Raw genomic sequence first — 54257 nt, 5'->3', positions numbered from 1 at the left:
CGGCGCATCCGTCGCGGTCGCCACCCACAGCGGGATCGCGATCTGCGCCATCGCGTTGTGCATGCTCAGTACGCCGTCCAGCGCGACGAACACGAGGAACGGCCGGTCCTTCAACGCGGTCGAGGCAGCCGGACCGGTTGCCGACGGCACCTTTTCCACCGTTGGTATACCAAACCGGACCAGCGCCGCCGTGACCAGGTATGTCGCTGCGTTCGCCAGCAGCGCGATGACGTAGACCTCCCGCCGGTCGACCGCCAGCACGATCCCGGCCAGCGCCATGCCCGCACCCATGCCGATGTTGGTGGTCACCCGGAGGATCGCCCGGGTCCGCACCCGCTGGTCCGCCGGAGACAGCCCAGCGATCAGCGCCCCCTTGGCACCCCGCTGACCCGAGTCCGCGATCGCGGTGATGCCCGCGACCACGACGTACGGAATGAAGGAACGGACCTGCGTCAGCGCACTCATAGTGATCGCCTGCAGGATGAGGAACCCGACGTACGCGCGGTTGGGCCCGAGCCGATCGGCGACGACACCGAGCGGCGTGCTCGTCACCAACCCGATCAGGCCGGCGACCGTGAGACCGATACCGACGTGCCCGATCGAGAGCGCCGCGGCCCTGGTCAGGTAGAGCGCGCCGACGGCCGCGTAGACACCGTTTCCGAGCGTGTTGACCAAGGTCGCCAGAATCAACCGGCGCACAGCAGGCGGAAGAGAATCAGTCACCTCCTCACCCAACGCCCACCCGCCCGACTCCTCCGTTGGACTGACAAATCCCGTCAGTCCAAATCGCTGTGCGCCGGCTCTCCACGCAGAATCCCGCCCACCAGCCGCACCACCTGCTGTTACGAGGCCTATTCCCCCACCGACGTGCTCACCTTCCCGAACCTTCCTCCCGCCTGTGCAGCCGGGCACCTCCGGAGTAGCGTCCCGTCTTGGTTGTATGAAGCACTGCGTGCGCCTGTGCGGAGCGGGTTTCGCCTGCCGAGGCCCTTGGTCAGGCGACCGCGTCCAGCGTCCCCGCTGAATGGGGCACTCATGAAGCGAGCAGAAACCTCGTACGCGTCTTCGCTACACCCTCGCCGCCCGCTCTTCGTCCTCGTCGCGTTGCTGGCGCTACTCGCCCTGGCAACGGGCTGCAGCTCCGGTTCGGACAGTGGCGGAGCGAGTACGCCGGCATCCGCGGCACCGTCGGCGTCCAGCGGTTCGGCCGCTCCCAGCGGTGGAACGACGGTGGAGATCAAGAACTTCATGTTCACGCCCGCGACCGTGACCGTCCCGGTCGGCGCCACGGTGACCTGGAAGTTCGACGACTCGACGCAACACACCGTCACGGCCGATGACAACTCGTTCGCTTCCTCGCCGATGGCGGGCGGCCAAACCTTCACCCACACCTTCACCACTGCCGGCACCGTGCCGTACCACTGCTCCATCCACCCAGAAATGACCGCCACCATCACCGTGAAGTAGGCGGTGCCCGGCGCCCACCGCGTACGGCGGCTGTTGACGAACCTTCCTCCGGCACACCTGCGCGACGCAGGCGCTCGCTGATCGCCCAGCGGTCGCATTCGGGTGCTGCCAGACTGGCCGGTTATGGAGATCAAACATCGGATGATCGTGTTCGACGCTGCGGACATCGATGCGGAGTGCGCGTTCTGGGCCGGGTTCCTGGACGGCACCGTCGAGAAGTGGGGCGACCGTTGGCGCACGATCTGGGTCGATGGCGGCTACGCGCTCGGCGTCCAGTCGGCCCCGAACCACGTGCCACCGGACTGGCCCGATGGTGAACCGCAGCAGATCCACCTCGACTTGTACTTCGAGGGCATCGAGGCCCACGACGCCGCACATGAGCGGGTGATCAGTCTCGGTGCTCGACTGCTGAAAGCTTCCGACGATCGCACAGCCGCCCGCGGTATCCAGATCTACGCCGACCCGGCCGGCCACCCGTTCTGCCTCTGTTGGATACCTGCAGCCAACTGACCAGCCAGATCCACTGGACAGACCGGCGCGGCGGACGTGACCGACGTGGCCGGCCGGCGACTACGGACCTGCCGGTCACGTCGGGGGCCAGGGGTTACTCGGGAGCTCGCAGAGTCCGCCAAGGGAGGCCACCGGCCGGGGCCTTGAACAGCAAACGATGGGCGTGAACAAGCAATAACCTGTTCAAGCCCACCGCGCCCGGTCCAAGCCCCCGAGAACCGGCTGAGCTGCCCTCGACCAGCGCGGTGAAGAGGTGGGCCCACGCGGCGACAGGAGTGGGCGTGGCGGGTTGCGGAGGGGGGGCTCAGCGCATGATGAGGGTGAGGAGGTCTGTGCCGAGGGTGGTGAGGGCGGACTCGTCGAGGCGGTAGGCGACGAAGCGGCCTTGGCGTTCGGCGGTGACGAGGCCTGCTCGGGTGAGGGCTCGGAGATGGCGGGTGACCTGGGTGGGGTGGAGGCCCCAGAGCGCAGCGATCTCGCCGGCGGTGCGAGGCTCGCTGGCGACGGCCCGGCACACCTGCAGGCGGTCGGGTGCAGCGAGCGCCTCCAACCGAGCGCGCACCTGCTGCGCGGTAGGTACCGCGGCCCCGCGACCACCCGCGGGATAGATGATCGTGAGCGGCTCACCCGGGATCTCGCCGAGGAACAGATGCGGTGCGATGAAGTTGCTCGGCACAAGCAACACCGACCGCGAGGCCAGCTCGATGCGCTTGCTCTGCACCTTCTGCACCACCACGCTGTCCGGGTCGCGTACGGCGACCGACCCGTCCAGCGACCGCAGCATCGCCCCAACCCCGTCCCGCACCGCCAGGTCCCGGTCCTGCCGCCCACGCGCCGCCAGCGACTCCCGAGACTCCTCCCACACGTCCCGAAACCACTCGACCCAACAAGCGTCCAACAGCTCGACAAACCGACGTACCGGGTCGGCCGGATCGGTCAGCAACGCCTCGACCAGCGAAGCGACACCGCGACCCCGGCTACGTGCCCAGTGCAGTACGGCGTCCGCGTCCGTGGTCCGACTGCTCAGCGGACGACCCCGCAACGGCCGGACCAGCTCAGCAGCCAACTCGGCCGGCGAACGCGACCGCAGTGCGCGAAGCTCGTCCTCCCACGAGGGCACGCCGGTCGCTCCACTGGTCGCGAAGAACCGAGCGCGGACAGCCCGCACAGTCCAGGTCCACTGCGCCAACTCCGAGCGCAGTACGGCGGGCAGACGGACCGCGGCAGCCCACTCGACCCGATCGTGGTGCCGGGGCTCGGCCAGCACGTGCAGCGCACACCCGAGCTCGATCAGCGGTGAGGCGACGTGCCGGATCCGCTCGGGGTCGAGCCGGCTCAGCCCCGCGAGAACTGTGGGCACTTAGTCCTTCAGCTTGAACTGGAGCTCGGTGTCCCAGTCGGCCATGTCCGGGACCTCGCGGGGATCGGATTTGTAGATCTCCAGGCGGGCGGTCCAGTTGTCGCCGTGCGCGTCCCACTCCAGTCCCTCGGCGGCAGCCCAGTCGAGCAGGTCGCGGGTGGCGTTGAGGAGGCCGTCGGGGTGGCCGTGGTAGTTCACGCTCGCGTAGCGGCCGGCCGGGAGTACGCCGGTGACGATCTCCCCCTCGCCGTGGTGCAGGTCGTCCACCGGGAAGCCGATCTCCATCACCAGCCCGGCTTCCATGTCGACGACGTCGTACTTGAAGAACGGCGCGTCGTTCGGCGCGATCTCGTGCGCGGCGAGCCAGTCGATCACCTCGCGCAATCGGTCCGCGAACGCCGCGATCCCGTCCATCGCGACCTTGCTCCGCAGCGCCACGTACGGACGCTCTCCGACTTCCACGATCTCCGGCATGCGATCCCTCCCAACTCGGCGTTGGCCTCAACCTAACGCCTACTGGATCGCATAGGTGTCCTGGTACTCGCGCCACCCGCAATCCACCCGTCCCGCGGGGCCGCCGGCGGTGATCTCGAGGGGTCTTGCCGCAGTGGATGACTGAGCGTCTACTGAGAGCTGAGGTGGCCGCCATGGTCAAGGTGAAGATTGTCGTAGTTGCTCTGGCCACACTGGTGGCAGGCCCGTCCGCACCGGCCGTGGCCGAGCCGATCACTCCCCTGCCGTACCCGGCCGGTACGACGGCCACGAGGTTCACAGGGCTCGCATTCGACACGTGTACGGCGCCCACTCTCGCGCAAATGACCGCCTGGAAAGCCTCGCCCTACAAGGCGATCGGCATCTACATGGGCGGAGTGAACCGGAGCTGTGCACAGCCAAGCCTCACCCCGAGCTGGGTCTCGGCCGTCACCGCGATGGGCTGGCGGCTCATCCCGATCTACCTCGGACTGCAGGCGCCGTGCAGCACCCGGGCCACTGCGGTGAAGATGTCGGCGACCTCCTCGAACCGCCAGGCAGTGCGCGAGGCAGCCGATGCGGTCGCGAAGGCGAGGGCGTTGGGACTCCTGCCAGGCAGTGCGATCTACAACGACATGGAGCACTACGACAACACCAACGCCACCTGTCGTTCCGCCGTACTGCACTACTTGTCCGCCTGGACTCGCGAGGTGCACCGGCTGTCGTACCTGTCCGGCGTCTACGGACATCAGAACTCGGGTGCGCCGGACCTGTCCGCCGCTTACAACTCCGCCTCGTACGCGCGTCCAGATGCACTCTGGATCGCCCGCTGGGACCTCAACAGCTCGCTGACTGGGTGGCCGACTGTCCCCAACACCTTCTGGGCGGTCGGACAGCGCGGCAAGCAGTACCGGGGCGACCACACCGAGACGTACGGCGGAGTGACACTGAACATCGACAATGACCGCTTCGACGCACCGGTCGCGTCGGTCGGATACAACTACACCGTCCGGACCGGTGTCTACGCCTATACCGGCCCGTCGACGGCCTACCCAGTCCGGGCGACGATCGCCAGGAACGCGACCGTGCGGATCGCATGCCAGACCTTCGGACCGAAATTCGGCAACACCACCGTCTGGGACCAGCTCACCAACGGGACCTATGTCACGGACTACTTCGTCAGGACGCCGAACAAGCCCGGCTACAGTCCACCCATTCCAGGCTGCAGCCTCCCGTTCCAGACGATCATCAACAACCTGACCCGACGGCACGGCCCGGGCACGTCGTTCGCGGCGTACCCAAGCCGGCTGCCGATCGGCTCGCTCGCGTGGGTGACGTGCCAGCGAGCGGGAACGAAGGTCGGCACCACCAGCGTGTGGAACCGGCTGTCCGACGGAAGCTGGGTCACCGACTACTACGTCGCCACGGCGAGCAACACGACCTACACCCCGCCGATCCGGCGCTGCTGACCGGCTACTGCGCCCAGGGCGGCTGGATCGTCGTCCCGTCGGCCATCGTTCCGGTGAAGCCGGCCGTGATGGCGACGTACAGCTCGGCGGTGCCAGAGCCCAGGTTGGTCAGCGAGATCGGCTCGCCGGCCGGTACGACGACCGCGTCGCCGGGACCGAGTTTGTCGCCGTCCGGAGTGATCTGGACCGTGCCGGTGAGCACCATGAACACCTCGTCCCGGTCGAGCGTGTGCGCTTCACCGCCGCCGTGGCCGGGATCGACGGTGAGCTTCCAGGTGCAGAGGCCGGCGGACCCGCGGCTCGGCGCCGCCAGTCCGGTGAACTCGACACCGTGCAGCTGGAATCGCGGCGCCTCGGCCGCGCGAATGACCTGCATGATTCCCCCATTCCGAATAGTCAAGCTGACTTGACCAAGCCAACTTGACTATCATGGCCTGCATGACGCGATCGGGCAAGCCGGATTTCGGGATCTTGTTACTGCTGGCCGACCAGGAGTTCGTCCGCGCGCTGCGGGCGGCCACGTCCGAGCAGGGGTTCGACGACCAGGGCCGGTCGGACGGATTCGTGCTGCGCACGCTCGGCGCCGGGCCGACCACGATCAGCGGGCTCGCCGAGCGGCTCGAGATCACCAAGCAGGGCGCGAGCCAGATCGTCGACGACATGGAGCGCCGCGGGTACGTCGCACGCCACGCCGACCCCGCCGACGCCCGCGCCAAGCTGCTGCACCTCACCGCCAGAGGTGAGGCAGCACTTCAGGCCGCGCGGAAGTTCCACCAGTCCTACGAACGAAAGCTCCGCAGACGGTTCGGCGACGACGCGATCGACACCGTGCGCGGCGTACTGACCGAGATGGCAGGCGAGGCCCAGATCAGTACGCCGCACTTCCGCGCGTTGATGTTCTAGGTCGTGGCGGGACCACCAGCCACGACCTAAACGAAGTACTTCGGGAACTGGTCGGTGGTTGGCCAGGTCTTCACGCTGTTGGCCGCGGTCCACAGCGCCGCGTCGATGTCGCTGTACGACTTGCCGCTGGCGTCGTCGCGACGGTTGAACAAAGCGGCCCAGCTCATGCCGTTGTAGGTCCGGACCACGATGGTGAACGTGCCCGGCAGGCTTCCGGTGTGCCAGGTGTTGCGTCCTGTGCCGCCCGACGTGACCGGACGGACCTGCCAGCCGAGGCCGTAGTACCAGCCGTCCGGGTTCACACCGGTCGAGGGCTTCGACCAGAAGTGGCTGAGCGAGGTGCTGTTCAGCACGCTCGTCGGCGCGTCGAACATCTTCGCCCACCGGACCAGGTCCGGAGCGCTGGCGATCCAGCCGCCGTTCGCGTCGTGGAGCCGCATGCTGAACGAGCCGTACGGCGCGGCGACGGTCTTCCCCGACATGTCCAGCACGGTCGGTGCGGTGTACTGCGACTCGTACGACGTTTCGCCGGAGTGCTTCGCGATCGAGTAGCCCTGCGCCATCCGGGTGATCTTCAGCGGCGCCATCAGCTTCTGCTTGACGTAGTTCTCGTAGCTCAGGCCGCTCAGCTTCTCGATCACGCGGCCGGCCAGCAGGTACCCGAAGTTCGAATAGGCGACCTTGGTGCCTGGGGCGAAGTCCAGCTTCTGCCCAGCCATGTACTTGATCACGTCGGCGTGCTGCAACTCCATCGGCACGCCGAGCGTCCGGGAGATCACCGCGTTCTTGGCCAGCGGGTCACCGGAGACGTCCCGGTCCCAGCCGCCGAGGTGCTGCAGCAGCTTCCACATCGTGATCGTCGACCAGCGCGAGTCCCGGGTCAGGCCGGTCGCCGGCGTGATGTCGAGAATGCTGGTGACCGGCGTCGACAGGCTCAGCTTGCCGTCCTGCACCAGTTTCACGATCGCGGCGGCCGTGAACGACTTCGTCAGGCTCGCGACCCGGAACAGCGAGGTCGGGTTGACGGTCAGCGCGGTCGACGTACTGTAGCCGCGGGCAAGCACCAGACGGCCCTTGTAAGTGACCGCGAGCTGGCCGGCCGTCACGCCGCGAGCCTGCATGAAAGTCTTCATCTGGTTGTCGAAACCGGCCAGCGCCGAGACCGCGGTCCCGGTCGTCGTCCAGGTGGCGGCGGCATCGGCGGAACGACTCAGGGCAGTGCCCACTCCGGTTCCGGCGGCGGCGACCGCCCCGGTGGCGACAGCAAGCTTGCCGAGGTTCCGGCGCGTCAGCTCCACAGACGTGTTCTCCTTCAGGGGTTCAAGGCAGGGGGTAGTGCCTGAGGAGTCTCTCACCGGAGAGGTTCGTTCTCAGACCTCGTCGACCATAGACGCGTAGGAGATGACTCCGCGACGGATTTCGTCGACGACGGATCGAGCAGTGGAGCGCAGTGGCGTCGGTCCGGCGGCATCGGCGACCTGCTCGGTGAGGTCGATCAGTTGCTTCACCCAACGAACGAAGTCACCCGCGGCCAGGTCGGATTCGTAGAGCACCTCGGCCAGTGACGCGCCGGACGCCCACCGGAACGCGGGCCAGCAGAACCCGAGATCCATCGACCGCAGGAAGTCGACCCGCATGTCTCGCTCCAGCGCGGACAGGTCGCGCCAGATCGCACCCATCCGCTCCAACGCCAGCCGTACGTCGCCACGCGGCAACCGTGGTGACGTGGGCTCGTCCTTCGACCGCGCCTCGTACACCAGTGCGGCCAGGCACGCCGCGAGCTCAGGCACCGTCAGGTCGTCGAAAACTCCTTGCCGAAGGCACTCAGCCGCGACCAGGTCGAGTTCGGTGTAGATCCGCGCCAGCCGGTCACCGGCCTCGGTGGTCTTGTCGCCGTCCAGGTAGTGCAGCGCGTCGAGGACCTGGCAGACCCGGTCGAACTGGCGGGCGATCGTGTTCGTCCGCTGCTCGATCTTGCGCTGCACGTCCCGGTTCTCCCGGTCGAGCCGGAAGTACCGCTCGGCCCACCGGGCGTGGTCCTCGCGGTCGGAGCATCCGTGGCACGGGTGCGCACGCAGCTGAGCCCGCATCTCCTGCAGCTCCGGATCGTCGGCATGAGGGACGGCATCGCGGCCGCGGGTGCGCGACGGCGGGCCGTCCTCGCCCAGCATGTCGGTGCGGCTGCGCAGAACCTGCGCCAGCTCACGCCGCTGCTGCGGGTTGCGCGGGTTGAACTTCTTCGGGATCCGCAGCGTGCTGATCGCCTCGACAGGCGTTGGGAAGTCGACCATCGACAACTTCCGCACCTGACGATCCAGAGTCAGCACGGTCGGCCGCGGACCTTCGCGCTCCGAGCGCATGCCGGCGTCGAGCACCAGCGCCCAGCCCGCGCTCCGCCCGGCCGGGATCCGGATGACGTCGCCGATGCGCAGCTTCTCGATCGACTCCTGCGCCTCGACCCGCCGGTCCTGTTTGCGCGCCTTCGAGCCCGAGGACTCCCGATCCCCGATCCGTCGGCGCAGAGCGGCGTACTCGAGGAAGTCGCCGAGGTGGCAGTCAATGGACTCCTTGTAGCCCTCGAGCGCCTCGGTGTTGCGCTGCACCTGCCGGGCCAGACCGACGACGGCCTGGTCGGACTGGAATTGCGCGAACGACAGCTCGAGCATGTCGCGGGCCCTGGTCCGCCCGACCTGGCGGACCAGGTTGACGGCCATGTTGTACGACGGGGAGAACGACGAGCGGAGCGGATACGTACGAGTGCTCGCCAGACCGGCCACGGCCCGCGGGTCGAACCCGGGTTGCCACAGCACGACCGCGTGGCCCTCGACGTCGATGCCACGACGCCCGGCCCGGCCGGTCAGCTGGGTGTACTCCCCCGGGGTGATGTCGACGTGCGCCTCGCCGTTCCACTTCGAAAGCTTCTCCAGCACGACCGTGCGGGCCGGCATGTTGATGCCCAGGGCAAGCGTCTCGGTGGCGAACACGACCTTGATCAGGCCGCGCGCGAACAGCTCCTCGACGACCTCCTTGAAGGCCGCCAGCATGCCCGCGTGGTGGGCTGCGATGCCGCGGCTGAGTGCCTCGGCGAAGTCGTGGTACCCGAGCACGCCGAGGTCCTCGTCCGGCAGGTCCGCGGTCCGCTCGGCGAGCACCCGCTTGATCTCGTCCCGCTCCGACGGCTTGGTCAGCCGCAGCCCCGACCGCAGGCACTGCAGCATCGCGTCCTCGCAGCCCTTGCGGGAGAAGATGAAGTAGATCGCCGGCAGCAGCGCGCCCGCGTCCAGCTCCTCGACCACATCGGACCGGTACGGCGTGAAGTGCGTCCGGGCCGGCCGGCTCTTCGGGAGATCCCGGCGCCGGCGGGGTTTGCGCGAGTCGTCGCGAAAGATCCGGTTGTCGTCGCGGGCGATCCGGACCAGCTGCGGGTTGACCAGGTCCTTGAGGTCGACCTGGTTGGCCTTCGCGGGGTTCCCGGATTTGTTCGCGGGGGCGCCGACCCGGGCGGTCGGCGCCTCACCGGCGAACAGGTCGTGCAGCCGCTTGCCCACCATCACGTGCTGGAACAGCGGCACCGGCCGCTTCTCCTCCAGAACGACGACCGTGTTGCCGCGGACCGTCTCCAACCAGTCGCCGAACTCCTCGGCGTTGCTCACGGTCGCGGACAACGAGACCACCGAGACCGAGTCCGGCAGGTGGATCAGCACCTCTTCCCAGACCGCGCCGCGAGCCCGGTCGGCCAGGTAGTGCACTTCGTCCATCACGACGTACGACAGACCGAGCAGGGTGCTGGAACCGGCGTACAGCATGTTCCGCAGGACCTCGGTCGTCATCACGACGATCGGGGCGTCGGAGTTGATCGAGTTGTCGCCGGTGAGCAGGCCGACCTTGTCGGAGCCGTAGCGGCTGACCAGGTCGGCGTACTTCTGGTTGCTCAGGGCCTTGATCGGGGTCGTGTAGAAGCACTTCTGCCCGCGCTGCAGGGCCAGGTGGACGGCGAACTCGCCGACCAGCGTCTTCCCGGAGCCGGTGGGCGCCGCGACCAGCACCTGGTGACCGTCCTCGAGGGCGGCACAGGCGCGCAGCTGGAAGTCGTCCAGCTTGAAGTCGTAGAGCGCCCGGAACTCCTTCACGGCGGGATGCTCCTGGTCCGAGCGGAAAACGGCATATTTCTCGGACGGGGTGCTCATACCCCCCAATCTATGCGACGCCACCCCCAGACTCGTCCCGGAGGCGGTTCTTGATGAACGTCGCGGCGTGATCGAGCGCCTCTTCGGCTTCCGGCATCATGCCGGCGAAGTACTGGTACACGTGCGGGGCACCGGCGACCACGTCCAGGCTGACGTCGACCTCTTGCTCGGCGGCGCGGGCGACGAGCCGCAGCGAGTCGTCGAGCAGGACCTCGGCCGAGCCGACCTGGACCAGCAAGGGCGGCAGACCGGTCAGGTCCGCAAACACCGGGCTGGCCAGCTCGTTGCGCGGGTCCGCACCGCCCAGGTACAGCGCGGCGGACTCAGCCATGTGCGCCCGGCTGAAGAGCGGGTCGTAGTCACCCCGGGTATCCATGCTTGCGCTGGCCAGGGTGACGTCGGTCCACGGCGAGAACACGACCGCACCGGCAGGCTGCGGCAGTCCCTCCGCGCGAGCGGCCAGCAGAGTCGCGAGCGCGAGTCCACCACCGGCCGAATCCCCTGCGATCACGACGTTCTGGCCGGCTTCGCACAGCTCCCGGTACGCCGCCACCGCGTCGTGGACGCCCGCGGGGAACGGGTGCTCCGGCGCGAGGCGGTACTCCAGCGAGACCGCCGGCACGCCGGACCGGCGCGCGAGTGGAGCGGCCAGGTTGGCGCCCGTGCGGGCCGAGCCGATGACGTAGCCGCCACCGTGCAGGTACAGGATCACGCCCTTGCCGTCCGAGCCGTCGACGTGCACATCCAGCGCCTGTACGCCGCCAAGCCTGCGCTGGGTCAGCTTGACGTCCTCACCGAGCGGCAGCTCGGCGAACTGGTCGTCGAAGTCGGCGCGCTGCTGGACCGGTGACCGCCCGAGCTCGCCCTTCTGTATCGTGCCGCGGGCCATCTCGCGTTCTACTCGACTCATCGTCCGTCTCCCAGTGATAGATTCCGAGGAATATAGTTCGCCATAACTAGATTCCGAGGAATCCAATTCCGTGATTGGCTGGATCCGCCTGTGACTGATCTCACATCATTGTTCACGGACCTGGTCCGGCTGGAGACCCGGCTCTACAACGTGCTCGACGCCCGGCTGAAGGCGGAGCACGACCTGCCGCTCGGCCAGTTCGAGTTCCTCCGCGTGATCGCGGCCCGCGGAACCGCGCGGGTCTACGACCTGGCCCACGACATCGCGATCACGGTCGGCGCCACCAGTAAGGCCGTCGACCGCATCGAGTCCGCCGGCCGCTGCCGCCGTACGGCGAACCCGCACGACCGGCGCTCCTCGCTGGTCGAACTGACGCCGGAGGGCGAGCGCGTGCTCGCCGCAGCGACCCCGACGGTCGAGGCTGAGCTCAACACCTGGGTCGGTTCGGTTCTCCCGGCCGAGAACCTCGAACAGCTCGCCACGATGCTCTCGATGCTGCGCCAGCGCGCCGAATCCGACCACCGCACCGACCGCGTCGACCCGGCGACGGCCCCGCGGCCGGAATCACCCCGGACATGACGCAGCCGGGCTCCCTTCCCTGGTGGTCAATGGGAGTCCGGCTGCGGGTCTCGGGTCAGCCGATGTGGTACGGGTCGCCGTACACCTTCCAGTCGAGCGGAGTGTTCAGGTCGAAGTTGCCGTTCCGGAGGAACACGCGCTGGGCGGTGTCGACGCGACTGGTGTCACTGTGCGCTTCTTCCTGCTTCATAGCCCAGACGCGGGCGTCAAGGAAGGCGTTGAGGTAGGTCGTCTCGTTGCCACCCTGAGACGGCGGCTTGGCCTTCCCCAGCGCGCGCTTGCGAATCCCGCCGAAGCTGGTCGAGTCGCTGCCCGGGCCGTGCATGACGATGGCGTCGTAGTAACAGAACTGACCAAGCGTACGGATCCCGTCGGACTTGCCCTGGGCGACCGCCGGATTGAAGTAGACCCGGTCGCGCTCGTCGTTCTGGCACTGCTGGAAGGCGCTGTCCTGAGCGGCGGTCTTCCAGTCCTTGGTGTAGTTCGGGTCCAGGCCGGAGTGTGAGTCGCTGCCGTTCACGCGGCGCAGGGCCTGCAGGTACTTCTGCAGCACGTTGTTCGGCTTGCGGTCGGCGTACAGCTCGACCAGCTCGAGCATGTCGCCGGTGCCCGAGCAGAACCCGATGATGCCGGCGGTGTAGCCGCGGCCGTCGTCGATGTCCTCGATGTACTTGTACTGCGCCTTCCAGTCCAGCGAGGAGTTCTCCGCGCTGCAGACGATCTTCATCGCGATCTCCTTCTTCGCGGGATCGTCGAGGCCGGTCGCCTGGATCGCCGCATCGGCGTGCGGTGCGTAGCGGGTTGCGGCCAGAGCGGTCGCCGGGGCGGCCGCGAGGGTCAGTCCGAGCAGGAGTGTGGTCCTGCGAGTGGGGCGGTTCGGCACGATCTCCTCCGGTGGGCGTCCGAGAGATGAACTGTTAGGAAGCTTTCCTATCAGACAAGTCTCAGCACGACCAGAGGTGAGAGAGCTTCAGAATATGAAGGTTCTGTGTCAGGCGAAGACGGTGAGCGCACCGGGCGCGATGGTGACGTCGACCGGGAGCGGGCCGAGGATCTCGCCGTCGGCGTACGCCGTGATGCCGGCCGACTCGATCCGGACCGAGCGGCCGCGCAGCGCACGGACCCGCGGATGGCCGACGTGGGTGCCCTTGGACAGCTTCGGGAACAGCTGCAGCAGGGTCAGCCGCGAGACCGGCTCGATGATCGTGATGTCGAGCAGGCCGTCGTCGATCTCGGCCCCGGCGCAGATCTGCAGTCCCCCGCCGTACGTCGGCCCGGTGCCGACCGCGACCAGCATGGCCTTGGTCTCGATCACCTCGTCGTCGACGGTGACGACGTACTCCAGCGGGCTGAAGGTGCGCAGCTCGGCGAGCGTCGCGACCGTGTAGCGGGAGTTGCCCTTCGGCCAGCTCATCGCGTTGGCGCGCTTGTTCACCAGCGAGTCGAAGCCGCCGGCCACGACCGTGGTGATGAACTTGCCCTCGGCCACCGCGAGGTCGACCGTCCGGGTCTTGCCGGCCACGATCAGGTCGGCCGCCGCGGCCGGGTCCTTCAGCGGTACGCCGATACCGCGGGCGAAGTCGTTCCCGGTGCCGGCCGGGATCACGCCGAACGGCATCCCGGACTTCGCCAGCACCTGCGCACCGAGGTGGATCGTGCCGTCACCGCCGATCAGCGCGACCGCATCCGCACCGGACGCCACCACCTCGGCCGAGATCCTGCCGACGTCCTCGGCGCACGTGGTGGCATGCACGTCGACCGTCAGCCCGGCGGCCGCGAGCCGCTCCCGCACCAACGGCGCGATCCGGGCACCAAGGCCCCGGCCGGAGGTGGGATTCACCACCAGCGCAACACGCCTACTCATCAGTCGCTCAGGAGTTCCTCGGTGTGGCGCGCGCGGCGCTTGTCGTTGAACCGCGAGATCACCTCGGCGGCGAAGAACAGCAGGCACATCGGGATCGCCAGCAGGCACATCGTGAACGGGTCACCGGACGGCGTCGCGACCGCGGCGAACACGAAGATCACCAGGATGATGTACGGCCGGAACTTGCTCAGCGCCTTGGCCGGCACCACACCGACCATGTTCAGCAGCACGACGACCAGCGGAATCAGGAACGCGACGCCGAAGACCAGCATCGTCCGGATCACGAAGTCCAGGTAGGTCGGCAGCTCGATCAGGTTCTGGATGTCGAGCGGTGTGAAGCTGATCAGGATCGCGATGCCCTTCGGCAGCGTCCAGTACGCCACCGCCATACCGGTGGCGAACAGTGGCGCCGCGATTCCGGAGAAGATGTAGGCCCACTTGCGCTCGTTGCGGTGCAGGCCGGGTGCGACGAACGCCCACAGCTGGTACAGCCACACCGGGCTGGCGAGCACCAGACCGAACAGCGCCGAGATCTTGATCCGGAACGTCAGCGCGTCGCCGACGCCCGGGAACGTCAGGATCGGCTCCTTGCCCTGCTCCCGGGCCAGGTCACCGACGCTGGTGTGGAACGGCTGGGTCAGGAACTTGAAGGCGTCGTTGTAGAAGATCCAGCCCAGCACCGTGCAGACCACGATCGCGAGCACGCTGACGAGCAGCCGGTTGCGCAGCTCGACGATGTGCTCGCGCAGGGTCATCCGACCCTCGTCGTCTTTCGGGCGGAGTTCTTTCTTTTCCTTACGTCGCCCGAACTTCACCATTGACACAAGCGGGGCGCTTGGCTCAGTTGGCCGTGTGGGTCGGCGGCAGGCCGTCACCCGGCGCCTGACCGTTCACCTGGTTCGGCTGCTGGGCCGCCTGCGGCTGGGCCTGCGGGGCCGGCTGCTGGGTCGTCTCCTGGGTGCCTTCGGTCAGCTCCTGGTCCTTCTTCTTGGGGCCGACCTCCTCTTCCCAAATCTTCTTCGACTTGCCGAGCTGCTTCACCAGGGCCGGCAGCTTCGCCGATCCGAACAGCAGCACGACGATCGCGAGGATGACGAGCCACTCTGCGCCCTGGGGCATGCCGAGGAGTGCCATGTCGATCTCCCTTTCACAAACATCTACTCGTGGCTCAAGCGTGAGAACGTGGGCCGAATACTACGCCGGAGTGTGCTCGTCCTGGCGGGTCTGTCCAGACCCGGCCGCGGACTGTGCGGCGTCCAGCTTGGACTGGGCGGCGACCAACTCACGCGTCAGCGCCTTGGCCTGGCCCCAGACCTTCTTCGCGAGGAGGGCGAGGACCAGAAGCCACACCGCCAGCACCGCCAAGAAGAGCAGGAACCAGTACATACCCAGGAGCCTAGCCGGTCACCGGCCAGAGCCCACGCCCCGCAGGGAGTCTCAACGGACAACGGTGTCGGAACGTGATGGTAAAACCGTGTGTCCGCGGAGTCTGTCCGCGTGGCGAGGGTTCGGTGGGTATTCGGTGAGCAAGGGGCTGCGGATGTTGCGGATACGGGTGGACGAGCGGCGGGCACGGCTCGGGCGGCGGCATCGGCTCGGTTCTGGCTGCCAGGCAGGCAACCCGGTCGAGGCAGCCGCCTCGCTGGTTGCGCTGCACGCCACCGACCCGGCCACGGTTCACCTCAGCGTCGCCGCGCGAGTACCAGGCAGTGACGTCGCGGGCACAGAGCGTGCGCTGTACGACGATCGCTCGCTGATCCGGATGCTCGGGATGCGGCGCACGGTGTTCGTCGTACCGACGGCGTTCGCGCCGGTCGTGCAGGCGGCGTGCACGGACGACATCGCGATCAAGCAGCGGAAGCTGCTGGTCAAGCACCTGACCGAGGCCGGGGTGGCGGCGGACGCAGAGGCGTGCGGGAAGTGGCTGCGGGCGGTCGAAGAGTCCACGGCAACCGCGCTGGCGCTGCGTGGATCGGCGACGGCGCAGGAGCTGTCCGCGGACGAGCCGCGGCTGCGGACCCGGCTGAGCATGGCCGAGGGCAAGGCGTACGCCGCTCAGCCGTACGTGACCAGCCGGGTCTTGTTCCAGCTGTCGGCCGACGGTCGGATCGTGCGTGGCCGGCCGCTGGGGACGTGGCTGAGCGGTCAGCACCAGTGGTCACCGGCGGAGAACTGGCTGCCCGGCGGACTGAGCGACAAGCCGACGGCCGACGACGCGCGCATGACGCTGGCGCGTGCGTGGCTGTCGTCGTTCGGCCCGGGTACGGCGGCGGATCTGCAGTGGTGGGCCGGGTGGACGGCCGGTCAGACGAAGAAGGCGCTGACCGCGGTCGAGGCGGTCGCGGTCGACCTGGACGGGCAGGTCGGCTACGTACTCCCGGGCGACGAGGCCCCGGAGGTGCCGGTGGAGCCGTGGGTCGCGTTCCTGCCCGCGCTCGACCCGACCCCGATGGGCTGGAAGGAACGCGACTGGTACCTGGGCGCCCACAAAGCCAAGCTCTTCGACAACACCGGCAACATCGGACCCACCATCTGGGTCGACGGCCGCATCGTCGGCGGCTGGGGCCAACCCGAGTCCGGCGAAGTCCGCTACCAACTCCTGGACGACGTCGGCACGGAGACCACGGCCCTGATCGAAGCCGAAGCCGCCCGCTGGACCACCTGGCTAGCCGGCGTCCGCGTAACCCCCCGCTTCCGCGCTCCCCTGGAAAAGCAACTCAGCCAGGGCTAGTCGTCGTACGCCGAGAGCGCCTCGCGGGCGGTGGCGGCGATCTGGGTGGTGAGGTCGGGTGGGTCGAGGACGGTGGCCGCGCCGCCGAGGCGGAGGACGAGGCGTTGCAGCCAGGCGGTGTCGGCGACGCGGAGTTTGACGATGAGGGAGTTCTCCGGGCCCTCTTCGACAGACTCGTTGGGGTAGTACTCGGCGACCCAGCGAGCCGGCGGCGCCAGGCGGACGGTCGCGAGCAGGTCGCGCTCGGACGGTTGGAACATGCCGTTCGAGAGATCGCGCGGGGTCGCCTCGGGCGGCGGTTCGCTGGGGAGGTCGAGCAGTTTGACGGCGGCGATCCGGTCCAGGCGGAACAGCCGGACGTCCTCGGCCAGCCGGCACCAGGCCTCGAGATAGGTCCGGCCCTCCGACACGACCAGGCGCATCGGGTCCACGTCCCGCTCGGTGGTCTCGTCGCGCGACGGGACGTCGTACGTGAGGTGCAGCCGCCGTTGGCCCGCGAGGGCTCGGTTGACCGTCTCGGCGATCTCCGGATCGGCCGGCTCGACGTGGACGTGGGCCGCCGCGCCCTCGCTCGCCGCGGCCGCCTCCCCCGCGGCGCGCTCCAGCTTGGCGATCGCCCGGTCGACCGCGTCCCGGTCCTGCCCGGCGGTCACCTCGCGCAGCGTGCGCAGCGCGGTCAGCAGCGCGAGCGCCTCGTCGGCCGCCAGTCGCAACGGGCGGGCCAGGTAGTCGGCGTTGTTGAGGTGGATGACGCCGTCACCCTCGGCCGCCTCGATGTCGATCTCGATCAGATCGCCCATCTGCGCCCCGGGCAGACCGCAGAACCACAGCACCTTGAGATCCGCGATGATCTGCTTCGGTCGTACGCCGAACTCCGCGGCGACGTCGTCGACCCGCGCACCGTCGTTCTCCCGGAGATAAGGCACCAGCGCCAGCAAACGCTGCACCTGGTCACGGGCGTTACTCATACGCCGGCCACCGTCCGGAGTCGCCACAGCACTCCGTCCAGTACGTCGCCCGGTCCCTCGACGACCGCATCCGGGCCGTACGACGCGATCTCTTCGGCCAGGACGCCGGAGTCGGCGTACGGGACGTGCAGCAGGTCCCAACCCTCCTCGTACGGCTCGATGGCGTTGGCGCGGCGGCGCAGGCTCACACAGGACCCGGTGCGGGCGCGGACCTTCGCCTCCGACGTCGGCCGCGGCGGACCCAGCTCCGAGACCAGCGAACGCAGGTCGGTCCCCTCCGGCACGGTGAACGCGCCGGCTTCGCCGACCGTCTTCACGTCCCCGCCGATCCGCGACAGCCGGAACATCCGGGTGGCCTGACGGTCCCGGTCGCGGCCGACGACGTACCAGCGGCCGTGCCAGGACACGATGCCCCAGGGCTCCAGGGTCCGCGTGGTCGGCTCGGACGCGCCACTGCGCAGGTGCTGGAAGCGCACCACGGTCCGGCTCACCACAGCCGACCAGAGTGGGTCGAAGGCCGGCTCCGACGCCCCCACGTGTGGCTCGATCGCGCTCAGCGCGGACTGGTCGGTCTGGATCCCGGCTGCCTTCAGCTTGAGCACTGCCGACGTGGTCGCCTCGGCCAGGCTGGCGTGCTGCCAGACCCGGGCGGCGACGCCCAGTACGGCGGCCTCGTCCGGCTCCAGGTGCACCTCGGGCAGCTCGAACACGTCCCGGCGGATCCGGTAGCCGACCTCGTCGGAGAAGAACTTGTCGATGGTGCCCATCTCGATCGGGATGCCGAGGTCGCGCAGTTCATCCTTGTCCCGCTCGAACATCTTCTCGAAGGCGTCGTCGGTCTGGCCCGCGTACCCCTCGACCACCTCGCGGATGCGTTCCTTGGTCACGTAGGTGCGCGCGACCAGGAGGCAGATGACCACGTTGAGCAGTCGCTCACTCTTCCGCGCCGACACCCGACCACCTTACGGCCTGAGAGCGTCAAACCCCGCCTTCCCGCACCGACAGCTTCGAACACGGGTTCGACCCGCTAGTGTCGGCGTGTGATTCGGTGGCGGGACGGCGTTGTGCGTGAGGTCGGGCGGAGCTGGGCCGGCGCGGTTGAGCTGGCTGTGACGGTCGGAGCGCAGACTGTGCGCGCTCTGGCCTACCCGGAGCTCGTCGGTACGCCGGTGGCCGGCGACCGGGTGCTGCTGAACGTCGGTGCGCTGGATCGTGGCCTGGGAACGGGCGGTTACGCGCTGGTGGTCGCCGTACCGGATCGGCTGCCCGCTGACCCGCCGGAGCACGGCCATCTGGTGAAGGCCCGGTACACCCCACTGCAGACGATGGTGATGGGCGCGGACGAGCAGGACTCACCGGATCACGACGTACTGCGGGATGCGGACGACCTGTTCGGTACGCCGGTGGTCGTGGCGGACCTGCACTCCGCGCTGCCCGCCGTACTGGCCGGGGTGTACGAGGCTCGGCCGACAACCCGGGTTGTGTATGTGATGACGGACGGTGGAGCGCTACCACTCGCGTTCTCGCGCACTGTGGCTTCGCTGCGCGACAGTGGCTGGTTGAGCGGCACAGTGACCGTCGGACAGGCGTACGGCGGGGACCGCGAGGCGGTGACGGTTCACACCGGGCTGTTGACCGCCGTCCACGTGCTGTCGGCGGAGCTCGTCGTACTGACGCAGGGGCCGGGCAACCTGGGCACTGGGACTCGCTGGGGGTTCTCCGGTGTGCAGTCGGGAGAGGCGGTCAACGCGATCGGGACGCTCGGTGGACGGGCTGTCGCATCGCTCCGGATCTCGGAGGCCGATCCGCGACCGCGGCACCGAGGGATCTCGCACCACAGCCTCACCGCGTACGGACGGGTCGCATTGCAGTCGGCGGATATCGTCGTACCCGATCTGGAGGGTGACTTCGGTGATGCGGTCCGGGACGCCGCGGAGCCGCTCAAGGCGCGGCATCGGGTCGTGCGGGTCGGGGTGGACGGGTTGTACGAGGCCATGCTGGCCGCGCCGGTGAAGCTGTCCACCATGGGCCGCGATCTGGACGGCGACCGCTCGTACTTCGAGGCCGCGGCCGCCGCGGGCAGACACGCGGCCGGCCTCGTGGATGTGCCGTGATCATCACCGCCGCGAGCTTCCCGACACCGCACCTGATCAAGAAGACGAGCAACCCGGCCCTGTGGGATCAGCAGAGCCGGTTCGCCGAGTTCGGGGAGGCGTTGCGGTTGCCGCAGGACATCGACGTGATGGCGTACGCCGCCGGCCAGCAGGCGTTCTACGAGCACGTCGGACGCACCCAGTCGACCGTGGTGGGCGCCTCGACGCCGGTCGCAGCCGGTCAGGCGGCGGTACGGACGCAGGATCGGGTCACCGGGCTGGAGCGCGGCTGAGCGGTGGATGTACCACCACCCGGAGTGGGGTCCCAGTACTCCTGATCCGGACGGCTTTCGCGGCGACGCTGGCAGCATGGCAACCATTGCTCCTGCAGAAGCCCCACTCACCGCCCGGTGGGCCACCTCTCTCTGGCTCGTCGCTGTCGGGGCGGGGGTCGCGGAGACGGTGGTCCAGGTGGCCGGCGCGCACGCCGACGGCGCTTCGATGTCGTCGCTGGCAGGGCAGATCGCCGTACGCGCGGTGATCTATGGCGCGCTGTTCGTGGTGATCGACCGCTACTTCCGGCGCGGGGTGCGCTGGTCTCGCTATCTGCTGGCCGGGTTGCTGGGTACGGTCGGCGTCGCGTCGCTGGTCTCGGAACCCATCGCCTGGGTGATCCAGAACGGCGACCTCTCGACCATCGACTGGTCCGTCAGCTTCTTCACGATCGCCGCCCTCCGCTGGATCCACCTGACCGCAGTTCTCACCGCCCTCGCCTTAACTCTCCACCCTCAGACGGCTCGGTGGTTTCACCTGAAATGAGACGAGGGCCGGTCCCCTTGTGCGGAGACCGACCCTCGATTCAACTGCTGGCTTTACTGGCCCGTCTGCTTCGGGGCCGGGAAGGCGTTCAGGATGTCGATGACCGCGAAGGCGTTGACCACCTTGCCCGCTTGGTCCTTCGACGCCGGGAGCTCGACCAGGACGCGGCTGCCGACCGGAACGCCGGCGAGGCCGTCGAGCGCACCGGTCTGGCCGCTCGGGCCGGGGCCGACCTGGAGCTGGTCGGTCGGAGCGCCCGGCTGCGCGGGGCTCTGCGCGGTGGCGGGCTGACCGTCCCAGGTGCTGGCCTGCTTCTTACCGGTGTAGTCGTACACGACGTACCGGCCGATCAGCTGGCTGCCCTTCTCGATCGGCTTGCCCTTGCCGAGCGCGAACACGACCGGCTTGCCCGGCTTCGCCGGCGGCTTGGTGCCGGCCGCGACCGTCACCTTCGGCTCGGCGTTCAGCGGACCGCTGACGGAGATCTTGGTCGGTGTCGACGGGGGCACCACGTTGGCGTCCAGCGGGGTGTCGTTGGCGGACGCACCGACCAGGTCGACGACGAAGATCAGCGTGTCGTCACCCTTGATCCCGGCCTGCTCGTTCCCGGTCTCCTTGTAGCCCTTGTCGGACGGGATGGACAGCATCACCCGGCTGCCGATCTTCTTCCCGACCAGGCCCTCGTCCCAGCCGGAGATGACGCCGCCGACCCCGATCGGGAACGACGACGGCGCGCCGCGGTCGTAGGAGTTGTCGAAGACCTTGCCGTCGCGCCAGATCTGGCCGAGGTAGTTCGCGGTGAGCAGCTCACCCTTCTTCACCTCCGGCCCGTCGCCCTCCTTGAGGACCTCGGTGACCAGGGTCTTGTCCGGGTCGCCGTCGCGGTGGGTGACGGTCGGCTTCTGGCCGAAGTCCGAGGTCACCTTGATCCCGCCGGCCCCGAACTCGGCCTTCTTCTCGGAGCCGCAGGCCACCAGGGAGGACCCCAGGGCCGCAACCACGACCAGACTCAACAACTTGCGCACGAAACCAGCACCTCGATACATCCCGACGCGGTCCGCGCCGATCGACTCAGGGGGCAACAACAACGGCCCACCCTAGCCTGCGCACCCAACCCCGCCACCGCCCGCCCGCGTCACCGTTACATCACACCACGCACAGTCACCCGGCCTCAGAAGCCGACGGCGTTGTGCGGAGGCCGGTGCGGCCTGGACGGGCTACATGCTGGCGATGAGTTTTTCGACTCGTTCGTCGTGGGACTTGAAGGGGTCTTTGCAGAGGACGGTGCGTTGGGCCTGGTCGTTGAGCTTCAGGTGGACCCAGTCGACGGTGAAGTCGCGGCGGCGCTCCTGGGCGCGCTTGATGAACTCTCCGCGGAGCCGGGCCCGGGTCGTCTGGGGCGGCACCGACTTGGCCTCGAAGACGCGCAGGTCGTCGACCACCCGGGTGACGGCGCCCCTGCGCTCGAGCAGGTAGTACAGACCGCGGGGGCGGTGGATGTCGTGGTAGGCCAGGTCGAGTTGCGCGACCCGCGGGCTGGCCAGGCCGAGGTTGTTCTGCTGCCGGTAGCGCTCGATCAGCCGGTACTTGATCACCCAGTCGATTTCGCGCTCGATCCCGCTCAGGTCACCGGACTCGATCGCCTTCAGCGTCCGCTCCCACAGCGACAGCGCCCGCTCGACCGCCGGCGTCCCGAGCTCGCGGCGGTCGACGAAGTCGCGCGCCTTCGTCAGGTACTCACCCTGGATGTCGAGGGCGCTGGCCTCGCGCCCGTTCGCCAGCCGGACCTCGCGGCGGCCGGTCATGTCGTGGCTGATCTCGCGGATCGCGCGGATCGGGTTGTCCAGGGTCAGGTCGCGCATCACGATGCCGGCCTCGATCATCCGCAGCACCAGGTCGGTGCTGGCCACCTTCAGCAGCATCGTGGTCTCGGACATGTTCGAGTCGCCGACGATCACGTGCAGCCGGCGGAACCGCTCGGCGTCCGCGTGCGGCTCGTCGCGGGTGTTGATGATCGGGCGGGACCGCGTGGTCGCGCTGGAAACGCCTTCCCAGATGTGCTCGGCCCGCTGCGACACCGAGTAGACCGCGCCGCGCGGCGTCTGCAGCACCTTGCCGGCGCCGCAGATCAGCTGCCGGGTGACCAGGAACGGGATCAGCACGTCGGCGAGCTTGGCGAAGTCGCCGTGCCGGCTGACCAGGTAGTTCTCGTGGCAGCCGTAGCTGTTGCCGGCCGAGTCGGTGTTGTTCTTGAACAGGTACACGTCGCCGAAGATGCCCTCGTCGTGCAGCCGCTTCTGCGCGTCGACCAGCAGACCCTCGAGGATCCGCTCGCCGGCCTTGTCGTGCGCGATCAGGTCGGTGACCGAGTCGCACTCCCCGGTCGCGTACTCCGGGTGGGAGCCCACGTCGAGGTAGAGCCGCGCCCCGTTGCGGAGGAAGACGTTGCTGCTCCGCCCCCAGGACACGACCCGCCGAAACAGGTACCGCGCCACCTCGTCGGGGGTCAGTCGGCGCTGACCGCGAAACGTACAGGTGACGCCGTACTCGTTCTCCAGACCGAAGATTCGCCGGTTCACATCACCCACACTACGGCGCCCTTCCGACAACCGGGTCAAGTCTCAGGCGCGCCGTCGTCCGGTGTTATCCCTTTGATGTCAACCAGCGCCCAACTTTCCGGCCGTCAGGCGCATCGTGCTCGGTGACTACAACGTCGTTCTGGAGGCCGGATGAAGAAGACGCGGACCACGGCGGCACTGCTCGGTACGGCGCTGCTGGCGGCCGTACTGACGCCCGGATCGGCGCAGGCCGATGCCGGGCGGGCGAGTGCGACCTGCGGGCTCACTCTCGGGGCGGTGACGAGCGCGGGCGATCACAAGTTCCAGAGGATCACCGCGCCCTCGCCTGTGACCACGACCAAGCCGGCCGTCGGACCGGCCGGGCTGTTCCCGGTCGACCAGGCCCGGCTCGCCGGTGCGGTCGGGCAGCAGCTGGATCCGCCGTCCGGTCTGGCGCGCAGTGGGTACGTGACCATCGTCAACGAGCTGTACGGGTTCGACTACGTCGTCGACCAGACCACCGGTCAGCTCGACCCGGACTCGGTCAAGCAGTGGCGGGTCGGCGGCGGCTGGACTCCCGAGTACACGTACTTCGAGGAGTCGAGGTACTCCGACCCCGCATACTCGCGGACCAACACCTACGCCTTACAGGGCGGGGTCATCTGGCGGTGGACCGTGGACAAGCTGGCGTGGCGGAGCAAAGCGGCGTACCCGGGCTTCTCGGCGGTGAAGACGCTGACTCTGATCAGCCAGACCCGGACCTACGACACCTTCCTGGCCAGTACGCGCGGTGGCGCGCTCTACACGATCCGGATCCCGCTGACCGGCACTCCGGTGGTGAAGAAGGTCCGCGCCGCCACCTGGCAGGGCTTCGAGACCTTGATCGCGGAGAGGTGCGGCAGCCAGAGCACTCTGCTGCTGGGTATCGACAAGGACACCCGGACCGCCTACCTGTACGCCGTCAGCCACGCCAACGGCGCCGCAACAGTGATCAAGGGCCTGGGCCAGGTGGGCACCGAGTTCACCGACAAGACGTACTTCCGCTTCTACGGCGACACTCCGGAGGCCCCGAAGCTCTACGGCGAGTGAGCACGCGCACGTTTGTTCCTGATTTTCGGGTGTAACACTGGCCGGTGGAGGTATTGACCATGGGCCTGACTCGGGTGGCGATCGCGGACGACGATGTGCTGCTGCGTGAAGGGCTGGCCAGTCTGCTGGAGCGGTCCGGATTCTCGGTCGTGGGGCAGGCTGGGGACGGGCCGGAGTTGCTGGCTGTGGTGCAGAGTCAGGGGCCTGATCTGGTCATCGTCGACATTCGGATGCCGCCTCTGCATTCGACCGAGGGGCTGGATGCGGCCGACGTCATTCGGCGCGAGTACCCCGAGACCGCCGTACTGCTGTTGTCGGCGCATGTGGAGGTCGAGCATGCGATCCAGCTGATGGCGGCCGGCCATGGCGTGGGCTATCTGCTCAAGAGCCGGGTGACGGACGTCGAGGAGTTCCTCGAGAGTCTGCGGCGGGTTGCCCGTGGTGGGTCGGTGGTCGATCCCGCTGTGGTGCAGGAGCTGGTCGACACCCGGCACCGCCACGACCCGCTGGAGGCCCTCAGCGATCGCGAACGGGAGGTACTGGCGCTGGTCGCGGAAGGCCGTTCGAACGCCGGTGTCGCCCGCCGGCTGTGGGTCACCGAGGGGACGGTCGAGAAGCATGTCCGCAGCATCCTCACCAAGCTCGACCTGCCCGAGGCCGACGACGATCACCGCCGCGTCCTCGCCGTCCTGACCTACCTGGGCGGCACTCACCGCAGGTCGACGTGAGCGGCGGAGTCGCGCGCCGGGTCGCCATCGCCAGCGGACTGCTGATGCTACTGGTTGGCACCGGGTTCGCAGTACTGCTCTTCTCGGTCCAGGACCTCCGTGGGTCGGAGCAGCAGGCCAGGCATTCGGCAGCGGTTCTCACCAATGCTCATCAGGTGGAGCGGTTGGTGTCCGACCTGGCGTCCGGGCAGCGCGACTTCGTCATCACCGGTCAGGAGAAGTTCCTGCAGCCGTGGCAGATGGCCCAGTCGGAGTTGCCGGCGCAGACGTCAGCGCTGGACCAGTTGGTGGCGGGCAGCCCGGGCCAGCTCACCCGCGCCGAGGAGGTCAGCCAGGACGTGACCTCCTACCTGCGCGACTACTCGCTGCCGCAGGTCGAGGCGGCCCGGCGGAACCCGACGTCGGCGCGGACCGAGGCCGTCATCGCCGAAGGCGCTCGCCGGGTCACCGCGATCAGGTCGGTCCTCGACCAACTGATCGGCGCGGAGCAGCAGGCGTCAGCGGCCGAGCAGTCGCACTCGGATGCGATCGCCGGCCGGGCTGCGCTGGCTGCCACGACTGGTCTCGTCGGTTCCGTGGTCCTCGTCCTGGGCTTCACGATCTACCTCACTCGGGCGATCGTCCGGCCGGTGCTGGTGACGGCGGCGATGGCGGACCGGCTGGCCGCCGGCGACCTCGGCGTACGCGTTCCTGAAAAGGGTGTCGGCGAGATCCGCACGCTGGAGCGCACGTTCAACACGATGGCCGACTCACTGGGCGAGGCCACCGCCGATCTGGCCGCGTCCCGGGCGCGCCTCGTCAGGGCGGCGGACGAGACGCGCCGGCGGATCGAGCGGGACCTGCACGACGGGATCCAGCAACGCCTGGTCTCGTTGGCTCTCGACGTACGAGCGATTCAGGCGGACAGCCCGGATTCGCTTCCGCAGCTCGACGAGGTCGCTGATGGCCTGTCGGTCACCCTGGACGAGCTGCGCGAGATCGCGCGTGGCATCCACCCGGCGATCCTGTCCGAGGGCGGCATCGGTCCGGCGGTGCGCACGCTCGCGCGCCGGTCGAAACTCCCGGTCGAGGTCGAGGTGGACTTCGCCGACCGCCTCCCACCACCGATCGAAGTTGCCGCGTACTACGTGGTCTCCGAGGCCCTGACGAACGCGGCCAAGCATGCGAGCGCGTCGTACGCATCCGTCGAGGCTCACCTCGAGGACGGTCGGCTGCGACTGTGCGTCCAGGACGACGGCGCCGGCGGTGCGGACCCGACGAAGGGTTCCGGGCTGATCGGGCTCGACGACCGCGTGCAGGCACTCGGTGGAACGCTCGTGGTCGAAAGCCCTGTAGGAGAAGGCACAACGCTCTCGGTGTCCCTGCCGATCACTTGAGCGACATTGTGCAGGCAGCAGGAATGTCAGCGGGGTCGAGCACTGCGATGCTGGTCAGCATGGTGCGGTGCCTGATCGTTGATGACAGCCGGCGCTTCCTCGATTCGGCGCGCGGACTGCTGGTGCGCGAGGGGGTCGCCGTCGTCGGTACGGCGACAACCTCAGCCGAAGCCACCGACCTGGTCGAGCGGCTGCGGCCCGACGTCGTCCTGGTCGACATCGACCTCGGCGGGGAGAGCGGCCTCGACCTGGTCACGCGGCTGCGCTCGGCCGGCTCGGCGACGCCGATGATCCTGATCTCGACCCATGCCGAGCAGGACTACGCGGACCTGATCGCGGCGAGTCCCGCGATCGGCTTCGTGGCGAAGTCAAGGCTGTCGGCCGGCGCCATCCAGGGACTGCTGAACGATGCCACCGGCAACTGATTGCCGGTGGCATCGCGGTGTATTGCCTGAAAGTCCTGCTCAGCCGGATCGGCCGCGCCGGACGACCGCGTCGAAGCCGGCCGCGAGCAGCAGCACGGCCCCGGTGACGACCCACTCGTAGCCCGACGAGTTCGCACCCTGGATCAGGTCGCTCATGCCATTGATGATCACGGCAACCACCAGACCGCCGAGAACGGCGTCGATCATCCGGCCACGGCCACCGAACAACGATGTGCCGCCAATCACCGCCGCGCCGACCGCCAGCAGCAGCGTGTTGCCCGCACCGGCGTTCGATTGGACCGACTGGAGCAGCGAGGCCGCGACCACGCCGGAGACCGCGGCCATGCCGGAACAGATCACGAACACGGAGATCCGGATCTGCGACACGGCCACACCAGCACGCCGGGAGGCCTCCTCGTTGCCGCCGACGGCGTACACCCGCCGGCCGTAGCGGGTACGGCTCAGCGTGAAGTGCCAGACCACGAACAACAGCACCAGCAGGACGACCACCCACGGTTCGCCCTGCGCCTTGTTGCTGAAGAACGCGTTCGTGATCAGGTTGCGGTTGATGCCCATCTCGTACGTGAACGCGCTGCCGAGCACCGCCACCACAACCACCTTCGCCACGATCACCGGGACCGGTGTGGCAGAAAGCCCGGTGCGGCGTCGGCCGCGAGCGTCGGCCAGTTTGATCGCCGCGTAGCCGAGGACGAAGACCGCGAGCAGGGTCCAGCCCAGCCACAGCGGGAGGAAGCTGTTCTCCAACGCGATGATCGGCGAGCCGCCCGGCAGGATCACCGAACCCTGGCCGCCGACGAGGATGAGCGTCGCCCCTTGGAACGCCAGGAACGTCGCCAGCGTGATCACGAACGACGGGATACCGGCGCGAGCGCGGAGCCACCCCATCACGAACCCGATCACCAGTCCGACCGCGAGGCCGGCGAGGACTCCGAGCCACCAGGGCGCGCCGTGCCGCAGCATCAGCACTGCCATGATCGCCGAACAGAGACCGCCGGTGGTGCCTGCCGACAGGTCGATCTCCCCCAGCAGCAGAACGAAGACCAGCCCCATCGCCATCACGATGATCGGTGCGGCCTGGATGACGAGCGCCTCGAGGTTGTACGCGCTCAGGAAGCCCTGGTGCACGATCGCGAAGAAGGCGGTGATGACCACCAGGCCCACCACGGCCGGAGCCGACCCGAGCTCGCCACCTCGTAGGCGGGCCAAATAGTCCCGCACGTAGGCGCTGAGCGCGCTCGGGCCCTTGACCGGTTTGCGTTCCGGCGCCTCGGCTTCGACGACCTGGGCATTCACGTGGTCGCTCCGATCTCAGTAGGCAACCCGAGCTCGCCCGAGCGGCCGGTGGTGATCAGCTCGACCACCTGCGTCTGGTTCACATCGGTACGCGGTACCTGCGCGGCCATCCGGCCCAGGAAGAGGGCCGCGATCGAGTCGGCCACCTTCAGGACGTCGTTCATGTTGTGCGAAACGAGGACCACGGCAACACCGCGATCGGCCAGCCGGCGGACCAGGTCGAGGACCTGCTCGGTCTGGGCCACGCCGAGCGCCGCGGTCGGCTCGTCGAGGATGACGATCTTCGAGCTCCACAGCACGGACTTGGCGATCGCGGCGGTCTGCCGCTGGCCGCCCGACAGGCTGGCCACTCGTTGCCGGACCGAACGGACGGTCCGGACCGACAGCGAGGCCAGGGTCTGCTGGGCCAGCTGCTCCATCGCGTTCTCGTCGAGCGTGTGCAGCCGGGTGATCTTCTCGCGACCGAGGAACATGTTGCCGACGACATCGAGATTGTCGCAGAGCGCCAGGTCCTGGTGGACGATCTCGATGCCGAGCTGCGCCGCGTCCCTCGGTTCGTGCAGGTGTTGCGGCGTACCGTCGATGCGGATCTCGCCCGCGTCGATGCGGTGGATGCCGCCGATGCACTTGACCAGCGTCGACTTTCCCGCACCGTTGTCGCCGACCAGGGCGGTGACTTCACCTGCCGCGGCGTCGAAGTCGACGGCCGACAGCGCCAGGACCGGGCCGAACGACTTGCCGACGCCGCGCAGTTCGAGAGTCGTCACGGGGTGTGGATTCCGTTCTCCGCGCACACCTTCACGAGCGCGGGAGTCGGGCAGACCGAGGTTGCGGTCTCGTAGCCATCGGTGACCGGCAGAGCGACGTTCTTCTTGGTGATCACGGTCGGGTCTGCCAGGTACGACGGGACCTCGCGACCGGTCGTCGGGTCCTTGGTCGTCGCCGGGGCGGTCGGCTTCTGGCCGGCCAGGATCTGACCCGCGAGCTTGATCGCGACGTCGGCCTCACCCGCGACGGGCTTGTAGATGGTGAAGCACTGAGTGCCGGTCATCACGTTGTCGAGGCCGCCGGCGGTGGAGTCCTGCCCGGACACCGCGACTTTGCCGGCCAGGCCCTGTGACTTCAGTACGTTGATGACGGACTGCGCCATGGTGTCGTTGGCCACCATGACCGCGCCGAGGTTCGGGTGCTGGCCCAGCATTGTGGTGAACACGGTCTGCGCGGTCGCGGGATCCCAGTTGCCGGTCTGCTCGGCGAGCTTCGTCCAGCCGGGCTGCTTCGACAGTACCGAGTTGTAGCCCTGGGCAAACAACGTGGCGTTGTTGTCGGTCGGCGCGCCGTCGACATCGACGTACCCGACCGTGGTCTTGCCCTGCACCTGGGGGCACTGGGTCAAGGCGGTGCCCTGGTCCTCGCCGACCTTCACGTTGTCGTAGGAGACGTAGTACTCGGCGGTGCCGCCGGTGGTCAGGCGGTCGTAGTCGATCGTGACCACGTTGTGCTGCTTGGCGAGCGACTCGATCGCCTTGCCGGATCCCGAGTCGAGGTTCGTCACCAGCAGTACACCGACACCTTGGTTGATCAACGCCTGGGCCTGCGCCTCCTGCGTGGTCGCGCTGGCGTTCGCGTTGTCGATGTAGCACGTGAGCTTGTTGTCGGCGCATTGCTTGCGCAGCTCGTTGGGATCGGCGGAGACCCAGCGCGGCGAGGACGCCGTGTCGGGCAGCAGGATGCCGACCTTGGTGTTGGCCGGCGGAGCGCTACTGCTCGTCGACGGGTTGTTGTTATTGCCACAGGCAACTAGTCCGGCCAGCAGCGCCGTGGTCAGCGCCACGGCCTTCACTGGTGTTCGCAACGTAGGTGTTCGCATCGTGGGTCCTTCGGCTCGCCGCAGGTTTCTCCCGTCAGCATGCGATCTACCCGGCGGGAAATCGTCGCCGCTGGCATCCATCCGCGTTGGCTGCCAGCAGCAAGCCGCCGTACCGGCTAGCAGGGGGTCCGGGACTGCAGTCAGCGTTACTGCCGCACCGGTCCGCGCCGCGTCATGGTGCTGGCATGGCCATTTCTGCGGCAACACCCTCGGCCCGGCAGAGCCGGCCGGGGCTGAAGCGGGACATCGGTTTCGTCGGCCTGATCTGGGCCTCGGAGGGATCGATCATCGGCTCCGGCTGGTTGTTCGGAGCGCAAGGCGCACTGTCCACGGCAGGCCCCGCGGCGATCATCTCCTGGGTCATCGGCGGCGCCGCGATCCTGATCCTGGCGCTCGTGCACGCCGAGCTCGGCGGCATGTATCCGGTCTCCGGCGGTACGGCCCGGTTCCCGCACTACGCCTTCGGCGGCGCGGCCGGTGCTTCCTTCGGCTGGTTCTCCTGGCTGCAGGCGGCAACGGTGGCGCCGATCGAGGTGCTCGCGATGATCACCTACGGCCAGCACTACTCGTGGGCGAACGGCTGGCTGAAGACTTCCAACGGGCAGCACATTCTCACCGGGAGCGGGATCGTGGTGGCGATCCTGCTGATGGCCGCGATCACCGCGATCAACTTCCTCAGCATCCGGCTGCTGGCCCGGACCAACAGTGCGGCGACCTGGTGGAAGGTCGGCATTCCGCTGCTGACGATCTTCGTGCTCGCGATCGCCCAGTTCCACGGCAGCAACTTCACCGCCGCGGACGGCTTCAACCCGTACGGCGCCAAGGGCATCCTGTCCGCGGTCTCGACCAGCGGCATCATCTTCGCGCTGCTCGGGTTCGAACAGGCCGACCAGCTCGCCGGCGAGAGCAGCAACCCCCGGCGGGACATTCCGCGCGCGGTGATCGGCTCGATCGTGATCGGTGCGATCATTTATGTGTTGCTGCAGATCGTGTTCATCGCGGCGCTTCCCGCGGATCAGGTCAAGGGCACCTGGTCTACCGCGGCTTTCGGCGCGCTGACCGGTCCGTTCGCGCAGCTCGCGTCGTTGCTCAGCCTCGGGTGGCTGGCCGCGATCCTGTACATCGACGCGATCGTCTCCCCCGGCGGCACCGGCCTGATCTACATCACGGGCAGCTCGCGTGTGTCGTACGGACTGAGTCGGAACGGCTATGTGCCTTCGGTTTTCGAGCGGACCAACCGGCGCGGCGTGCCGTGGGTCGGGCTGATCGCGGCGTTCGTGATCGGGTGCATCTGCTTCCTGCCGTTCCCGAGTTGGCGGTCGCTGGTCGGGCTGATCACGAGTGCGAGTGTGTTGATGTACGCCGGTGCGCCGTTGTCGCTGGGGGTGTTCCGGAGTCGGTTGCCCGCGGCCTATCGCCCGTACCGGCTGCCTCGCGCTAGCTGGCTGTCGCCGCTGGCGTTCGTGGTCGCGAACCTGCTGATTCTCTGGTCGGGGTGGACGACGGACTGGAAGCTTGGGGTCGCGATCCTGATCGGGTACGTGATTCTGATCGGCAACCGGGTGTTGAAGCTGAACCCGATCACACCGCAGCTCGACCTGCGGGCGGCGCAGTGGCTGCCGGTGTATCTGATTGGGATGGGGTTGATCGTCTATCTGAGTGACTTCGGGCCGTTGAAGCACCCGTGGTTCCCGTTGTGGTGGGACATCGTGGTCGTCGCTGTCTTCAGTCTGGCGATCTACTTCTGGGCTATCGCGGTGGCGCTGCCGGCCGAGCAGATCCAGCACATGGTCGACCAGATCGTCGTACCGGAGGAGGCGGACCTGGCGTCGTGAGTGGGCGGACCTCCCGCACTCACCAAGCGCCGATCAGGGGCGGCTGTCGTCGCCGGGCGAGCGTGAGGTGACGCCGCCACGCGACGTTGGTGAGTGGCGGGGGTCCGCAGCAGCCTTCGGCCCGGTGGCCGGGGCCGGGAGGGGTTTGCGGGGGCTGGGACACGGTATGACGTGTCTCAGCCCCCGGGTTCTTGTGTCAGGTCCCGGCTAGAGGTCGACCAGGTCCAGGAGTTGGCCTAGTTCCTTGGAGTCCAAGGGGCGGAGCTCGCCGGTGTGGAGGTTGCCGCGGCGGACCGGGCCGATGGCGGTACGGGTGAGGCGTTTGACCGGGTGGCCGATGGCGTCGAACATGCGGCGGACGATGCGGTTGCGGCCCTCGTGCAAGGTGATCTGGATGAGGGTGCGGCCGCGGATGCTGGAGATGACCTTCACCGTGTCCGCCTGCGCCGGGCCGTCGTCGAGGTCGACACCGTCGAGGAGTCTGCGCAGTACTCCCGGTTTGACGTTGCCTTCGACTTCGGCGACGTACGTCTTGGAGACCTCGTACGACGGATGCGCGAGGCGGTGCGCGAACTCGCCATGGTTCGTGAGCAGCAGCAGCCCCTCGGTGTCGGTGTCGAGGCGGCCGATGTGGAAGAGGCGCTCCGAGCGATCCTGCACGTAGTCCGCGATACATGGGCGACCTTGGGGGTCCGCCATCGTGGTCACCACGCCGCGGGGCTTGTTCAGTACAAGGTAGACGTGGGCGCTGACCGGCGGAATCCGTTCGCCGTCCACCCGGATGACCGATACCTCAGGATCCACTCGCACCCCGAACTCGGTCACCACCGCGCCATCAACCTCGACCCGGCCCTGCTCGATCATCAGCTCAGCATTCCGCCGACTGGCCACGCCGGCCTGAGCCAACGCCTTCTGCAACCGAATCCCAGCCTCATCCCCCATCCCGCACCTCCTCCCGGGACCCCGAATCCCCATCAACCCCGCGATCCGCCCCAACCAACTCGTCAGCCCCACCCGCCGGCTCTACTCCCACAGACCCGTCCGCGGGTTCTGCTCCCGCGGCCCCGTCCTCGGGGTCTGCTTCATCGGCCGACTCGTGCTCGAGGTCCTCGGCGTCATCCGCCAACTCCGGCTGGCCAGTCGACTCGTCCGCCGACTCCGGCTGGCCAGTCGACTCGTCCGCCGACTCCGGTTGGCCGGTCGACTCCCCCGACTCCACCCGATCCGAGTCTGCACCCGCCCCAATCCCATCCGCACCCTCGTCGACGTCATGCTCCTCATCGACGTCGAGGTCGACGGACTCACCGGCGCTCAGGTCGCCGTCGATGCCTGCGTCCGCAGCATCAGGCTCCTGCTCGACGTCGAGGTCGGCCGGCTCGCCGGCGCTCAGGTCGCCGTCGATGCCCGTGTCAGCGTCATCCGACTGGTCCGCCGATGGCTCGTCTGCGTCAGCCGCGTCGGTGGACGGCGTGCTTGGCTCGTCGACGGCCGCCTCGTTGGTGGGCGGCGTACCCGAGTCGTCGGCTTCGGACGGCGTACCTGGGTCGTCCGGCGAGGCGTCGGGTGAGGGGGTGGGTGGGAGGGTTTGGGCGGCTAGTTCGTCCTCGATGTCGTCCATGTCGGGGAGGTAGGGGGCTAGTTCGGGGAGGTCGTCGAGGGAGTGCATGCCCATGCGCTCCAGGAAGTACGAGGTGGTGCGGTAGAGGGTGGCTTGGGACTCGGTGTCTGAGCCGGCTTCCTCGACCAGGCCGCGGGCGACGAGGGTACGCATGACGCCGTCGACGTTCACGCCGCGGATGGCGGAGACTCGGGCTCGGCTGACCGGCTGTTTGTAGGCGACTACGGCCAGGGTTTCCAGGGCGGCTTGGGTCAGGCGGGCCTGCTGGCCGTCCAGGACGAAGCGTTCTACGTACGGCGCTGCTTCGACGCGGGTGTAGTAGCGCCAGCCGCCGCCTACCTCGCGGAGATCGAAGCCGCGGCCCTGGTCGGTGTACTCCTCGGCCAGGGTGCTCAGCGCTGCTGACACATCTCCTGTCGGCCGTCCGACCGCGCGCGCCAACGTCAGCACCGGTAGCGGCTCGTCCGTCACCATCAGGATGGCCTCGAGGGCTCGGCGCATGGTGTCGTCGTCGATCACCACCTCGTCCCCCACGGGCATCTCGGTCTGCCCCGGCGGGAGGTGGTCCTCGTCCTCTAGTACGTCGTCCTCAACGTCAACCGGTACGACGTTCTCCACGGAGTCAGCCTCGTCACCGGAGTCGGCGGGCGTGGTGTCGGCGTCGGCGTCCTCGGCAGACGGGGTGGCCTGGTCGGGTGCAGCGGCCTCGGTTGGGGTGGTTGGTTCGGTCACTGGTTTGCCGTCTCGTTGGGTTCGTGGGGCGGCTGGGGGGCGTCTTCTTCGGTGAGGGATTCGCCCGGTTCCAGGAAGGTGGTGTCGTCGGAGACCCTTGGGGCCTCGCCGTCTTCGGGCGGGGGCTGGGATTCCTCGTCGAATTCGTCGGAGACGTCTACTTCGCCCTCGTCGGAGCCGGTCCAGCGGATGGTCAGTTCGCCTAGCGGCGTTACCTGGTCGAAGGTTACGGCGGCCTCGCGGAAGAGTTCCAGGAGAGCCAGGAAGCGGCAGACGGTGGTGACGGTGTCGGGGGAATCGGACACCAGCGCACGGAAGGTGGTGCTGCGTTGACGACGCAGGCGGTCGACGATCACGACCGCTTGTTCGCGGACCGTCACCGTCGGCGCGTGCAGGTGGGCGAGCGACACACCTTCCGGTACGTCGGTCTTGGGCGCCAGCGCACGGGCGGCCAGGGCGGCGAGTCCGGCGGGGTCGATGCCGAGCAGGACCTCCGGCAGCAGTTCGGCGAATCGCGGCTCCATGCCGACCGCGCGCGGGAAGCGGCGCGACTCCTGTGCCATTCGCTCCTGCATCAGTGCCGCGATCTGCTTGAACGCGCGGTACTGCAAGAGTCGCGCGAACAACAGGTCCCGCGCCTCCAGCAGCGCCAGGTCCTCGTCGTCCTCGACCTCGCCCTTGGGCAGCAGCCGCGCCGCCTTGAGGTCGAGCAGCGTCGCCGCGATCAGCAGGAACTCCGACGTCTGGTCCAGATCCCACTCCGACCCGAGCGCCTTGATGTGCGCGATGAAGTCGTCGGTGATCACCGAGAGAGCGATCTCGGTGATGTCCAGCTTGTGCTTGCTGATCAGCTGCAGCAGCAGGTCGAACGGCCCCTCGAAGTTGACCAGGTGGACGCTGAAACCCTTGCCCTCGGCAACAGCAGGAGCACCCCCCGAGGACAGTTCCAAGGGTAACGAGTCCGACACAGTCACTCCGAGGCCTTGAGCCGCCGTACCAGCACCGAATCCGGCCCGTGGTCGACGAAGTCGGCCAGCAGCACGTCGATCGCCTCGCGGACGATCCGGCCGCGGTCGGCCATCAACCCGTGCTCGGCCCGGAGCGCGAGTCGTGTCTGTTCCAAGCCGAGTAGCTCCTCCTCCGTCACGTACACGGTGATCTTCGTGTCGTGGCGGATCCGACCACTCGATCTGCGGTCGTCGTCGACGGCCGTGCGCGACCGCACGGAGGCGGTCGACGGTCCGTCGGTGGTGGTGCGCTTCTCGGGTCTGGTCTGCTTCGGTGCCGCACCCCCGAAGAGTTCACTGGCACCTGGCAGGCTCACCCGGCGGGACAACGCGCCAGCACCTCCTTGGCAAGATCGCGGTACTGGTGCGCCGCGGACGAGGACGGGGCGTACGTCGTGATGGGCTCGCCGACGACCGTGGTCTCGGGGAACTTGACGGTACGCCGGATGACGGTGTGGAAGACACGTTCGTCGAAGGCCTGGACCACGCGGTCGAGGACCTCCCGGGCGTGCGTCGTACGCCCGTCGAACATGGTGCCGAGGATCCCGACGATCTCCAGCTTCGGGTTCAGCCGGTCCTGCACCTTGCCGATCGTGTCGGTCAGCATGGCCAGTCCGCGGAGCGCGAAGAACTCACACTCCAGCGGTACGACGATGCCGTTCGACGCGGTCAGCGCGTTCACGGTGAGCAGACCGAGCGACGGTGCGCAGTCGATCAGGATCACGTCGTAGTGCGGGATGATCGGCTCGAGCACCCGCTGCAGGGTGTACTCGCGGGCGACTTCCTGGACGAGCTGCACCTCGGCCGCGGACAGGTCGATGTTGGCCGGCAGCAGGTCGAGGTTCTCCACCCGGGTCGGCCGGATCACCTCGTCCGGGGTGATGTCGCGCTGCATCAGCAGGTTGTAGACCGACAGCTCCAGGTCGTGCGGCTGCACGCCGAGCCCGATCGAGGCCGAGCCCTGCGGATCGAAGTCGATCAGCAGCACCTTGCGGCCGGTCTCGGCGATCGCCGCGCCGAGGTTGATCGTGGTGGTGGTCTTGCCGACGCCACCCTTCTGGTTGCACATCGCGATCACCTGCGCCGGCCCGGTCTTCGTCGGCGGCTGCGGCACCGGCAGGTCCGGCAACGGCCGGCCGGTCGGTCCGATCTTGTTCCTCGGACCGTGCGCGTCATTCACAGGTGCGATGTCCTCCGCGGTCAGCTTGGCCGTCGGCCTCGGCATCTCCGCATAGTTGTCGGGTGGGGTCAGGTTCCGCTGCGGCTGCGGTGTGGCAACCGGCTGGGAGACCGTCGGCGCGATCGGCTGGGCCGGCGACGGGAACTGCTCGGTGCCCGGGAATGTCGACTCGTTCATGACTCGTCAAACCTTTCAACCGATACGGGCGATCCCAGCGACTGTAAGCGTGCATTCAAGCACTCTCAACCAGCCACTCCGCACCGGGGTGGGGTGGTTTGTCGACAAAGCTCCGGACACGGCCGATCACCCCATCCGGATGACCAACCGTAATCAGATGATCGCACACAGTCCCCGATCATCCAGCACCGGGGCTACAGTTTCACGAGCTCCGCCATTCCCCGAAACTCGGCAGGATGAACCGCCGGACCAGGTCGGTTATGAGGAGAGGGCTCGCGGGTGGGAGGTTGCGTAGACCTCGCGGAGTTTGTCGACGGTGACGAGGGTGTAGACCTGGGTGGTGGTGACGGAGGCGTGGCCGAGGAGTTCTTGGACTACTCGGACGTCGGCGCCGCCGTCCAGGAGATGGGTTGCGAAGGAGTGGCGGAGAGTGTGCGGGGAGATCTCCTTGGCGATCCCGGCGCGCTGTGCGGCCCTTCGCAGTACTGTCCAGGCGCTCTGCCTCGACAACCGGCCGCCGCGAGCGTTCAAGAAGAGGGCAGGAGTGCCCCGACCACGAGACACCAGCTCCGGACGCCCTCGGACCTGGTACGCCGCCAACGCCTCGCGGGCGTAGGACCCGACCGGGACGACCCGCTCCTTGCTGCCCTTGCCACGCAGCAGGACCGCATTGGTCTCCAGGTCGATGTCGTCCACGTCCAGCCCGACCGCCTCGGAGATCCGAGCGCCCGTGCCGTAGAGAAACTCCAGCAGGGCAGCATCCCGGGTCGCCAGTACGGCGGGCTCCGCTTCAGCCCCCGCGGCTGCGGCGAGGATCCTGGTCACCTCGTCGACGGACAGTGCCTTGGGCAACCGTTGCGGCGGCGCGGGCGGCTTCACCGCGGCCGCGGGATCCACCGCGGTCAGCCCTTCCCGCAGACAGAACCGATGAAAGCCGCGGACGGCGACCACCGTCCGGCCGGCGCTGGACGCGGTGAGCGGCGGATGGTCGGCGTCGCCCTCGCGCAACCGCATGAGGAAGTCGCTGACCGCGGCCTCCGAGATCCGGCCGAGGTCGTCGATCCCGGCCCCCGCGAGGTAGTCGCCGTACCGGCGCAGGTCACGCCGGTACGACGCCAGAGTGTTCGCGGCCAGGCCGCGTTCCACCGTGAGGTGGTCCAGGTAAGCGCTGACCGCCCGGGCGATGCCCGGAACTGTGCTCAGACCAGCACCTCGTCGAGCTTGCGCTGGGACAGGTCGTGCGCCTCGGCGATCGGGCCGTAGGTGACGTGCCCGTCGAAGGTGTTCAGGCCGAGCGCCAGGCTGTGGTCCTGCTTCAGCGCCTCCCGCCAGCCGAGGTTGGCCAGCTCGATCGCGTACGGCAGCGTCACGTTGGTGAGTGCGTACGTCGAGGTGTTCGGCACCGCGCCGGGCATGTTGGCGACGCAGTAGAACAGGGAGTTGTGGACCTTGTAGACCGGGTCGGCGTGCGTGGTGGGACGCGAGTCCTCGAAGCAGCCGCCCTGGTCGATGGCGATGTCGACGAGCACGCTGCCCGGCTTCATCCGGCGGACCAGGTCGTTGCTGACCAGCTTCGGCGCCTTGGCGCCGGGGACCAGCACGGCGCCGATGACCAGATCGGCCTCGAGCACCGCGCGCTCGATCTCGTACGAGTTCGCGGCGATCGTCAGCAGGTGGCCCTGATAGATCCGGTCCGCCTCGCGCAGCCGGGCGATGTTGCGGTCGAACAGCTGGACCTGTGCCTGCATGCCGAGCGCGATCGCGGCCGCGTTCATGCCGGAGACGCCCGCGCCGATGATCACCACGCGGGCCGGGTGCACGCCGGACACGCCGCCGAGCAGCACGCCACGGCCGCCGCCCTGCGCCATCAGGTGGTACGCGCCGGACTGCGGCGCGAGCCGGCCGGCCACCTCGCTCATCGGAGCCAGCAGCGGCAGTGATCCGTCCGGCAACTGGACCGTCTCATACGCGATCCCGGTGATTCCGGACTCCAGGAGCGCGTCGGTGCACTCACGACTGGCGGCCAGGTGCAGGTAGGTGAACAGGACCTGGTCCTTGCGCATCCGGTGGTACTCCTCGGCCACCGGCTCCTTTACCTTGAGCACCAGCTCGGCTTCTGCCCAGACCTCGTCGGCCGTCGGAAGGATCCGCGCCCCCGCCGCGACGAACTCGTCATCGGGGATCAGCGAACCGCTCCCCGCCCCTTGCTCGATCAGAACCTCGTGCCCGTTGCGCACGAACTCGTGCACTCCGGACGGGGTGATCGCCACCCGATATTCGTGGTTCTTGACTTCCTTCGGAACTCCGACCTTCACAGCTCGCCCTTCTTTCCCGATCCAGGTGTGCGGCCCACGTCGTTGTGTCCGCGGCCCGGCGTGAGGGGTGATGCCAGGTCGCTGCCGAGTGTAAGCCCGCGAGGTTCATACCACTCGACCGGATGGTCTGATCGTTGTACGACTCGCAGAACTGTTGCCCAGCGGTTCGGTTACACTCCTATAAGACGCGGTGGCACGCTGTACATATACGGCCCTACCCCTCCGCCCCGGACAGGGACGTTCGCACCGGAATCCCTTGCCTCGCAGGCTTTGCGCAATCTTGACGCAATCTCCACGTCTGTCTTTACACCAGTCTTGCACTGCCCCGAAAAGCCAACATTCCTGCTCTTCCGGTACCCCCATTCCAATCGTTTGAGGGAAGGTTCTGACATGGACGCTGAGATCGCTCTCCCGGGCGGCAACGTCGGCGGCGCGGTCCGGGTAGGCGACACGGTTCGGCGCGCGACCGGCCCGTGGACGCCGGCAGTTCATGGCCTGCTCAACTACCTCGCGGACGCCGGCCTGACCGGCATCCCGCGGGTGCACGGTTTCGACGACCAGGGCCGCGAGATCCTCGACTATCTCCCGGGTACGTCGTACGGCCCCGAAGTACCGGATGACGTGCTCGCGGACGCCATGCGGTGGCTCGCGGACTATCACCGGGTGGTCGCGTCGTACCGGCCCGAGGGCGAGATCGTGTGGCGGACCAGCCGCAGTGAACTCGCGGTCGATCAGATCATCTGTATGCACGACTACGGGTACTACAACTGGATCGGCACCGCCGACGGGTTCAGCGGCGTGATCGACTGGGACATGGCCGGGCCGGGCGTCCGGCTCGACGACATCGCGTTCACCGCGTGGAACACGGTCCCGCTCGCCGTCCCGATGGACCCCGCCTACCAGGCCGCGCGACTGCGCCTGATGGCCGCCTCGTACGGCGGTGACGTGTTCACGCCGCGGCAGATCCTGGAAGGCGCACCGATCCGGGCGCAGCGGTCAGCACGCGTCATCCGCGCCGGACAGGTCGCCGGTGACCCGGGCATGCTCAATCTCGGTACGGTCGGTGAACCCGAACGCACCGAGCGTCGACTGAAGGACCTGCAACGTCGCGTTCCGGAGATCGCCGCCCACCTCTGACGTGACAGCCATCATTGACGAACCCTCCCGCCGGTCAGGGATGCTTGGAATGGAGCCCGCCCGCTCCCAGTTGCACCCTGGCAAGGACGACGAGAGGAGTACGGCGTGGCGGTCGAACTGGGACGGTACGGCGTCTGGCACGGACCTCAGCACTGGGGACCGGAGCTGGCGGCCGGTCTGGAGCAGGCCGGGTACGGAACGTTGTGGCTGGGTGCCTCTCCGGAGGCGCACCTGCGCGAGGCCGAAGTGTTGCTCGCGTCAACGAACTCCGTTGCCGTCGGCACCAGCATCGTGAACATGTGGAAGACGCCGGCGGCCGCGGTGGCCGAGTCGTACCACGGGCTCGAGGACGAGCACCCGGGCCGGTTCCTGCTCGGCGTCGGCATCGGTCACCCGGAGCGCACCGGCGAGTACCGGTCGCCGTACGAGACGATCGTGGGCTACCTCGACGACCTGGACGATGCGAAGGTCCCGGTCGACCGGCGGGCGCTGGCCGCCCTCGGCCCGAAGGTGCTGCACGTGGCCGGCACGCGCACCGCGGGCGCGCTGCCGTACCTGACGACACCCGAGCACACTCGCGAGGCACGCCGTACGCTCGGCGGCGGTGTGCTGCTCGCACCGGAGCAGAAGGTCGTGCTGGAGACCGACCCCGAGATCGCCCGCTCGACCGGTCGCGACTACCTGGCGTCGTACCTGCAGCTCAGCAACTACGTGGCGAACCTGAAGCGGCTCGGGTTCACCGACGACGACATCGCCGACGGCGGCAGCGACGAACTGGTCGACGCGCTGGTGCTGCACGGCTCGGCCGTGGAGATCGCGGCGGGGTTGAAAGCCCACCTGGACGCGGGCGCCGACCACGTCGCCATCCAGCAACTGGGGCGCGAGGGCATCGATCTGCTGCCCGGCTACGAGGCCCTGGCAACCGTTCTCCAGTAGGGGTTCGCGAAGCCGTCCGACGACGCGCCTGTTCGCCGGACGGCACCCCTTGACGACCGCTTCAAGCGGAGGAATATCAGCAGTAGACGCACCCTGCGTCGGGGTGCGCGCACTGGAGGTGTTCCCCATGACTGAGCGACATGAGTTGCGTTGGGGTGGCTTCGCCGGACTGGCCTTCGTCGTCCTCGCACTCCTGGGCAGGTTCCTGCCCGGCAGTCTCCCCACGGTCGACGAGTCCGAGGGCACGATCACGAGTTTCCTCAACGACACCCGGACCTCGATGCTGATCTCCGCGCTGATGTGGAGCGCCGCGGCCGGATTGATCATCTGGTTCGCCGCGGCCTTCGCCGAGGCGATCCGGGAGCGGAACGAGCGCAGTGACGTGCACCTGGCGATCCTCGCGGGCTCGGTGCTGGTCGGCGCCGCGATCTTCGTGAACGCGTGCCTGATCGCCGCGACCGCCTTCAGCATCGACGGCCGGGACGCCGCGATCACGGTCATGCTGTACCAGCTGACCGCGGTGATGACGACGATGATCGGGTTCGCCGCCGTCCTGCCGCTGGCCGCGGCCGGGATCGGCGTGCTGCGCACCCACGTGATGCCGAACTGGCTCGGGTACCTCGCCCTGGCGGCTGCCGTGGTGTCGTTCGCCGGCGCGTTCGGCGTGTTCGCCACCGACGGTTCGTTCGTGGCCGGCGGCTTCCTGATGACCGGCATCCCGTTGCTGCTCTCCGCGGTCTGGATCGCCTGCGCCGGCGGCTACATGGTCCGCGAGCATCTTCCGGAGGTGAGCACCGGCGAGTCCGTCGTACCGCAGACCTGAGCTCAGAGCCCGGATTCAGAGCATCGTGAAGTCGGCGAAATCGAAGCCGGGCGACACCACGCAGGACACCAGAACCGCCTGATCCCCGGCCGGCCGCGCCGCCTGCCAGGCACCGGCCGGGATCACCACCTGAGGTTGTTGCCCCGCGCCCACATCCGCTCCGAGGGTGACCGCGTCGGCTTGTTCCGGCGTCCCGCCGTACTGCAGTGTGAGCGGCCCGCCGGAGTGCCACAGCCAGATCTCGGCTGATCGGACTCGATGCCAGCGCGATTCCTCGCCCGGTCCGAGCAGGAAGTAGATCGCGGTCGCGCTGGCCCGGACCCCGCCGTACCCCTCGGGTTCGAACTCGGCGTCCGACCGCCAGGTCTCCCGGTACCACCCGCCTTCCGGATGCGGCTCGAGGTCCAGCAACTCCGCCAAGTCAGGCTTCTCCATGCGCTCATTGTCGCGTGAGCAGGGCTCGCAGGACGGCGGCGTCGGCGGCATCCAGCGAGGCGACGAAGCGTCGCAGCACCTCCGTTCGGTCCGATCCCCAGCCCAGTGCCGCATGCATCTGCTCCGCCGCGAACTCGGCTGCGTTCTTGGTCGCGCGGTAGCGAGCGCGGCAGCCGGTCGGAACCCGGGCGACCAGTCGTTTCCGGCCGAGCCGGACCAGGATGGTGTGCACGGTGTTGTAGGCCAGATCGCCGGCCATCGCGGCCTGTACCTCGACCGGAGACAGCGGTCCCTCGGCAGCCCACAACGTCGCGAGTACGGCGCTCTCGAGCTCGCCCGACCCGCGTCGCGACGAGCCGATCCGTCTGTCCACCACCTACTTCTACGCCGGTGTCCAGCGCCTTCCCTGACCCTCAGGGGTGAGCGCGCGGGTGAGCCGAAGATCAACCTTGTGCGCTTGTGAATCGAACCGGAGACTCGGAGCTCCCAGCCCCGAACTCGCGAGGTGGTCCCGATGCAAACCCTCTTGAGCGAAGTCGAAGAACGCCACGCCGCCCTGCTGAACCTGCTACGGACCGCCGCCCATCGCGGGGCGCCGGCCAAGCCCGGCGACGCGCGGATGAACACCGACCGGTTCCTCGCCCAGGCCAGCCGCCACACGGCCGCGGCGACCCGGGTCCTGCTGCCGTCGGTCGCGCAGCACCTGCCCGCCGGACGGGCGGAGGTTCGCGACCACCTGCAGGCGATCCGGCGCCTCGAGCACACGCTGGTGAAGGCCAAGGCGAAGGAGTACGGCCAGGCCCAGACAGTCCACATGCCGTGGGCCTCGGTCTGGGGCGGCGTCCACAACCACCTCACCCGGACCATCGCCGCCGAGCGACGGCTCGCCACGATGCTCGGCGAGCACCTCGACTCCGACGACGAGGCTCGCGTGCGGGAAAGGTTCACGCGAGCCATCGTCGCCGCACCGACGCGTCCCCACCCACATCTGCCCCACACCGGCTTCCCCGGTCACGTCGCGCGGACGCTGTGCGCGAAGCTCGACGCGCTCTGGGACGAGGTGGAGGGCAGGGTCACGTCGGTGGCCTACTGTGACTCGGCCGGCTCCGCGAGGAAGACGCTGCTGCCGTAGATGTCGTCGGCCGTCAGCGTGACGAGATCCTCCTTGCGCAACGGCCGGCGGAGCTCGACCAGCCGCCGGGCCTGGCGGAGCCGGGACCGTTCGATCGCGTTGCGCACACTGCGCGCGTTGGAGAACCGCGGCCGCCGCATCCGCCGGGTCAGGTACTCCGAGAACGCGGCGTGTGCGGCCTCGTCGAAGCGGAAGTTCTCCGACGTCAGCATCAGGTCGGCGATCTGCACGAGCTCGGCGTGGTTGTAGTCCTCGAAGGCGATGTGGTGCGGGACCCGCGAGCTCAGGCCCGGGTTCGCCGAGAAGAACGTCGCCATCCGGTCCGGGTAGCCGGCGAAGATGACGACCAGGTCGCCGCGCTCGTTCTCCATCTCGGTGAGCAGGATCTCGATCACCTCCTGCCCGTAGTCCCGTTCGTTGTCGGGCCGGAACAGGTAGTAGGCCTCGTCGATGAACAGCACCCCACCGGCCGCCCGCGCGATCGCCTCCTTGGTCTTCGGCGCGGTATGGCCGATGAACTGGCCGACCAGATCGTCACGGGTGACCGTGTGCACCCGCGGCGCCCGGAGGTATCCGAGCGCGTGCAGGATCGCGGCCATCCGGAGCGCCACCGTCGTCTTCCCGGTCCCGGGCCCGCCGGTGAAACTCATGTGCAGGGTCGGCCGGGACGACGTCAGCCCGAACTGACCACGCGCGCGGTCGACCAGGAGCAGCGAGGCGATCTCGCGCACCCGGCGCTTGACCGACGCCAGCCCGACCAGCTCCGCGTCGAGGGCGGCCAGGGTGTCCTCGACCCTGGCCACGGCCTCGTCCACCGAGAGATCGAGCTCGGCGTCGTCCGTCAGCACCACCGGTTCCGCGACCTCCTCGGGCTCCGTCGGACGCGGTACGCCGAACCCGCTCATCTATCCGTCCCCGTAGCGGGTTCCGGCCGGGCGCGTGGTGGCGTACGGCGATACGGCGTAGCGCTGGGTCCGGTCCGGGCCCTCGACCCGGGCGAGCAGGAATCCGGGTTCGTCGGCGGGCCGCTGCACCAGGAAGTGCATCGCGGTCGTCTGCCGGCCGAGGCTGGCGTCGTACGCGAGTACTCGCACGTAGTGGTTCGGGTAGGTGGCGCGGCACTCGTTGATCTGGGCAAGGACCCCGTCCGGCTCGTCGAGGTCGAACAGCGGCAGCCCCCACATCTCCCAGTAGACGTTGCGCGGATGTGGGTCGTCGGTGTACTCCACCGAGACCGGCCAGCCGTGCCGCAGGGCGTAGCGGACCTGGTCGGCGATCTCGTCGTCGGTGAGGTCGGGCAGGTAGGAAAAAGTCCCGTGACGCAGTTGCATGATCGTGCTCCTCGGGTGTCAGACGGAGGCCGTCGCGGTCGGGACGATGTCGGGGGCGTCCGTACTGGTGTAGTCGAAGGTGACGTCGCCCCAGGTGGACAGCGCGGCCTCGAGCGGAGCGCAGGACCTGGCGGCGACCCGCAGGACGTCGGGTCCTTCGCGCAGCAGGTCGCGGCCCTCGTTGCGGGCCTTGACGATGGCCTCGAGCGCGACCCGGTTGGCCTCGGCGCCGGCCGCGATGCCGAACGGGTGGCCGATGGTGCCGCCGCCGAACTGCAGGATGACGTCGTCGTGGAACAGGTCGAGCAACTGGTGCATCTGGCCGGCGTGGATACCACCGGAGGCGACCGGCATCACCCCGGGCATCGAGGCCCAGTCCTGGTCGAAGAAGATCCCGTTCCCGAGGTTGGCCGGCACGTGGTCGTCCCGCAGCGTGTCGTAGAAGCCGCGGGTGGTGGCCGGGTCTCCCTCGAGCTTGCCGACGACGGTTCCGGCGTGGATGTGGTCGACTCCCATCAGCCGGCACCACTTCGCGATCACGCGGAAGCTCACGCCATGCGTCTTCTGCCGGGTGTACGTCGAGTGACCCGCGCGGTGCAGATGCAGGAGTACGCCGTTCTGCCGGGCCCACAGCGCCATCGACTGGATCGCGGTGTAGCCGATGGTCAGGTCGATCATCACGACGACACTGCCCAGCTCCTTGGCCAGCTCGGCCCGGTTGTACATCTCCTCCATCGTCCCGGCGGTCACGTTCAGGTAGTGGCCCTTGATCTCGCCGGTCTCGGCGGTCGCCTTGTTCACGCCCTCCATCGCGTAGAGGAAGCGGTCCCGCCAGCGCATGAACGGCTGCGAGTTGATGTTCTCGTCGTCCTTGGTGAAGTCCAGGCCGCCGCGGCAGGCCTCGTAGACGACCCGCCCGTAGTTGCGGGCGGACAGGCCGAGCTTCGGCTTGATGGTTGCTCCGAGCAACGGACGCCCGTACTTGTTGAGCATCTCGCGTTCCATCACGATGCCGTGGGCGGGACCCTGGAACGTCTTGACGTAGGCGACCGGGATGCGCAGGTCCTCCAGGCGCAGGGCCTTCAGCGGCTTGAAGCCGAACACGTTGCCGATGATCGAGGAGGTCAGGTTGGCGATCGACCCTTCCTCGAACAGGTCGATGTCGTAGGCGATGTAGGCGAAGTACTCCCCCGACCGCCCGGGTACCGGGTCCACCTTGTAGGCCTTGGCCTGGTAGTGGGTGTTCGCGGTCAGCCGGTCCGTCCAGACCACCGTCCAGGTCGCCGTCGAGGACTCGCCGGCCACGGCGGCCGCGGCCTCGATCGGCTCGACGCCGTCCTGCGGCGTGACCCGAAAGACCGCGAGGACGTCGGTCTCCTTGGGCTCGTAGTCGGGGTTCCAGTACCCCATCCCGGCGTAGCTCTGCACGCCCGGGTCCCAGCGCTCCTTGGGCTTGTGGCCGTTCTCGCTCGTCGTCATCGGCTGCTCCTTCCGGTTCGTCGAGTCACCAGCGTGCGCTCGACAATGCGTCAACTACAATTGAAACTTCTTCGCTGACTGTTAAGTGATAGGTGCACAATGAGCGATCTGCCGGCGGCGGCGACCTGGGGACGGCTCCAGACCTTCCTCGCGGTCTACGAAGGCGGCAGCATCCGCGCGGCGGCCGAGAGTCTGCACGTCACCCCGCCGGCGGTGTCGGCGGCGATCTCAGCACTGGAGTCGGCCCTGGGCACCGCGCTGTTCAGCAAATCCGGCCGGGGCATCGTCGCCACGGACGCCGGCGAGACCTTCGCGGCGTACGTGCGCAAGCTGCTCGGGCTGCTCGCCGAGGCGGCCGGCGCCGTGCATGACGCGGATCGGGGCCGGCTGCGGATCGGCGCGGTGGCGACCGCGAGCGAGTACGTCCTGCCCCGGCTGATGGCCTCGTTCGCCGACGGGCATCCGCAGGTCGAGCTGTCGTTGTCGGTCCTGCCTCGCGACGAGCTCTTCGCCCTCGCCCGGGACCATGGGGTCGACGTCGTTCTCGCCGGCCGCCCGCCCCGCGGATCCGGCCTGGTCACGCGCGCCCGCCGGGCCAATCAGCTGGTGCTCGTCGGCCGGCCCGGCCGCGACGACGACCCGCTCACCGCGACCTGGTTGCTCACCGGCCAAGGGTCAGGCACGCGCGACACCACGCTGTCGTTGCTGACCCGGCTGCAGGCGGCGCCACCCCTGCTCACCCTTGGGACGTCAGGGGCTGCGGTCGCGGCGGCGCGGCAGGGACTCGGCCTCACGTTGGTCCACGAGGAGGCCGTGCTCGGTCAGCTCGACGCCGGCGAGCTCGCGCGGTACGTCGTACCCGGGACTCCGGTCGATCGCCCGTGGCACCTGTGCACCACCGCGGATCCCACCGCGGCCAGCCGACTGTTCCTGCGGCACGTCTGCGATCCGGACCGGGTTGGTACGGCGGCGTTTCACACCCGGTCTCGCCCACAGGGGTGAGTACGGCGCTGCCGAGCGCACGCATGCTCCTCTGCATGACCACGACTCTGCGTACCGACCTTCCCACCCTGGCCGAGATCGCCCGTCGGATGACTCACGCCGGTCGCGGCATCCTGGCCGCCGACGAATCCATCAAAACCATGTCGTCCCGGCTGGAACAGGAAGGCATTGCCTCAAGCCCGACCGCACGACGCGATTACCGCGAGCTGCTGATCACCGCCGAAGGGCTCTCGGACTGGGTCAGCGGTGTGATCTGGTCCGACGAGACGTTCGGGCAGGATCTCAGCGACGGCCGCCCGTTCCCCCAAGCCGCGCGTGAGCTGGGCATCCTGCCGGGCATCAAGGTCGACACCGGCACGAGCAAGCTGCCGGGCGGAGGTGGCGCGTTGATCACCGAGGGCCTCGACGGCCTCGGTGACCGGCTCGCGTCGTACGCCGAGCGCGGGGCCGCGTTCGCGAAATGGCGTGCGGTGTTCGACGTCGCCACGATCACGCCGTACTCGGCTCGGGCCAACGGTCACGCACTCGCCCGGTACGCCGCTCTCTGCCAGCAGCACGGGATCGTCCCGATCGTCGAGCCGGAGGTCTTGTGCACCGGCGACCACGACCTGGGTGCGTCCGCGCAGGCCTCGAGCTTGGCGCTGCGCAGCGCCTTCGACGAGCTCGTGCAGGCCGGCGTCGACCTGGCCGGCATCGTGCTCAAGCCCAACTTCGTGACTCCCGGCCTGGATGCTGCACCGGCGACCGCGGGAACCGTCGCCGCCGCCACCTTCGGCGTCCTGTCCGACTTGGTGCCCGCGGACGTGGCCGGCATCGCGTTCCTCTCCGGAGGCCAGCCGACGGCGGACGTCTGCGAGTCGCTCCGTGAGCTGCACCGCCTCGGCGAGCGCCCCTGGCCGGTCACATTCTCCTTCGGGCGTGCCCTGGTGAGTGAGGCCCTGCACACCTGGGGTGGCGACGTCCGGAACGTGCCCAGCGCTCAGCAGGTCCTGGTGCACAACTGCCGTCAGGCCGCCCAGGCGATCCGCTGACTCAGAACGGCAGCTCCACCAACACCGTCGTACCTCGCTGCGGGACCGACTCGATCCGCAGCGAGGCTTCGATCAGGGCGCACCGTTCCGCGATCGAGCTGAGTCCGAAGTGCTGCGCACCGTCCGCGTCACCCGCACGGACGGTACGCCGTTCCGCGGGATCGAACCCCTTGCCGTCGTCGGCGCAGCCGAGCACGATCGAGTCGCCGACGCGTCGTAGCGATAGCACGACGCGGTCGGCCTCGGCGTGTTTGACCGCGTTGGCCAGCGCCTCCTGGGCAATCCGGTAAAGGGCTGCGGCGACGTGGTCGGGGATGTCGTCCAGCGCGGCGGCGGGATCGACCAGCAAGTCGATCGACGGAGCACCCTCACCGATGGCGGCCGTCTGGACCAGGGACTCCATCGCCGCGACCAGCCCGAGGTCGTCGAGAACGAGACTGTGCAGACCGGAGATCGCCGCCCGCGTCTGGTGGTACGCCAGATCGGCCAGCTCCCGGGCACTCACGAGCTCTGCCCGGGCTCGCTTGAACTGGTCGTCCGCGGTCGCGTCGCGCGCCGCCAGCTCGGAGACGGTGAGGTCGGCGGCCGAGAGGTGGAACGCCATCGACGCCAGGGCTGTCGTGACGCCGTCGTGCAGATCGAAGGCGATCCGCCGGCGTTCGGCCTCCTGCGCCGAGATCGCCTGTTTGATCAGGCGGTCGCGTTCGGTCCGGTGCCGGTTCACGGCCAGCCACAGCTGTTCGGCATCCAGGCGGAGCCCGAGCAGTGCGGCGTACGGCTCGGCGAGGGCGAGGTCCTCGGGACCGAACGGCGTCCGCGGACTGCGATGTGCGGCCAGGACCCCGACGATGCGATCTTCCAGCCCGCGCAGCGGCAAGCACATCCGGGTGACTGTCTGCCGGGGTTCGAGGCGCAGCAACTGGCGGTGCAAGGCGTTGCGCGGCGAGTCGGACGCGAGGATGACCGGCGTGCCGTTCCGAGCCACCAACCCGGTCACCCCGAACCCCACCGGCATGGTCAATGCCGCAGTCGACGGGTGCGGTGGCCACAGGTCGGCGACTGTCAGCTCCCGGCCGTCACTGGCGAGCAGCAGCACGCCATCGGCCTCGAGGATCTGTGCAAGCTCCTCTGCGGTGGGCGCGGTGCCGGTCAACGGAACAGACCCTCACGGAGTGCGACAGCGATGGCACCACTGCGGTCGGAGACGCCGAGTTTGCGATACAGGCCGCGGATATGAGTCTTCACGGTGTCCTCGCTGACGACGAGCTTGCTCGCGACACCCTTGTTGGAGTGCCCGGAGACGAGCAGCTCCAGCACCTCCGACTCGCGCTGCGTGAGCCCGAGATGCGCACCCGGCCAGAACTCACCCGCGCTGAGCCGGGCAGCCGACAGCGCCACCCGTCCCGCCAGCGCATGGTCGATGACGGTCTCGCCGTCCCGCACCCGGCGCAGATGCGCCACCAGCTCCTGGCCGTCGATCCGCTTGAGAATGTAGCCCGAGGCACCGACTCGCAAGGCCTGGAACAGGTAGTGCTCGTCGTCGTACACCGTCAGCAGCACGACCTTGGTCTCCGGGTACTGCGAGGTGATCTGGCGGCACAGATCGAGGCCGCTCTCCTTCCCGATCCGTACGTCGCACAGCACGACATCGGGACGTTCGTCGGCCACCAGGGTGAGTGCCGCCGCGGCCGTCGTCGCCTGCCCGGTGATCACCACCTCGCCGGCGAAATGACCGAGCATCGCGACGAGCCCGTGCAGGACCATCTCGTGATCGTCGACGAGGACGAGTCGCTGCGGGGTCGGCATAGGCCAAGAATAAGCGGACGACAGCCGGAATCCTCGCGTTCACAGGGGATTTCACCCACCCGTCCACCCGGCCGGGTGAGTGCGCGACCGGCGTGACGCGGTGGGCTGGAAGTCTCCGACCAGGAAGGCCGCACCCATGTCCGAGCCCACCCCTCGCGTTCCCCCGCCGCTCATCGTTCCCTCCGTCCTGCCCGCGGACTTCGCGCGTCTCGGTGACGAGATCCGGGCGCTGTGTGACGCGGGCGTCGACCGGATCCAGTGGGACGTGATGGACGGGGTGTTCGTCCCGAACCTCACCTTCGGGCCCGACGTGATCGCGGCCGCCCAGCCGCACAGCCAGGTCGCCTTCGAGGCGCATCTGATGGTCGTCGAGCCCGACGACCTGCTGCCTCGGTACGTCGAGGCGGGCTGTGAGCTGATCATCGTCCACGCCGAGGCCTGCACCCATCTCCACCGGACTCTGGGCCGGATCCGGGATCTCGGCGTACGCAGCGGGGTCGCGCTGAATCCGCACACACCCGCCGACGTGGTGGAGCACGTGCTGTCCGAGACGGACCTGGTGCTGGCGATGACGGTCAACCCCGGCTTCGGCGGTCAGGCCTACATCCCCGCGGTGGAGAAGAAGGTGGCGCGGCTGCGCCGGATGATCGATGAGACCGGCCTGCCGATCGAGCTCGAGGTCGACGGCGGAATCACCGCCGAGACCATCACCGGCGCGGCAGCCGCGGGCGCGGACGTCTTCATCTCCGGCTCGTGGATGTACGCGCACGCGGACGGAAAGGCAGCGGCCGTCCGGCAGCTGCGCACGGCTGCGGCCAACGCCGCACGCAACGAGGAGGCTGCCTGATGACTGAACTCCTGCAGCGATCGGCAACGCCGTACGTCGAAACCGACCGACTGGCCGTGGACACCTTGCGCTTCCTCGCCGTCGACATGGTGCAGGCGGCCAACTCCGGGCACCCCGGGATGCCGATGGGCGCCGCCCCGATGGCGTGGGCGCTGTGGAGCCGGCATCTGCGCCATGACCCCACCGCACCGGACTGGGCGGATCGCGACCGCTTCGTGCTCTCGGCCGGACATGGCTCCGCGCTCCTCTACGGACTGCTGCACACCTTCGGCTACGACCTTCCCGAGACCGAGCTGCGCGGCTTCCGGCAGCTCGGGTCGCGCACCCCCGGGCATCCCGAGTTCGGCCACACGGCCGGCGTCGAGTGCACGACGGGTCCGCTCGGGCAAGGGCTGGGCATGGCGGTCGGGATGGCGCTCGCGGAGCGGATGGCGCACGCGCGGTACCCGGAGATCACCGACCACCACACGTACGCGATCGTCGGCGACGGCTGCCTGATGGAAGGAGTCAGCCACGAGGCGGCCTCGCTGGCCGGGCATCTCGGCCTGGGCCGGCTGGTCGTGCTCTGGGACGACAACTCGATCACCATCGACGGCGCGGTCGGCCGGTCCTCCAGCGACGACCAGATCGCCCGCTTCGCGGCGTACGGCTGGCATACGCAGGAAGTTGCCGATGGCACCGATGTGGATGCCGTCGACGCCGCGATCGCGCGCGCCAAGGCCGACCCGCGTCCCAGCCTGATCGCTGTCCGGACCATGATCGGCCACGGCGCGCCAGGCGTCGCGGGTACGTCGAAAGCACACGGCTCCCCGCTTGGGGAGGAGTTGGCCGCGGAGGCCAAGCGGCTGGCCGGCTGGGAGCATCCGCCGTTCAGCGTGCCGGAGCCGGTGCGGGCCGCTTGCAAGGAGCTGGCGCTGTCCGGTGCGCGCGAACGCGCTGCCTGGAACGCAGCCGTCGCGGCCTTCGAGGTCGACGCCCCGCAGCGGGCGGCGGAGTTCCATCGCAGTCTCGCACGGCGACTGCCGGAGGGCCTCGGCGATGCCCTGCTCGCGGTCCCCGGCGAAGCGCCTCGGGCCACCAGGCAGTCGTCCCAGGCCTGTCTGAAGGCTGCGACGGCATTGATGCCGGAACTCGTCGGCGGATCGGCCGACCTCGAGGGTTCCACCGGGACCGCGACCGGCGGTGCTGTGGTGACGCGCGACGACTACTCGGGTTCCACGATCGCCTTTGGGATCAGGGAGTTCGGGATGGCCGCGGTCATGAACGGGCTCAGCCTGCACGGTGGGTTCCGGGCGTACGGCAGCACGTTCCTGGTGTTCGCCGACTACCTGCGCCCCGCGCTCCGATTGGCCGCGCTGATGCGGCAGCCGGTCGTCTACGTACTGACGCACGACTCGATCGCGGTCGGCGAGGACGGTCCCACTCACCAGCCCGTCGAGCAGATCGAGTCCTTGCGAGTGATCCCCGGACTGCAGGTGCTGCGCCCCGCCAACGACGCCGAGACGGCCGAGGCCTGGCGACTCGCCCTGGAGCGGACCGACGGGCCGACCGCGTTGATTCTGTCCCGCCAGACGCTCCCCCAGGCGGCGCCAATCCCTGCGTCGAATGTCGCGATCGAGCTCGTGGCGACCGGATCCGAGGTCGCTCTGGGTGCGGAGGTGGCGGAAGCGCTGACCTCCGACGGGTACGACGTTCGCCTGGTCTCGGCGATGGACCGGTCGACGTACGTGCCGGATCCCGCCGCGTTCACCGTCAGCCTGGAAGCCGGCAGCACCGTGGGCTGGCGCGGCCTGGTCGATCTCGCGATCGGGATCGACGAGTTCGGCACGTGCGGTCCGGGTGGCGAAGTGATGGCGCATCACGGGTTCACCGCCGCGGCGGTCCTCGCCCGGATCCAAGAGCACCTGCGGTGAACCGGCTGGCCGCCGTCGTCTTCGACGTCGACGGCACGCTGGTCGACAGCGAACGCGACGGTCACCGGGTTGCCTTCAACGCCGCGTTCGAGGAGGCGGGACTGCCGGATCGCTGGGATATCACGACGTACGGCGGGCTGCTGAGGATCACGGGTGGGGCGAGGCGGCTGGCGTTCTGGTTCGAGAACGCCGGCCGCTCGTCTGGTGAAGCACGGGTCCTGGCGAAGCGGCTGCATACTCGCAAGACGGCGATCATGCGGGACTTGATCGCGGCCGGGCAGATCCAGGCCCGGCCGGGGGTTCACCGGCTGCTCGACGAGCTCGACGCGGGCGGCGTACCGATGCATGTGGCAACGACCGGGACCCGCGCCTGGGTCGAGCCGCTGCTCGACCGGGTCTTCGGGCCGCGCTTCCAGACCGTTGTCACCGGCACCGAAGTGACCGACCTCAAGCCGAGTCCCGCCGCGTACCAGGAGGTGTTGCGGCGGACCGGCTGCCCGGTCGATCGGACCGTGGCGGTGGAGGACTCCCAGAACGGCGTACGCGCGGCAGTGGCGGCCGGACTGCGGTGCGTTGCCGCCCACAACGACTACACCAAGGACGACGATCTGTCCGGTGCGGCGCTCATTGCCGACGGGCTCGACGATCCAGCTTTCGTCAGGTGGTTCCGCCAGTACCTCTGAGCACGACGAAGCCCCGCAGCGATTCCGCTGCGGGGCTTCGTCGTGGTGTTCAGACCGTCCAGGTCGCGAGCACCAGGGCCTTGTCCCGCCAGGCCTGGATGTTGGCGTCCAGCACGTCGAGCGGGTTGAACGGGGTGACGCCCTTGATCAGGTCGTCCTCACGCATCCCGTACAGCGCACCCATCGCGAACCGGCACGCGTAGACCTTCGCGCCCTCGTCGATCAGGGTCCGCAGCTGCTTGTTGTAGCCGAGGTTGCCCGGGAAGCCCTCGTTGCCGACGGCCGGGTAGCCGCGAGCGGCCGAGGCCATCAGGACGCCGGGACCGTAGAGGATGAAGGTGAGGTCGAACCCCTTCCGCTGCAGCCGGGTGGCCGTGAGCATGTTGACCAGGCCGACGGAGCCCTCGAAGGGGACCGTGTGCATGAAGACGTACGCTTTGTCGCCTTCGTTGGCCTGGTAGTCGGGGAACACCTTCTCCTCGACGTTGAACAGGATGTCGCCCTCTTGGGGCGGCTCGATGGTGACCGTCTTCGGCATGATGCTGACTCCTTCGAGGTGTTGACGGTACGGAGCTGGTGGGATGACCTGCGCCCGGTCGGGAACAGGGGTTCAGTGGTCGCCGGGCGGGAGGTACTCCGGCTTCGGCCAGCCCATCCGGTGACTGCCGGGCATCGCCTGCATCACGGCCCGGCGCAGGCCCCAGGGGAGAAACCGGTAGACGGGCGCGAAGATCTGGCGCCACCAGCGGTCCTCCAGGCCGTGCGGCCTGGCCGGCGGGTTGGCGTCGTACTTGGCGGCGATGCGGCGTTGCGCATCACGCAGCAGGGCGTGCTCGGAGTTCGAGCGAAGCCAGCGGAAGAAGGGCATCCGGGCCCCCTCAGAGTTTCGCGACGAGGGCTTGGGCCGCCATCGCGATGGGCTCGTTCAGGGCGCCGATGGCAGGTGAGTAGACGTTCTCCATCGTGGCCAGCGTGTCGATGGTGACGCCGGTCCGGGCGACGATGCCGAGGAAGTCCGCGCGTTCCTTGATCCCCTCGCCACCGATCATCTGGGCGCCGATCAGCCGCCGGGTCTTGGGGTCCGCGAGCAGCTTGACCTTGATCGGCTTGACCCCCGGGTAGTAGCGCGCCCGGGTGATGCCGTCGG

Annotated in this window: 59 protein-coding genes (2 of these 59 cut by a window edge); 23 read left to right on the top strand and 36 right to left on the bottom strand. The window is 68.6% G+C overall.

Features of this window, described 5'->3' with window-relative positions; genetic code table 11:
- A protein-coding gene (locus AB0E63_RS20900) for an MFS transporter (protein ID WP_360368438.1) crosses the window boundary here: on the bottom strand, nt 1-723 show its 5' portion. 510 nt of this gene lie to the left of the window's left edge; 723 of the gene's 1233 nt are visible here — the first part of the coding sequence; it begins with the start codon at nt 721-723; the stop codon falls past the left edge of the window.
- Nucleotides 724-1035: 312 nt separating this feature from the next.
- Here AB0E63_RS20900 and AB0E63_RS20895 point away from each other — a divergent pair, with 312 nt between their 5' ends.
- Nucleotides 1036-1467: a cupredoxin domain-containing protein gene (locus AB0E63_RS20895; protein ID WP_360368435.1), complete on the top strand. Its 432-nt coding sequence runs from the start codon at nt 1036-1038 to the stop codon at nt 1465-1467.
- A 123-nt stretch (nt 1468-1590) separates the two neighbouring features.
- Nucleotides 1591-1977, top strand: a complete 387-nt coding sequence (locus tag AB0E63_RS20890; RefSeq protein ID WP_360368433.1) for a VOC family protein — start codon at nt 1591-1593, stop codon at nt 1975-1977.
- A gap of 304 nt (nt 1978-2281) precedes the next feature.
- On the opposite strand, the gene AB0E63_RS20885 is transcribed toward AB0E63_RS20890, so the two are convergent.
- Nucleotides 2282-3337, bottom strand: a complete 1056-nt coding sequence (locus tag AB0E63_RS20885; RefSeq protein WP_360368430.1) for a DUF5937 family protein — start codon at nt 3335-3337, stop codon at nt 2282-2284.
- A complete protein-coding gene (locus tag AB0E63_RS20880) occupies nt 3338-3811 on the bottom strand; it encodes a GyrI-like domain-containing protein (protein ID WP_360368427.1) in 474 nt (157 codons plus the stop codon).
- Between the two features lie 173 nt (nt 3812-3984).
- Here AB0E63_RS20880 and AB0E63_RS20875 point away from each other — a divergent pair, with 173 nt between their 5' ends.
- On the top strand, nt 3985-5277 hold the full coding sequence (locus AB0E63_RS20875) for a glycoside hydrolase domain-containing protein (RefSeq protein ID WP_360368424.1): 1293 nt from the start codon (nt 3985-3987) through the stop codon (nt 5275-5277).
- A 4-nt stretch (nt 5278-5281) separates the two neighbouring features.
- On the opposite strand, the gene AB0E63_RS20870 is transcribed toward AB0E63_RS20875, so the two are convergent.
- Nucleotides 5282-5653 (bottom strand): cupin domain-containing protein, encoded by a 372-nt coding sequence (locus AB0E63_RS20870; RefSeq protein WP_360368421.1) that lies wholly within the window; start codon nt 5651-5653, stop codon nt 5282-5284.
- A 62-nt stretch (nt 5654-5715) separates the two neighbouring features.
- Here AB0E63_RS20870 and AB0E63_RS20865 point away from each other — a divergent pair, with 62 nt between their 5' ends.
- A complete protein-coding gene (locus AB0E63_RS20865) occupies nt 5716-6180 on the top strand; it encodes a MarR family transcriptional regulator (RefSeq protein WP_360368418.1) in 465 nt (154 codons plus the stop codon).
- 26 nt (nt 6181-6206) lie between these two features.
- Here AB0E63_RS20865 and AB0E63_RS20860 read toward each other — a convergent pair whose 3' ends face one another.
- From AB0E63_RS20860 to AB0E63_RS20850, 3 genes are all read right to left on the bottom strand, one after another.
- Nucleotides 6207-7478, bottom strand: coding sequence for a serine hydrolase domain-containing protein (locus AB0E63_RS20860; RefSeq protein WP_360368415.1), 1272 nt, complete (start codon nt 7476-7478; stop codon nt 6207-6209).
- Nucleotides 7479-7550: 72 nt separating this feature from the next.
- Nucleotides 7551-10367: a DEAD/DEAH box helicase gene (locus AB0E63_RS20855; protein ID WP_360368412.1), complete on the bottom strand. Its 2817-nt coding sequence runs from the start codon at nt 10365-10367 to the stop codon at nt 7551-7553.
- A 10-nt stretch (nt 10368-10377) separates the two neighbouring features.
- Nucleotides 10378-11277 carry an alpha/beta hydrolase gene (locus AB0E63_RS20850; RefSeq protein WP_360368409.1) on the bottom strand — a complete coding sequence of 300 codons (900 nt, stop codon included), beginning with the start codon at nt 11275-11277 and terminating at the stop codon, nt 10378-10380.
- Nucleotides 11278-11367: 90 nt separating this feature from the next.
- Here AB0E63_RS20850 and AB0E63_RS20845 point away from each other — a divergent pair, with 90 nt between their 5' ends.
- Nucleotides 11368-11856 (top strand): MarR family winged helix-turn-helix transcriptional regulator, encoded by a 489-nt coding sequence (locus tag AB0E63_RS20845; RefSeq protein WP_360368406.1) that lies wholly within the window; start codon nt 11368-11370, stop codon nt 11854-11856.
- A 55-nt stretch (nt 11857-11911) separates the two neighbouring features.
- Here AB0E63_RS20845 and AB0E63_RS20840 read toward each other — a convergent pair whose 3' ends face one another.
- From AB0E63_RS20840 to AB0E63_RS20820, 5 genes are all read right to left on the bottom strand, one after another.
- Nucleotides 11912-12739: a chitosanase gene (locus tag AB0E63_RS20840; RefSeq protein ID WP_360368403.1), complete on the bottom strand. Its 828-nt coding sequence runs from the start codon at nt 12737-12739 to the stop codon at nt 11912-11914.
- A gap of 108 nt (nt 12740-12847) precedes the next feature.
- Complete coding sequence (locus AB0E63_RS20835) at nt 12848-13720, bottom strand: YegS/Rv2252/BmrU family lipid kinase (protein WP_360368400.1); 873 nt, start codon at nt 13718-13720, stop codon at nt 12848-12850.
- A complete protein-coding gene (gene tatC, locus AB0E63_RS20830) occupies nt 13720-14475 on the bottom strand; it encodes a twin-arginine translocase subunit TatC (protein WP_360368397.1) in 756 nt (251 codons plus the stop codon). The genes AB0E63_RS20835 and tatC overlap by 1 nt, the downstream gene beginning before the upstream one ends.
- A gap of 85 nt (nt 14476-14560) precedes the next feature.
- Nucleotides 14561-14854 (bottom strand): twin-arginine translocase TatA/TatE family subunit, encoded by a 294-nt coding sequence (locus tag AB0E63_RS20825; RefSeq protein ID WP_360368394.1) that lies wholly within the window; start codon nt 14852-14854, stop codon nt 14561-14563.
- A 60-nt stretch (nt 14855-14914) separates the two neighbouring features.
- Nucleotides 14915-15106: a hypothetical protein gene (locus AB0E63_RS20820; protein WP_360368391.1), complete on the bottom strand. Its 192-nt coding sequence runs from the start codon at nt 15104-15106 to the stop codon at nt 14915-14917.
- A 154-nt stretch (nt 15107-15260) separates the two neighbouring features.
- Here AB0E63_RS20820 and AB0E63_RS20815 point away from each other — a divergent pair, with 154 nt between their 5' ends.
- Nucleotides 15261-16451: a winged helix DNA-binding domain-containing protein gene (locus AB0E63_RS20815; RefSeq protein WP_360368388.1), complete on the top strand. Its 1191-nt coding sequence runs from the start codon at nt 15261-15263 to the stop codon at nt 16449-16451.
- Here AB0E63_RS20815 and AB0E63_RS20810 read toward each other — a convergent pair.
- Both AB0E63_RS20810 and AB0E63_RS20805 read right to left on the bottom strand, forming a co-directional pair.
- On the bottom strand, nt 16448-17419 hold the full coding sequence (locus AB0E63_RS20810; RefSeq protein WP_360368385.1) for a WYL domain-containing protein: 972 nt from the start codon (nt 17417-17419) through the stop codon (nt 16448-16450). The two genes, AB0E63_RS20815 and AB0E63_RS20810, sit on opposite strands and share 4 nt — an antisense overlap.
- On the bottom strand, nt 17416-18372 hold the full coding sequence (locus AB0E63_RS20805) for a WYL domain-containing protein (protein WP_360368382.1): 957 nt from the start codon (nt 18370-18372) through the stop codon (nt 17416-17418). The genes AB0E63_RS20810 and AB0E63_RS20805 overlap by 4 nt, the downstream gene beginning before the upstream one ends.
- Nucleotides 18373-18459: 87 nt before the next feature.
- Here AB0E63_RS20805 and AB0E63_RS20800 point away from each other — a divergent pair, with 87 nt between their 5' ends.
- The 3 genes from AB0E63_RS20800 to AB0E63_RS20790 all read left to right on the top strand — a co-directional run bounded on the left by AB0E63_RS20800 (nt 18460) and on the right by AB0E63_RS20790 (nt 20331).
- The gene (locus AB0E63_RS20800) at nt 18460-19533 is read left to right on the top strand and encodes a DUF3866 family protein (RefSeq protein ID WP_360368379.1); all 1074 of its coding nucleotides are present in this window, start codon (nt 18460-18462) and stop codon (nt 19531-19533) included.
- The gene (locus AB0E63_RS20795) at nt 19530-19805 is read left to right on the top strand and encodes a hypothetical protein (RefSeq protein WP_360368376.1); all 276 of its coding nucleotides are present in this window, start codon (nt 19530-19532) and stop codon (nt 19803-19805) included. Before AB0E63_RS20800 ends, AB0E63_RS20795 begins: the two co-directional genes overlap by 4 nt.
- Nucleotides 19806-19881: 76 nt before the next feature.
- Nucleotides 19882-20331 carry a hypothetical protein gene (locus tag AB0E63_RS20790; RefSeq protein ID WP_360368373.1) on the top strand — a complete coding sequence of 150 codons (450 nt, stop codon included), beginning with the start codon at nt 19882-19884 and terminating at the stop codon, nt 20329-20331.
- A gap of 53 nt (nt 20332-20384) precedes the next feature.
- Here AB0E63_RS20790 and AB0E63_RS20785 read toward each other — a convergent pair whose 3' ends face one another.
- Nucleotides 20385-21356, bottom strand: a complete 972-nt coding sequence (locus AB0E63_RS20785; protein ID WP_360368370.1) for an FKBP-type peptidyl-prolyl cis-trans isomerase — start codon at nt 21354-21356, stop codon at nt 20385-20387.
- Between the two features lie 192 nt (nt 21357-21548).
- Entirely contained in the window at nt 21549-22910 is a 1362-nt protein-coding gene (gene pafA / locus AB0E63_RS20780) for a Pup--protein ligase (RefSeq protein ID WP_360368367.1), read from the bottom strand.
- A gap of 150 nt (nt 22911-23060) precedes the next feature.
- Between pafA and AB0E63_RS20775 the strand changes: the two genes are divergently transcribed.
- The 4 genes from AB0E63_RS20775 to AB0E63_RS20760 are packed head-to-tail and all read left to right on the top strand — an operon-like array spanning nt 23061 to nt 26507.
- A complete protein-coding gene (locus AB0E63_RS20775) occupies nt 23061-23978 on the top strand; it encodes a hypothetical protein (RefSeq protein WP_360368364.1) in 918 nt (305 codons plus the stop codon).
- Between the two features lie 59 nt (nt 23979-24037).
- Entirely contained in the window at nt 24038-24706 is a 669-nt protein-coding gene (locus AB0E63_RS20770) for a response regulator transcription factor (protein ID WP_360368361.1), read from the top strand.
- On the top strand, nt 24703-26082 hold the full coding sequence (locus AB0E63_RS20765) for a CHASE3 domain-containing protein (RefSeq protein ID WP_360368358.1): 1380 nt from the start codon (nt 24703-24705) through the stop codon (nt 26080-26082). The genes AB0E63_RS20770 and AB0E63_RS20765 overlap by 4 nt, the downstream gene beginning before the upstream one ends.
- A gap of 23 nt (nt 26083-26105) precedes the next feature.
- Entirely contained in the window at nt 26106-26507 is a 402-nt protein-coding gene (locus tag AB0E63_RS20760; protein ID WP_360368356.1) for a response regulator, read from the top strand.
- Nucleotides 26508-26546: 39 nt separating this feature from the next.
- On the opposite strand, the gene AB0E63_RS20755 is transcribed toward AB0E63_RS20760, so the two are convergent.
- The 3 genes from AB0E63_RS20755 to AB0E63_RS20745 are packed head-to-tail and all read right to left on the bottom strand — an operon-like array spanning nt 26547 to nt 29691.
- Nucleotides 26547-27821, bottom strand: coding sequence for an ABC transporter permease (locus AB0E63_RS20755; protein WP_360368353.1), 1275 nt, complete (start codon nt 27819-27821; stop codon nt 26547-26549).
- The gene (locus AB0E63_RS20750) at nt 27818-28588 is read right to left on the bottom strand and encodes an ATP-binding cassette domain-containing protein (RefSeq protein WP_360368350.1); all 771 of its coding nucleotides are present in this window, start codon (nt 28586-28588) and stop codon (nt 27818-27820) included. The genes AB0E63_RS20755 and AB0E63_RS20750 overlap by 4 nt, the downstream gene beginning before the upstream one ends.
- Entirely contained in the window at nt 28585-29691 is a 1107-nt protein-coding gene (locus tag AB0E63_RS20745; RefSeq protein ID WP_360368347.1) for a substrate-binding domain-containing protein, read from the bottom strand. Before AB0E63_RS20745 ends, AB0E63_RS20750 begins: the two co-directional genes overlap by 4 nt.
- Nucleotides 29692-29876: 185 nt before the next feature.
- Here AB0E63_RS20745 and AB0E63_RS20740 point away from each other — a divergent pair, with 185 nt between their 5' ends.
- Nucleotides 29877-31526, top strand: a complete 1650-nt coding sequence (locus AB0E63_RS20740) for an APC family permease (protein ID WP_360368344.1) — start codon at nt 29877-29879, stop codon at nt 31524-31526.
- Between the two features lie 207 nt (nt 31527-31733).
- Here the strand turns inward: AB0E63_RS20740 and AB0E63_RS20735 are convergent, their stop codons facing one another.
- The 7 genes from AB0E63_RS20735 to ald all read right to left on the bottom strand — a co-directional run bounded on the left by AB0E63_RS20735 (nt 31734) and on the right by ald (nt 38555).
- Complete coding sequence (locus tag AB0E63_RS20735) at nt 31734-32468, bottom strand: pseudouridine synthase (protein ID WP_360368341.1); 735 nt, start codon at nt 32466-32468, stop codon at nt 31734-31736.
- On the bottom strand, nt 32458-33876 hold the full coding sequence (scpB, locus tag AB0E63_RS20730) for an SMC-Scp complex subunit ScpB (RefSeq protein ID WP_360368338.1): 1419 nt from the start codon (nt 33874-33876) through the stop codon (nt 32458-32460). Before scpB ends, AB0E63_RS20735 begins: the two co-directional genes overlap by 11 nt.
- Complete coding sequence (locus AB0E63_RS20725) at nt 33873-34826, bottom strand: segregation/condensation protein A (RefSeq protein ID WP_360368459.1); 954 nt, start codon at nt 34824-34826, stop codon at nt 33873-33875. Before AB0E63_RS20725 ends, scpB begins: the two co-directional genes overlap by 4 nt.
- 20 nt (nt 34827-34846) lie before the next feature.
- Nucleotides 34847-35212, bottom strand: coding sequence for a hypothetical protein (locus AB0E63_RS20720; RefSeq protein ID WP_360368335.1), 366 nt, complete (start codon nt 35210-35212; stop codon nt 34847-34849).
- The gene (locus AB0E63_RS20715; protein ID WP_360368456.1) at nt 35197-36108 is read right to left on the bottom strand and encodes a ParA family protein; all 912 of its coding nucleotides are present in this window, start codon (nt 36106-36108) and stop codon (nt 35197-35199) included. The genes AB0E63_RS20720 and AB0E63_RS20715 overlap by 16 nt, the downstream gene beginning before the upstream one ends.
- Before the next feature lie 390 nt (nt 36109-36498).
- The gene (xerD, locus tag AB0E63_RS20710; protein WP_360368453.1) at nt 36499-37443 is read right to left on the bottom strand and encodes a site-specific tyrosine recombinase XerD; all 945 of its coding nucleotides are present in this window, start codon (nt 37441-37443) and stop codon (nt 36499-36501) included.
- Nucleotides 37440-38555, bottom strand: a complete 1116-nt coding sequence (ald, locus tag AB0E63_RS20705) for an alanine dehydrogenase (RefSeq protein WP_360368332.1) — start codon at nt 38553-38555, stop codon at nt 37440-37442. The genes xerD and ald overlap by 4 nt, the downstream gene beginning before the upstream one ends.
- Nucleotides 38556-38945: 390 nt before the next feature.
- Between ald and AB0E63_RS20700 the strand changes: the two genes are divergently transcribed.
- The 3 genes from AB0E63_RS20700 to AB0E63_RS20690 all read left to right on the top strand — a co-directional run bounded on the left by AB0E63_RS20700 (nt 38946) and on the right by AB0E63_RS20690 (nt 41451).
- Nucleotides 38946-39692, top strand: a complete 747-nt coding sequence (locus tag AB0E63_RS20700) for an aminoglycoside phosphotransferase (protein ID WP_360368329.1) — start codon at nt 38946-38948, stop codon at nt 39690-39692.
- Nucleotides 39693-39797: 105 nt separating this feature from the next.
- A complete protein-coding gene (locus tag AB0E63_RS20695) occupies nt 39798-40628 on the top strand; it encodes an LLM class F420-dependent oxidoreductase (protein WP_360368326.1) in 831 nt (276 codons plus the stop codon).
- A gap of 127 nt (nt 40629-40755) precedes the next feature.
- Complete coding sequence (locus AB0E63_RS20690; protein WP_360368323.1) at nt 40756-41451, top strand: hypothetical protein; 696 nt, start codon at nt 40756-40758, stop codon at nt 41449-41451.
- Nucleotides 41452-41466: 15 nt separating this feature from the next.
- Here AB0E63_RS20690 and AB0E63_RS20685 read toward each other — a convergent pair whose 3' ends face one another.
- Together AB0E63_RS20685 and AB0E63_RS20680 are read right to left on the bottom strand one after the other, a co-directional pair.
- Entirely contained in the window at nt 41467-41886 is a 420-nt protein-coding gene (locus AB0E63_RS20685; protein ID WP_360368320.1) for a cupin domain-containing protein, read from the bottom strand.
- A gap of 4 nt (nt 41887-41890) precedes the next feature.
- Nucleotides 41891-42259, bottom strand: a complete 369-nt coding sequence (locus tag AB0E63_RS20680) for a BlaI/MecI/CopY family transcriptional regulator (protein ID WP_360368317.1) — start codon at nt 42257-42259, stop codon at nt 41891-41893.
- 141 nt (nt 42260-42400) lie between these two features.
- Here AB0E63_RS20680 and AB0E63_RS20675 point away from each other — a divergent pair, with 141 nt between their 5' ends.
- The gene (locus AB0E63_RS20675; RefSeq protein WP_360368314.1) at nt 42401-43018 is read left to right on the top strand and encodes a hypothetical protein; all 618 of its coding nucleotides are present in this window, start codon (nt 42401-42403) and stop codon (nt 43016-43018) included.
- Here AB0E63_RS20675 and AB0E63_RS20670 read toward each other — a convergent pair.
- From AB0E63_RS20670 to AB0E63_RS20660, 3 genes are read right to left on the bottom strand one after another with little or no spacing between them, the layout of a single operon-like run.
- Nucleotides 42973-43923 (bottom strand): AAA family ATPase, encoded by a 951-nt coding sequence (locus AB0E63_RS20670; RefSeq protein WP_360368311.1) that lies wholly within the window; start codon nt 43921-43923, stop codon nt 42973-42975. The two genes, AB0E63_RS20675 and AB0E63_RS20670, sit on opposite strands and share 46 nt — an antisense overlap.
- Nucleotides 43924-44349, bottom strand: coding sequence for a ribulose bisphosphate carboxylase small subunit (locus tag AB0E63_RS20665; RefSeq protein ID WP_360368308.1), 426 nt, complete (start codon nt 44347-44349; stop codon nt 43924-43926).
- A gap of 18 nt (nt 44350-44367) precedes the next feature.
- On the bottom strand, nt 44368-45828 hold the full coding sequence (locus AB0E63_RS20660; protein ID WP_360368305.1) for a form I ribulose bisphosphate carboxylase large subunit: 1461 nt from the start codon (nt 45826-45828) through the stop codon (nt 44368-44370).
- Nucleotides 45829-45927: 99 nt separating this feature from the next.
- Here AB0E63_RS20660 and AB0E63_RS20655 point away from each other — a divergent pair, with 99 nt between their 5' ends.
- Entirely contained in the window at nt 45928-46830 is a 903-nt protein-coding gene (locus AB0E63_RS20655) for a LysR family transcriptional regulator (RefSeq protein WP_360368302.1), read from the top strand.
- Between the two features lie 35 nt (nt 46831-46865).
- Complete coding sequence (locus AB0E63_RS20650) at nt 46866-47861, top strand: class I fructose-bisphosphate aldolase (protein WP_360368300.1); 996 nt, start codon at nt 46866-46868, stop codon at nt 47859-47861.
- A gap of 1 nt (nt 47862) precedes the next feature.
- Here AB0E63_RS20650 and AB0E63_RS20645 read toward each other — a convergent pair whose 3' ends face one another.
- Complete coding sequence (locus AB0E63_RS20645) at nt 47863-49014, bottom strand: GAF domain-containing sensor histidine kinase (protein ID WP_360368297.1); 1152 nt, start codon at nt 49012-49014, stop codon at nt 47863-47865.
- Entirely contained in the window at nt 49011-49667 is a 657-nt protein-coding gene (locus AB0E63_RS20640; RefSeq protein WP_360368294.1) for a response regulator transcription factor, read from the bottom strand. The genes AB0E63_RS20645 and AB0E63_RS20640 overlap by 4 nt, the downstream gene beginning before the upstream one ends.
- Before the next feature lie 136 nt (nt 49668-49803).
- Here AB0E63_RS20640 and rpe point away from each other — a divergent pair, with 136 nt between their 5' ends.
- The 3 genes from rpe to AB0E63_RS20625 are packed head-to-tail and all read left to right on the top strand — an operon-like array spanning nt 49804 to nt 53110.
- Complete coding sequence (gene rpe / locus AB0E63_RS20635) at nt 49804-50514, top strand: ribulose-phosphate 3-epimerase (RefSeq protein WP_360368291.1); 711 nt, start codon at nt 49804-49806, stop codon at nt 50512-50514.
- Nucleotides 50514-52427 (top strand): transketolase, encoded by a 1914-nt coding sequence (gene tkt, locus AB0E63_RS20630; protein ID WP_360368288.1) that lies wholly within the window; start codon nt 50514-50516, stop codon nt 52425-52427. Before rpe ends, tkt begins: the two co-directional genes overlap by 1 nt.
- Complete coding sequence (locus AB0E63_RS20625) at nt 52424-53110, top strand: HAD-IA family hydrolase (RefSeq protein ID WP_360368285.1); 687 nt, start codon at nt 52424-52426, stop codon at nt 53108-53110. Before tkt ends, AB0E63_RS20625 begins: the two co-directional genes overlap by 4 nt.
- A gap of 49 nt (nt 53111-53159) precedes the next feature.
- On the opposite strand, the gene AB0E63_RS20620 is transcribed toward AB0E63_RS20625, so the two are convergent.
- The 3 genes from AB0E63_RS20620 to AB0E63_RS20610 all read right to left on the bottom strand — a co-directional run.
- Complete coding sequence (locus tag AB0E63_RS20620; RefSeq protein ID WP_360368282.1) at nt 53160-53648, bottom strand: MSMEG_0572/Sll0783 family nitrogen starvation response protein; 489 nt, start codon at nt 53646-53648, stop codon at nt 53160-53162.
- A 72-nt stretch (nt 53649-53720) separates the two neighbouring features.
- Nucleotides 53721-53978 (bottom strand): hypothetical protein, encoded by a 258-nt coding sequence (locus tag AB0E63_RS20615; protein ID WP_360368280.1) that lies wholly within the window; start codon nt 53976-53978, stop codon nt 53721-53723.
- A 10-nt stretch (nt 53979-53988) separates the two neighbouring features.
- Nucleotides 53989-54257, bottom strand: partial view of an FAD-dependent oxidoreductase gene (locus AB0E63_RS20610; protein WP_360368277.1) — the final stretch only. Its footprint extends 1054 nt past the window's final position; the window shows 269 of its 1323 coding nt (coding positions 1055-1323); its start codon lies beyond the right edge, outside the window; it ends in the stop codon at nt 53989-53991.

It is taken from the genome of Kribbella sp. NPDC026596, assembly GCF_040638415.1.
Lineage (GTDB): Bacteria > Actinomycetota > Actinomycetes > Propionibacteriales > Kribbellaceae > Kribbella.
This window is presented reverse-complemented; position numbering and strand designations above follow the sequence as displayed.

Excerpts from the sequence above, each read along its gene's own strand:
- AB0E63_RS20895 (WP_360368435.1), top strand. The coding sequence starts at position 1,036 with ATGAAGCGAGCAGAAACCTCGTACGCGTCTTCGCTACACCCTCGCCGC.
- AB0E63_RS20890 (WP_360368433.1), top strand. The coding sequence starts at position 1,591 with ATGGAGATCAAACATCGGATGATCGTGTTCGACGCTGCGGACATCGAT.
- AB0E63_RS20880 (WP_360368427.1), bottom strand. The coding sequence starts at position 3,811 with ATGCCGGAGATCGTGGAAGTCGGAGAGCGTCCGTACGTGGCGCTGCGG.
- AB0E63_RS20875 (WP_360368424.1), top strand. The coding sequence starts at position 3,985 with ATGGTCAAGGTGAAGATTGTCGTAGTTGCTCTGGCCACACTGGTGGCA.
- AB0E63_RS20870 (WP_360368421.1), bottom strand. The coding sequence starts at position 5,653 with ATGCAGGTCATTCGCGCGGCCGAGGCGCCGCGATTCCAGCTGCACGGT.
- AB0E63_RS20865 (WP_360368418.1), top strand. The coding sequence starts at position 5,716 with ATGACGCGATCGGGCAAGCCGGATTTCGGGATCTTGTTACTGCTGGCC.
- AB0E63_RS20855 (WP_360368412.1), bottom strand. The coding sequence starts at position 10,367 with ATGAGCACCCCGTCCGAGAAATATGCCGTTTTCCGCTCGGACCAGGAG.
- AB0E63_RS20850 (WP_360368409.1), bottom strand. The coding sequence starts at position 11,277 with ATGAGTCGAGTAGAACGCGAGATGGCCCGCGGCACGATACAGAAGGGC.
- AB0E63_RS20835 (WP_360368400.1), bottom strand. The coding sequence starts at position 13,720 with ATGAGTAGGCGTGTTGCGCTGGTGGTGAATCCCACCTCCGGCCGGGGC.
- tatC (WP_360368397.1), bottom strand. The coding sequence starts at position 14,475 with ATGACCCTGCGCGAGCACATCGTCGAGCTGCGCAACCGGCTGCTCGTC.
- AB0E63_RS20825 (WP_360368394.1), bottom strand. The coding sequence starts at position 14,854 with ATGGCACTCCTCGGCATGCCCCAGGGCGCAGAGTGGCTCGTCATCCTC.
- AB0E63_RS20820 (WP_360368391.1), bottom strand. The coding sequence starts at position 15,106 with ATGTACTGGTTCCTGCTCTTCTTGGCGGTGCTGGCGGTGTGGCTTCTG.
- AB0E63_RS20815 (WP_360368388.1), top strand. The coding sequence starts at position 15,261 with ATGTTGCGGATACGGGTGGACGAGCGGCGGGCACGGCTCGGGCGGCGG.
- AB0E63_RS20810 (WP_360368385.1), bottom strand. The coding sequence starts at position 17,419 with ATGAGTAACGCCCGTGACCAGGTGCAGCGTTTGCTGGCGCTGGTGCCT.
- AB0E63_RS20790 (WP_360368373.1), top strand. The coding sequence starts at position 19,882 with ATGGCAACCATTGCTCCTGCAGAAGCCCCACTCACCGCCCGGTGGGCC.
- AB0E63_RS20775 (WP_360368364.1), top strand. The coding sequence starts at position 23,061 with ATGAAGAAGACGCGGACCACGGCGGCACTGCTCGGTACGGCGCTGCTG.
- AB0E63_RS20770 (WP_360368361.1), top strand. The coding sequence starts at position 24,038 with ATGGGCCTGACTCGGGTGGCGATCGCGGACGACGATGTGCTGCTGCGT.
- AB0E63_RS20760 (WP_360368356.1), top strand. The coding sequence starts at position 26,106 with ATGTCAGCGGGGTCGAGCACTGCGATGCTGGTCAGCATGGTGCGGTGC.
- AB0E63_RS20745 (WP_360368347.1), bottom strand. The coding sequence starts at position 29,691 with ATGCGAACACCTACGTTGCGAACACCAGTGAAGGCCGTGGCGCTGACC.
- AB0E63_RS20740 (WP_360368344.1), top strand. The coding sequence starts at position 29,877 with ATGGCCATTTCTGCGGCAACACCCTCGGCCCGGCAGAGCCGGCCGGGG.
- AB0E63_RS20735 (WP_360368341.1), bottom strand. The coding sequence starts at position 32,468 with ATGGGGGATGAGGCTGGGATTCGGTTGCAGAAGGCGTTGGCTCAGGCC.
- AB0E63_RS20715 (WP_360368456.1), bottom strand. The coding sequence starts at position 36,108 with ATGCCGAGGCCGACGGCCAAGCTGACCGCGGAGGACATCGCACCTGTG.
- AB0E63_RS20700 (WP_360368329.1), top strand. The coding sequence starts at position 38,946 with ATGGACGCTGAGATCGCTCTCCCGGGCGGCAACGTCGGCGGCGCGGTC.
- AB0E63_RS20690 (WP_360368323.1), top strand. The coding sequence starts at position 40,756 with ATGACTGAGCGACATGAGTTGCGTTGGGGTGGCTTCGCCGGACTGGCC.
- AB0E63_RS20685 (WP_360368320.1), bottom strand. The coding sequence starts at position 41,886 with ATGGAGAAGCCTGACTTGGCGGAGTTGCTGGACCTCGAGCCGCATCCG.
- AB0E63_RS20675 (WP_360368314.1), top strand. The coding sequence starts at position 42,401 with ATGCAAACCCTCTTGAGCGAAGTCGAAGAACGCCACGCCGCCCTGCTG.
- AB0E63_RS20670 (WP_360368311.1), bottom strand. The coding sequence starts at position 43,923 with ATGAGCGGGTTCGGCGTACCGCGTCCGACGGAGCCCGAGGAGGTCGCG.
- AB0E63_RS20665 (WP_360368308.1), bottom strand. The coding sequence starts at position 44,349 with ATGCAACTGCGTCACGGGACTTTTTCCTACCTGCCCGACCTCACCGAC.
- AB0E63_RS20660 (WP_360368305.1), bottom strand. The coding sequence starts at position 45,828 with ATGACGACGAGCGAGAACGGCCACAAGCCCAAGGAGCGCTGGGACCCG.
- AB0E63_RS20655 (WP_360368302.1), top strand. The coding sequence starts at position 45,928 with ATGAGCGATCTGCCGGCGGCGGCGACCTGGGGACGGCTCCAGACCTTC.
- AB0E63_RS20650 (WP_360368300.1), top strand. The coding sequence starts at position 46,866 with ATGACCACGACTCTGCGTACCGACCTTCCCACCCTGGCCGAGATCGCC.
- AB0E63_RS20640 (WP_360368294.1), bottom strand. The coding sequence starts at position 49,667 with ATGCCGACCCCGCAGCGACTCGTCCTCGTCGACGATCACGAGATGGTC.
- rpe (WP_360368291.1), top strand. The coding sequence starts at position 49,804 with ATGTCCGAGCCCACCCCTCGCGTTCCCCCGCCGCTCATCGTTCCCTCC.
- tkt (WP_360368288.1), top strand. The coding sequence starts at position 50,514 with ATGACTGAACTCCTGCAGCGATCGGCAACGCCGTACGTCGAAACCGAC.
- AB0E63_RS20620 (WP_360368282.1), bottom strand. The coding sequence starts at position 53,648 with ATGCCGAAGACGGTCACCATCGAGCCGCCCCAAGAGGGCGACATCCTG.
- AB0E63_RS20615 (WP_360368280.1), bottom strand. The coding sequence starts at position 53,978 with ATGCCCTTCTTCCGCTGGCTTCGCTCGAACTCCGAGCACGCCCTGCTG.